Origin of the sequence: Alkalibacterium olivapovliticus, from assembly GCF_003003275.1 — a bacterium.
Classification (GTDB): domain Bacteria; phylum Bacillota; class Bacilli; order Lactobacillales; family Carnobacteriaceae_A; genus Alkalibacterium; species Alkalibacterium olivapovliticum.
Map to the genome: position 1 here is coordinate 57,672 of NZ_PVTO01000010.1, position 48,947 is coordinate 106,618.

51 protein-coding genes, 1 other RNA gene and 1 riboswitch (1 of these 53 only partly in view) are annotated in these 48,947 nt (G+C 39.5%); of the genes, 47 read left to right on the forward strand and 5 right to left on the reverse strand.

Features of this window, described 5'->3' with window-relative positions:
* The 13 genes from CLV38_RS06510 to CLV38_RS06570 form a co-directional block, all read left to right on the forward strand.
* Positions 1 to 599: the 3' portion of a GNAT family N-acetyltransferase gene (locus tag CLV38_RS06510; RefSeq protein WP_106193052.1), read on the forward strand. The gene continues 589 nt to the left of window position 1, outside the view; 599 of the gene's 1,188 nt are visible here — the last part of the coding sequence; its start codon lies off the left edge, out of view; it ends in the stop codon at positions 597 to 599.
* A gap of 290 nt (positions 600 to 889) precedes the next feature.
* On the forward strand, positions 890 to 1,957 hold the full coding sequence (gene thrC, locus CLV38_RS06515; protein WP_106193055.1) for a threonine synthase: 1,068 nt from the start codon (positions 890 to 892) through the stop codon (positions 1,955 to 1,957).
* Positions 1,947 to 2,834, forward strand: a complete 888-nt coding sequence (gene thrB, locus CLV38_RS06520; protein ID WP_106193057.1) for a homoserine kinase — start codon at positions 1,947 to 1,949, stop codon at positions 2,832 to 2,834. The genes thrC and thrB overlap by 11 nt, the downstream gene beginning before the upstream one ends.
* A gap of 330 nt (positions 2,835 to 3,164) precedes the next feature.
* Entirely contained in the window at positions 3,165 to 3,977 is an 813-nt protein-coding gene (locus CLV38_RS06525; RefSeq protein WP_170068836.1) for an AraC family transcriptional regulator, read from the forward strand.
* Between the two features lie 124 nt (positions 3,978 to 4,101).
* Entirely contained in the window at positions 4,102 to 4,506 is a 405-nt protein-coding gene (gene arsC / locus CLV38_RS06530) for an arsenate reductase (thioredoxin) (protein ID WP_106193062.1), read from the forward strand.
* Positions 4,507 to 4,624: 118 nt separating this feature from the next.
* The gene (locus CLV38_RS06535) at positions 4,625 to 5,218 is read left to right on the forward strand and encodes a TraX family protein (RefSeq protein WP_106193064.1); all 594 of its coding nucleotides are present in this window, start codon (positions 4,625 to 4,627) and stop codon (positions 5,216 to 5,218) included.
* 364 nt (positions 5,219 to 5,582) lie between these two features.
* Positions 5,583 to 5,897: a hypothetical protein gene (locus CLV38_RS06540; protein ID WP_146128996.1), complete on the forward strand. Its 315-nt coding sequence runs from the start codon at positions 5,583 to 5,585 to the stop codon at positions 5,895 to 5,897.
* Between the two features lie 137 nt (positions 5,898 to 6,034).
* Positions 6,035 to 7,000, forward strand: a complete 966-nt coding sequence (locus CLV38_RS06545) for a LacI family DNA-binding transcriptional regulator (RefSeq protein WP_106193068.1) — start codon at positions 6,035 to 6,037, stop codon at positions 6,998 to 7,000.
* Between the two features lie 10 nt (positions 7,001 to 7,010).
* Positions 7,011 to 7,928, forward strand: coding sequence for a ribokinase (rbsK, locus tag CLV38_RS06550; RefSeq protein ID WP_106193071.1), 918 nt, complete (start codon positions 7,011 to 7,013; stop codon positions 7,926 to 7,928).
* Positions 7,900 to 8,301, forward strand: a complete 402-nt coding sequence (gene rbsD, locus CLV38_RS06555) for a D-ribose pyranase (RefSeq protein ID WP_106193074.1) — start codon at positions 7,900 to 7,902, stop codon at positions 8,299 to 8,301. The genes rbsK and rbsD overlap by 29 nt, the downstream gene beginning before the upstream one ends.
* Before the next feature lie 12 nt (positions 8,302 to 8,313).
* Positions 8,314 to 9,795: a sugar ABC transporter ATP-binding protein gene (locus CLV38_RS06560; RefSeq protein WP_106193076.1), complete on the forward strand. Its 1,482-nt coding sequence runs from the start codon at positions 8,314 to 8,316 to the stop codon at positions 9,793 to 9,795.
* Positions 9,795 to 10,757, forward strand: a complete 963-nt coding sequence (locus CLV38_RS06565; RefSeq protein WP_106193079.1) for an ABC transporter permease subunit — start codon at positions 9,795 to 9,797, stop codon at positions 10,755 to 10,757. The genes CLV38_RS06560 and CLV38_RS06565 overlap by 1 nt, the downstream gene beginning before the upstream one ends.
* Positions 10,758 to 10,780: 23 nt before the next feature.
* The gene (locus CLV38_RS06570) at positions 10,781 to 11,716 is read left to right on the forward strand and encodes a D-ribose ABC transporter substrate-binding protein (protein ID WP_106193081.1); all 936 of its coding nucleotides are present in this window, start codon (positions 10,781 to 10,783) and stop codon (positions 11,714 to 11,716) included.
* A 70-nt stretch (positions 11,717 to 11,786) separates the two neighbouring features.
* Here CLV38_RS06570 and CLV38_RS06575 read toward each other — a convergent pair whose 3' ends face one another.
* Entirely contained in the window at positions 11,787 to 12,647 is an 861-nt protein-coding gene (locus tag CLV38_RS06575) for a glycine betaine ABC transporter substrate-binding protein (protein WP_245920557.1), read from the reverse strand.
* Positions 12,648 to 13,008: 361 nt separating this feature from the next.
* Here CLV38_RS06575 and CLV38_RS06580 point away from each other — a divergent pair, with 361 nt between their 5' ends.
* The 22 genes from CLV38_RS06580 to ssrA all read left to right on the forward strand — a co-directional run bounded on the left by CLV38_RS06580 (position 13,009) and on the right by ssrA (position 34,142).
* Positions 13,009 to 13,425, forward strand: a complete 417-nt coding sequence (locus CLV38_RS06580; RefSeq protein ID WP_106193086.1) for an RrF2 family transcriptional regulator — start codon at positions 13,009 to 13,011, stop codon at positions 13,423 to 13,425.
* 67 nt (positions 13,426 to 13,492) lie between these two features.
* Entirely contained in the window at positions 13,493 to 14,392 is a 900-nt protein-coding gene (locus tag CLV38_RS06585) for an NAD(P)/FAD-dependent oxidoreductase (protein WP_106193089.1), read from the forward strand.
* A gap of 24 nt (positions 14,393 to 14,416) precedes the next feature.
* The gene (locus tag CLV38_RS06590; RefSeq protein WP_170068837.1) at positions 14,417 to 15,028 is read left to right on the forward strand and encodes a class I SAM-dependent DNA methyltransferase; all 612 of its coding nucleotides are present in this window, start codon (positions 14,417 to 14,419) and stop codon (positions 15,026 to 15,028) included.
* Between the two features lie 323 nt (positions 15,029 to 15,351).
* Complete coding sequence (locus CLV38_RS06600; RefSeq protein ID WP_106193097.1) at positions 15,352 to 15,555, forward strand: hypothetical protein; 204 nt, start codon at positions 15,352 to 15,354, stop codon at positions 15,553 to 15,555.
* A gap of 171 nt (positions 15,556 to 15,726) precedes the next feature.
* Positions 15,727 to 17,145 (forward strand): cryptochrome/photolyase family protein, encoded by a 1,419-nt coding sequence (locus tag CLV38_RS06605; RefSeq protein ID WP_106193099.1) that lies wholly within the window; start codon positions 15,727 to 15,729, stop codon positions 17,143 to 17,145.
* Between the two features lie 116 nt (positions 17,146 to 17,261).
* On the forward strand, positions 17,262 to 17,858 hold the full coding sequence (clpP, locus tag CLV38_RS06610; RefSeq protein ID WP_106193101.1) for an ATP-dependent Clp endopeptidase proteolytic subunit ClpP: 597 nt from the start codon (positions 17,262 to 17,264) through the stop codon (positions 17,856 to 17,858).
* 157 nt (positions 17,859 to 18,015) lie between these two features.
* Positions 18,016 to 18,573 carry a thioredoxin domain-containing protein gene (locus tag CLV38_RS06615; RefSeq protein WP_106193104.1) on the forward strand — a complete coding sequence of 186 codons (558 nt, stop codon included), beginning with the start codon at positions 18,016 to 18,018 and terminating at the stop codon, positions 18,571 to 18,573.
* Positions 18,574 to 18,721: 148 nt separating this feature from the next.
* On the forward strand, positions 18,722 to 19,741 hold the full coding sequence (locus CLV38_RS06620) for a sugar-binding transcriptional regulator (protein ID WP_106193106.1): 1,020 nt from the start codon (positions 18,722 to 18,724) through the stop codon (positions 19,739 to 19,741).
* A gap of 48 nt (positions 19,742 to 19,789) precedes the next feature.
* Positions 19,790 to 20,782, forward strand: a complete 993-nt coding sequence (gene gap / locus CLV38_RS06625; protein ID WP_106193108.1) for a type I glyceraldehyde-3-phosphate dehydrogenase — start codon at positions 19,790 to 19,792, stop codon at positions 20,780 to 20,782.
* A 228-nt stretch (positions 20,783 to 21,010) separates the two neighbouring features.
* A complete protein-coding gene (locus tag CLV38_RS06630) occupies positions 21,011 to 22,198 on the forward strand; it encodes a phosphoglycerate kinase (protein WP_106193111.1) in 1,188 nt (395 codons plus the stop codon).
* A gap of 373 nt (positions 22,199 to 22,571) precedes the next feature.
* Entirely contained in the window at positions 22,572 to 23,327 is a 756-nt protein-coding gene (tpiA, locus tag CLV38_RS06635; protein ID WP_106193113.1) for a triose-phosphate isomerase, read from the forward strand.
* Positions 23,328 to 24,857 (forward strand): 2,3-bisphosphoglycerate-independent phosphoglycerate mutase, encoded by a 1,530-nt coding sequence (gene gpmI, locus CLV38_RS06640; RefSeq protein WP_106193115.1) that lies wholly within the window; start codon positions 23,328 to 23,330, stop codon positions 24,855 to 24,857. It abuts the gene before it with no gap.
* A 99-nt stretch (positions 24,858 to 24,956) separates the two neighbouring features.
* Positions 24,957 to 26,258: a phosphopyruvate hydratase gene (eno, locus tag CLV38_RS06645; protein WP_106193117.1), complete on the forward strand. Its 1,302-nt coding sequence runs from the start codon at positions 24,957 to 24,959 to the stop codon at positions 26,256 to 26,258.
* 250 nt (positions 26,259 to 26,508) lie between these two features.
* The gene (locus tag CLV38_RS06650; protein WP_106193120.1) at positions 26,509 to 26,979 is read left to right on the forward strand and encodes an immunoglobulin-like domain-containing protein; all 471 of its coding nucleotides are present in this window, start codon (positions 26,509 to 26,511) and stop codon (positions 26,977 to 26,979) included.
* Between the two features lie 27 nt (positions 26,980 to 27,006).
* On the forward strand, positions 27,007 to 27,504 hold the full coding sequence (locus CLV38_RS06655; RefSeq protein WP_106193122.1) for an immunoglobulin-like domain-containing protein: 498 nt from the start codon (positions 27,007 to 27,009) through the stop codon (positions 27,502 to 27,504).
* Between the two features lie 193 nt (positions 27,505 to 27,697).
* Entirely contained in the window at positions 27,698 to 27,928 is a 231-nt protein-coding gene (secG, locus tag CLV38_RS06660) for a preprotein translocase subunit SecG (protein ID WP_106193124.1), read from the forward strand.
* A gap of 176 nt (positions 27,929 to 28,104) precedes the next feature.
* On the forward strand, positions 28,105 to 28,845 hold the full coding sequence (locus CLV38_RS06665) for an alpha/beta hydrolase (protein WP_106193127.1): 741 nt from the start codon (positions 28,105 to 28,107) through the stop codon (positions 28,843 to 28,845).
* The gene (gene rnr, locus CLV38_RS06670; protein ID WP_106193129.1) at positions 28,846 to 31,227 is read left to right on the forward strand and encodes a ribonuclease R; all 2,382 of its coding nucleotides are present in this window, start codon (positions 28,846 to 28,848) and stop codon (positions 31,225 to 31,227) included.
* A 15-nt stretch (positions 31,228 to 31,242) separates the two neighbouring features.
* Positions 31,243 to 31,704, forward strand: coding sequence for an SsrA-binding protein SmpB (smpB, locus tag CLV38_RS06675; protein ID WP_106193132.1), 462 nt, complete (start codon positions 31,243 to 31,245; stop codon positions 31,702 to 31,704).
* 110 nt (positions 31,705 to 31,814) lie between these two features.
* Positions 31,815 to 32,489, forward strand: coding sequence for a histidine phosphatase family protein (locus CLV38_RS06680; RefSeq protein ID WP_106193135.1), 675 nt, complete (start codon positions 31,815 to 31,817; stop codon positions 32,487 to 32,489).
* A gap of 164 nt (positions 32,490 to 32,653) precedes the next feature.
* Entirely contained in the window at positions 32,654 to 33,592 is a 939-nt protein-coding gene (locus CLV38_RS06685; RefSeq protein WP_106193138.1) for a 2-dehydropantoate 2-reductase, read from the forward strand.
* 185 nt (positions 33,593 to 33,777) lie between these two features.
* Positions 33,778 to 34,142, forward strand: a transfer-messenger RNA (tmRNA) gene (ssrA, locus tag CLV38_RS06690).
* Between the two features lie 176 nt (positions 34,143 to 34,318).
* Here ssrA and CLV38_RS06695 read toward each other — a convergent pair.
* Both CLV38_RS06695 and CLV38_RS06700 read right to left on the reverse strand, forming a co-directional pair.
* The gene (locus CLV38_RS06695) at positions 34,319 to 34,723 is read right to left on the reverse strand and encodes a VOC family protein (RefSeq protein ID WP_106193140.1); all 405 of its coding nucleotides are present in this window, start codon (positions 34,721 to 34,723) and stop codon (positions 34,319 to 34,321) included.
* Positions 34,724 to 34,825: 102 nt separating this feature from the next.
* Positions 34,826 to 35,242 carry a site-specific integrase gene (locus tag CLV38_RS06700; protein ID WP_146128997.1) on the reverse strand — a complete coding sequence of 139 codons (417 nt, stop codon included), beginning with the start codon at positions 35,240 to 35,242 and terminating at the stop codon, positions 34,826 to 34,828.
* Positions 35,243 to 35,575: 333 nt separating this feature from the next.
* On the opposite strand from CLV38_RS06700, the gene CLV38_RS06705 reads away from it, so the two are divergent.
* The 6 genes from CLV38_RS06705 (at position 35,576) to CLV38_RS06730 (ending at position 39,682) form a co-directional block, all read left to right on the forward strand.
* Positions 35,576 to 35,887, forward strand: coding sequence for a hypothetical protein (locus CLV38_RS06705; protein WP_106193145.1), 312 nt, complete (start codon positions 35,576 to 35,578; stop codon positions 35,885 to 35,887).
* 165 nt (positions 35,888 to 36,052) lie between these two features.
* Positions 36,053 to 36,265: a heavy-metal-associated domain-containing protein gene (locus CLV38_RS06710; RefSeq protein ID WP_106193148.1), complete on the forward strand. Its 213-nt coding sequence runs from the start codon at positions 36,053 to 36,055 to the stop codon at positions 36,263 to 36,265.
* 89 nt (positions 36,266 to 36,354) lie between these two features.
* On the forward strand, positions 36,355 to 38,256 hold the full coding sequence (locus CLV38_RS06715; RefSeq protein WP_106193151.1) for a heavy metal translocating P-type ATPase: 1,902 nt from the start codon (positions 36,355 to 36,357) through the stop codon (positions 38,254 to 38,256).
* 200 nt (positions 38,257 to 38,456) lie between these two features.
* Positions 38,457 to 38,690: a heavy-metal-associated domain-containing protein gene (locus CLV38_RS06720; protein WP_106193153.1), complete on the forward strand. Its 234-nt coding sequence runs from the start codon at positions 38,457 to 38,459 to the stop codon at positions 38,688 to 38,690.
* A gap of 39 nt (positions 38,691 to 38,729) precedes the next feature.
* Positions 38,730 to 39,278 (forward strand): Dps family protein, encoded by a 549-nt coding sequence (locus tag CLV38_RS06725; RefSeq protein ID WP_106193156.1) that lies wholly within the window; start codon positions 38,730 to 38,732, stop codon positions 39,276 to 39,278.
* Between the two features lie 170 nt (positions 39,279 to 39,448).
* Positions 39,449 to 39,682, forward strand: coding sequence for a heavy-metal-associated domain-containing protein (locus CLV38_RS06730; protein ID WP_106193158.1), 234 nt, complete (start codon positions 39,449 to 39,451; stop codon positions 39,680 to 39,682).
* Positions 39,683 to 40,069: 387 nt separating this feature from the next.
* Here the strand turns inward: CLV38_RS06730 and CLV38_RS06735 are convergent, their stop codons facing one another.
* Together CLV38_RS06735 and CLV38_RS06740 are read right to left on the reverse strand one after the other, a co-directional pair.
* Positions 40,070 to 41,938, reverse strand: coding sequence for a heavy metal translocating P-type ATPase (locus tag CLV38_RS06735; RefSeq protein WP_106193160.1), 1,869 nt, complete (start codon positions 41,936 to 41,938; stop codon positions 40,070 to 40,072).
* 128 nt (positions 41,939 to 42,066) lie between these two features.
* A riboswitch (NiCo riboswitch) is annotated at positions 42,067 to 42,172 on the reverse strand.
* 225 nt (positions 42,173 to 42,397) lie between these two features.
* Positions 42,398 to 42,964, reverse strand: a complete 567-nt coding sequence (locus CLV38_RS06740; RefSeq protein ID WP_091268930.1) for a transcriptional regulator — start codon at positions 42,962 to 42,964, stop codon at positions 42,398 to 42,400.
* Positions 42,965 to 43,152: 188 nt separating this feature from the next.
* Here CLV38_RS06740 and CLV38_RS06745 point away from each other — a divergent pair, with 188 nt between their 5' ends.
* The 6 genes from CLV38_RS06745 to CLV38_RS06770 all read left to right on the forward strand — a co-directional run bounded on the left by CLV38_RS06745 (position 43,153) and on the right by CLV38_RS06770 (position 48,700).
* Positions 43,153 to 44,091 carry an ABC transporter ATP-binding protein gene (locus CLV38_RS06745; RefSeq protein WP_106193162.1) on the forward strand — a complete coding sequence of 313 codons (939 nt, stop codon included), beginning with the start codon at positions 43,153 to 43,155 and terminating at the stop codon, positions 44,089 to 44,091.
* On the forward strand, positions 44,078 to 44,971 hold the full coding sequence (locus CLV38_RS06750) for an ABC transporter ATP-binding protein (protein WP_106193165.1): 894 nt from the start codon (positions 44,078 to 44,080) through the stop codon (positions 44,969 to 44,971). Before CLV38_RS06745 ends, CLV38_RS06750 begins: the two co-directional genes overlap by 14 nt.
* Complete coding sequence (locus CLV38_RS06755) at positions 44,972 to 46,486, forward strand: ABC transporter permease subunit (protein WP_106193168.1); 1,515 nt, start codon at positions 44,972 to 44,974, stop codon at positions 46,484 to 46,486.
* A 257-nt stretch (positions 46,487 to 46,743) separates the two neighbouring features.
* Positions 46,744 to 47,166, forward strand: coding sequence for a cupin domain-containing protein (locus CLV38_RS06760; protein ID WP_106193170.1), 423 nt, complete (start codon positions 46,744 to 46,746; stop codon positions 47,164 to 47,166).
* A 117-nt stretch (positions 47,167 to 47,283) separates the two neighbouring features.
* Positions 47,284 to 47,946, forward strand: coding sequence for an ABC transporter ATP-binding protein (locus CLV38_RS06765; RefSeq protein ID WP_106193172.1), 663 nt, complete (start codon positions 47,284 to 47,286; stop codon positions 47,944 to 47,946).
* Positions 47,936 to 48,700, forward strand: a complete 765-nt coding sequence (locus tag CLV38_RS06770; protein WP_106193175.1) for an ABC transporter permease — start codon at positions 47,936 to 47,938, stop codon at positions 48,698 to 48,700. The genes CLV38_RS06765 and CLV38_RS06770 overlap by 11 nt, the downstream gene beginning before the upstream one ends.
* Positions 48,701 to 48,947 lie beyond the last annotated feature (247 nt).

Genomic DNA, 48,947 nt, shown 5'->3' on the forward strand with positions numbered 1-48,947 from the left:
TCGCTCTTTTCCAGGATGATAATGAAGCTCCTCAAGGATATTTGTTGTATGAATTTTCAGGAGAAAACCAGAATACATTCCAGATTGATGAACTGACTGCTCTGACAGGAACGGCTGAAAAGGCACTGTGGGAATTTATCGGGACGCATGCCGCCGGGTTCGATAAATTCATCTACACTGGCCGAGCTGATCAGCACCTTACACATCTATTTAAAGAAGCAGATCTTGACCAGAAAATGGCGTCTTCCATGATGGCCCGCATAGTGGATATGGAAAACTTTTTGAGACAGTATCCGTTTAAACGCAATGAAAATCAGGAATTCCTGCTGGAAGTCACAGATGACACAGCTAAATGGAATGAGAAACTGTACAGACTTTCTATCAAAGGGCAGGAAGTAACGCTTTCGATTGTAGACCAGCCAGATGATAATGCACACAAACTGAAAGCTAACATCCAGACATGGACACAACTGTTTATGCAGTTTAAAAAAGCTGGCGCACTGCAGTTTGAAGGCTCACTTTCTACTTCTAAAGAAACCGCTCATGCCTTTCAGACAATACTTCCTGAAGGTGTTCCAGAGTTGCATGACTTCTTTTGACGGAAGACCATTATGACAGGTTAATCACCATAAGGATTGATCAGTTTGAGGGGGATCCCCTTTATTTCTTGTCAGATTATAAAAAAAGAGAAATTCGAGTGCAAAGAATTATTATCTAGCTGTATCTATTTAGAATAGCTCTCTCATTGTGTCTAAAGGGAGCTTTCTGCTTAACATGGAAGTCGACTAGTGTATCCTTAAAAAGCTTTCAAACAGTCCTGTTAGTTTGGACGATTATTTGTTATAATCTAATCATTCTAATCAAAATCTAATCTAAAAGGGGATCAATTATGTCTTGGCAGGGATTACTAAAAGAGTACAAAGATTTTCTACCCGTATCAGAAACGACACCAGGAATCAGTTTGCTGGAGGGAAAGACACCCCTGATCAAGCTGGGAAAATTATCAGCAGAATTTGGTGTAGAAGCTTACGCCAAAATTGAAGGAGCAAATCCAACAGGAAGTTTTAAAGACCGTGGCATGGTAATGGCCATGGCTAAAGCAATCGAAGAGGGGTCACACACAGTGATCTGTGCATCTACCGGGAATACCTCTGCATCTGCCGCAGCTTACGCAGCACGAGCAGGACTGCGGTCGATCATTGTTATCCCGGAAGGAAAGATTGCCCAAGGGAAATTGGCACAGGCTGTTATGTATGGAGCAGAGATTTATTCCATAAAGGGAAACTTTGATGATGCCTTGAAAATTGTCCGAAAGTTGGCTGAGCAAGAAGATATCACACTCGTCAACTCAATCAATCCTTATCGAATCGAAGGGCAGAAAACTGCTGCTTTCGAAGTGTGTGATACGTTAGGAAAAGCACCTGACTATTTATGTATCCCTGTAGGAAATGCAGGAAACATTACTGCATACTGGAAAGGGTTCAAGGAGTACAACGAGGCTAACGAGACTGGGCTTCCGAAAATGATGGGATTTGAAGCAAGTGGGGCAGCGGCCATTGTTCACAACAGAGTATTCGAAAATCCTGAAACAATCGGTACGGCTATTCGCATAGGGAATCCCGCGAGCTGGACACAGGCAGTAACAGCAAGAGATGAATCAGGTGGGATCATTGACGAAGTGACAGATGAAGAAATGATTGAAGCCTATCGCTGGCTCGCTTCAAACGAAGGCATTTTTGCAGAACCGGCTTCAAGTGCTTCTGTGGCAGGTTTGTTCAAGTCGCTGAAAAACGGAACAATCAGCCAGGGCAGTCAGGTGGTATGTGTGCTCACAGGAAATGGGCTGAAAGATCCTCAGACAGCAATAGACTGCAGCGACTTCAAGCCCCTTGTATTAGAAAACGACGAAGCCTTTGTAATTGAAACTATATTAGGACGAAAAAAAGATGCGGTTTAAAATAAAAATTCCAGCCACAACAGCAAATATTGGAGCTGGATTTGATTCGGTCGGTATTGCTTTAAATCTCTACTTGATATTAGATGTAACACCATCTGTCACATGGAAATTCGTAGCTAACTCAGCAGAGCTTAATGGAGTGCCCTCGGATAAATCAAATCTTATTTATCTTATTGCAGAACAAGTAGCCCGCAAATATGGTCATGCAGGGTTGCCGGCGTGCAGAGTAGAAATGACTAGTGAGATTCCTCTTGCTCGAGGCTTGGGAAGCAGTTCGACAGCAGTTGTCGCAGGAATTGAACTAGCCGATCAGTTACTGAATCTACAGTTATCTAAACAAGAAAAGGCGGTCATTGCAACTGAAATCGAAGGGCATCCGGACAATGTAGCTCCGGCGATTTTTGGGGGATGTGTCATTGGACATGCAGGCGACTCCTTTGAGTACGTTCAGGTTCCCATCACATCTGATTTAACATTTGTCACTATGATTCCTGATTATGAGTTGAAAACGGCAGATGCTCGTGCTGTTCTTCCTGAAGCATATTCCAGAATTGAAACCATCAAAGGCAGTAGTATTGCCAATGTCAGTGTAGCAGCACTATTTAAACGGGACTGGGCATTACTTGGGAAAATGATGGAGATGGACGTTTTCCATCAACCGTTTAGAAGAGCTTTAGTTCCTGAATACGAACAGATGAAAAAATTCATTTCTGAATTTGTATATGGGACTTATCTTAGCGGGGCAGGACCAACTATGATTTCTCTTGCTGCAGATGAAGTTAAGATGAAAATACCCGAGTGGGAAAAAGCGGTTCCGCACATAAAGTGGCAGTTGCTGAAAGCTGATAACACAGGGACACAAGTTATCAGAGAATAATCAGCCTGACGAAGCTGCGATACTCAATAAGTGATGATAAAACGACTTCAACTTTCAAGTGGAGAAGTCAAATCAGTTAAATAAGTATAAAAACGCGGGCCTTTACAGGCTGGCGTTTTTTGATGTGTAGATATTGGTTTCCAGGTGGTGTGCAGAATCTGATTCACGTTCCTTGAGTGACTATAATAATTATGATTAGATAAATATAAAATACCCGTTAGTTATTGATCCTATCTAATCGGACAACTTCACTATTTAAGTGCTAAAGTAGACAGAGAAGAGAGAAAGGAGCTGGACCTTCTGAATAATCTCTATCATATGAACCAGGCTATGCAGTACATCGAAGACCACTTAGGTGAAGAAATAGACAGTAAGGAGCTGGCAAAAATTGCGTTGACCTCAGAAACTTATTTTAAAAGACTGTTTTCGTTTCTGTCAGGTATGCCGCTTTCGGACTATATAAGAAAACGACGTCTCACACAGGCTGCATTTGAATTGAAGCAGACAGATGTAAAAGTGATTGATCTGGCATTGAAGTACGGCTACACTTCTCCAGATGCTTTTACAAAAGCTTTTCAGCAGGTACATGGCGTGACGCCAACTGCAGCCAGAGAATTGAACAGTCATTTGAAGTCTTATCCTATGCTGACTTTTAGACTCACTATCCAAGGAGGAAAACCAATGAATTATAGATTAGTAGAAAAAGAAACCTTTACTGCGGCAGGGTATAAAACAGAAGCTGTTGTGAATAGTGAAGGTGAATCAGAAGATATCCTGTCATTTCTAGGTAGTCTGACAGATGAACATTTTACGAAATTAAAGAACATCAGCAATGGTTACTTTGATGGAAACCCCTTGTATATTTCATCCGATCATGAAAATGAAGAAAATCAGACTTCTCAAAATTTTTATGTAGGGGTGCCGGTCGATACTGTCCCGGAAGAGCTGGATAGTATTACCATCTCTAACCAAACATGGGCTGTGTTTACGATCGAAGGAGAGTGGGAGGCTGTCAACGATGCATGGACTCGTATCTATACTGAGTGGTTCCCTTCCTCAAAATATGAACCAACTTCGTCTCCGGAATTTATGACATCCAAGGACAATCAGTCTGAAGTGTGGGTCGCCGTGAAAGAAAGCTGAAGAACAGGTCATTGAAGGTAAGCTCACGTTTAGAATACAGGTCCTATTAGTGGTAAAATTAACTCACTACTTGACGAAGGATCTGAACGGTCAGGTACTAAGGGACAGAAGAGGAGTAGGTTCTATGAACAAACGTTACTTTTTATGTACAGGCAACTCGTGCCGCAGCCAGATGGCGGAAGGATACGGACGAAAGCTGCTGGATCAAAGTCAATTTGAAGTCAGAAGCGCAGGAATCGAAACACATGGGCTGAATCCGAAAGCCGTCAAAGTAATGGAGGAAGACGGAATCGATATCACGAATCAGACTTCAGACCTGATCGATCAGGATTATTTTAAGGAAGCGGATCTGATCATCACTTTATGTGGGGATGCACTGGATAAATGTCCAACTATTCCATCCGGTGTTGCGCATGAGCACTGGGATTTAGAGGATCCTGCAAAAGCAACGGGAACGGAAGAAGACATTTTAGCTAAATTCCGTGTAACGAGAGATATCATCAAAGAAAGAGTACTGACCCTACAATAGATTAATTGTAAGAACAGCGTGAAATAGATCCTGAAAAAGGTCTTTTTTACGCTGATTTTTTGTACATATAAGGCTATAATGAAGAAGAATAACCTTAACATAGACAAGGAGAACTTAAATGGTTAAACAATTTGATGATAAACTCAACATGATTAAATGGATTGGGATCCTGACCATGACGATCGATCACGTTGGGTACTTTCTGTTTCCGGGACTGATCTGGATGCGGATGATCGGCCGGATAGCTTTTCCTTGCTTCTTATACAGTACAATTGAAGGAACAGAACGGACAAGTCATTACAAAAAATACATCAGCCGTCTTTTTCTCTTAGGTGCTTTATCGATGCCCATTACACCGAATACGATAAATGTCCTGTTTCTACTGGGATTGTTTTCTCTCTCCTTAAAATATAGAAAATACTTCTTTGTTTTTCTGTTTTTAAGTTTCTTCGCTGAATATAGTCTATATGGTTTTCTGTTTGGATGGGCTATTTATTGGATGACCAGAGAAGATAGACTGCAGGGGATCATAGGCTCAGTAGTGATTCAGCTGATGTTCGGCTTTAGTATTCAGGCTCTGTCACTTCTGGCCGTCCCGCTGTTTCTTATAAAAAAAGGCATCAGACTGCCACATTTGCCACGGTATTTTTTCTACTGGTTTTATCCCTTACATCAAGCTGTTCTCCTTTTAATGGTACTGTACTTGAATTAAAAAGACCGGTGTTATAGATAAGACACTAAGAAACAGAGAGGAGATAACGCAATGACTAAAACACTGAAGCAGATCCTGTCCATTCTTGTAACGGTCTTATTAATCTTTGTTGTGTTGCTCATACTGGCAGCTTAATCGTTCAGATATACTTTAGTTGTTAATCAGTAGATATCTAATCCGCTCATTCAAAAAAATCATTAGGAAAGAAGGCTAAACATGACAAGAGATAAACTAAGCACCTTATCCACATTGATTGGACTGACAGTAATGACTATCTTGTTAGTCGTTTTTTAACGATTCTCCACTATGGATCAATGCCATTATAGGAGGAGGGACTGCATTACTCAGTTGGGGAATAGGTCGGGTGGTGTTCGACAATGTAGACACAACAGATACTAGCGATAGTGATTACCCTGTTGTATTATATATCACGGGTCCTTATTTTCTGTTTAGTATTCAATTCATCAGCGAGCTGAACAGGACAGGGACCATAACATTCGATACCGTTGCATATGCATTGGGCCTAGTGGGAACGTATTACATAATAGTTCATGTTTACGAGTATTTTATAGAAGACCTGCTAAATAAAAAAGTGTCTAAAACCGTTCAAACATACTTAGGATGGGCGATCGTCATCGTCTTTTTAGCAATACTACTGGGCTTATCTTACTGGCTATAACCGTAAATTTTCCTCTGATTTAGGAGACAGAAAGACAGTATCAAGCGGGTTTTGAAAAATAAAAGCGTTTACTATTGACAAAATAAAATCAGATGGTACACTAAATGTGTAATCGGTTACAGAATGAGGGTGAGAAAATGGTAACGATCAAAGAAGTGGCAGAATATGCAGGTGTATCCGTGGCAACTGTCTCTCGAACACTAAACAATAGTGGGTATGTTGGAAAACAGTCAAGAATAAAAGTGGAAGAGGCTGTGAAAACATTAGGGTATTATCCTAATGAAATTGCCCGCTCACTGTATCAGAAAACTTCAAAAATGATCGGGTTGCTTTTACCTGATATCTCTAACCCATACTTCCCACTCCTGGCTAAAGGCGTTGAAGATTATGCACAGCGAAACGGCTATATGGTTATTTTGGGAAATGTAGAAGATGATGAAGAAAAAGAAGAGATGTACGTTAAATTTTTTTCTCAATACAATATCAGCGGCGTACTGTCCGCAGCGTCAGGAAAGAAAAGCCAGACCTATCAAGTGCCCTTTGTTCTGCTGGACAGAGCTCTTGAAGAGGAGAATTATTCTATTGCCACTGATGATCAGTTAGGCGGGGAACTGGCAGCAAAAGCCATTATTGATGCAAAAGGGAAACAAGTAGTGGTGATGGCTGGTCCTGGAAATGTGGCGGGTGCTAATGACCGACTGTCTGGAGCGTTATCTGTACTGAATGATGAAGGCTTGTCATATCAGGTATTTGAAACCCATACGTATCAAGTGGATAAGGCGGAAGAAACAGCCGTAGAGTTGTTTGAATCAACCAGACCATTTGATAGTGTGATTGCCAGTAATGATGTATATGCTCTGGCGGTTATGAAAGAAACAATTAAAAGAGGACACCGCATACCGGAAGACATTCAGATCATAGGATATGATGACATGCTGTTCAGTCGCCTGATGTATCCTGGATTGACCACAATCGCCCAGCCAGCTTATGAAGTAGGGTATCAGGGTGCTAAAATGCTTGTGGATCTGATTGAGAAAAACAGTATCGAACAGAAAAAAGTTAAATTGAAACCAAAACTGATGATGAGAGATTCATTAAGATAGGAGACTTATTATGCCAAAGATTACAGTTGTCGGTAGTATATCGACAGATTTTGTAGTTGAGACAGACAAACGCCCTTCAATGGGGGAAACAGTTGAAGGGAAAACATTCAGTACAAGCTTCGGAGGAAAAGGAGCTAATCAGGCAGTCGCTTCAGCACGATTAGGAGCTGAGACGCATATGCTGGGTGCAGTCGGTCAGGATACTTTTGGAGAGGAACTGCTGAATAATCTGAGAACGAATCATATTTTTGTGGAAAATGTGGAACGGGTTACACATTCTTCAGGGTCTGCCTTTATCACGCTTTATAATCGGGATAATTCCATTATCTATGTACCTGGAGCAAACGGAGCGTACTCAGCCGATAAGCTGGAGGCTCTTGTAAATGGGCAAACAGTTATTCAGAAAAGTGACATCGTACTGGTTCAAAACGAAACACCAGAGGAAACAGTAAATAAATTGATCGAAAGGTGCCATGAGCTGAACGTTCCACTATTGCTCAACCCGGCGCCGGCACGTGGACTGGATCAGAACCTTATAGAAAAGGTTGCATTCCTTACGCCAAACGAAACAGAATTTGAAGTCTTATTCCCAGGGGAAACGATGGAAGACGTGTTAAAACAGTATCCAAACAAGCTCATCGTCACCTTAGGCAGCAAAGGATCAACCTATTTTGACGGTAAGTCAGTTCAGGTTATTCCCTCTTTAACAGTCGCTAATGTAGTCGATACGACCGGAGCAGGCGATACATTCAATGGGGCATTCGCATTTGCTTTTGCTTCAGGATTACCGATTAAAGACAGCATCCAGTTTGCAAATATTGCAGCCGGGTTATCTATACAGAAAGTCGGAGCCCAAACGGGAGCACCGACACTAGACCAAATGAAGGAGCATGACTATTTTGAAAAAGCATGGCATTTTAAACAGTGACATCAGTAAAATTCTATCGGACTTAGGGCATACAGATCAAATCGTCATTGCAGACTGTGGGCTTCCGGTTCCTGAAGGGGTCAAAAAAATCGATCTAGCCGTTAAATTCGGCACACCTACATTTTTAGAAGTCGTGGAAGAAGTATTGAAAGATATGAAAGTAGAGCATGCAATTGTAGCTGAAGAAATAAAAGATCAGAATGCAGACGTGTTTCATACACTGACTGAGGCATTCGAAACAGACAGCATTACACACTCATTCGTCAGTCATGAAGCGTTCAAACAGATGTCAGCGAAAGCAAAAGTGATTATTCGTACTGGAGAAGCGACACCGTACGCTAATGTCATTTTACAGGCTGGCGTACTCTTTTAGGAGGTAATAAAAGTGCAGGTAGAATTGAAAGGGATAACAAAAGCCTTTGGAGCTAACCAGGTTCTAAAAGGTGTCGATCTAAAACTAGAAGCGGGAGAAGTTCACGCGCTTATGGGTGAAAACGGTGCCGGGAAATCGACTTTGATGAATATCCTGACGGGTCTTCACAAACAGGACGATGGGTTGGTTTATATAAATGGGGAACAGAAACAATACGAAAACCCTAAAGAAGCAGAAGAAAATGGTGTGAGTTTTATCCATCAGGAAATGATTACATGGCCTGATATGACCGTACTGGAAAATATGTTTATGGGTAAAGAGAAGAAAAATAAATTCGGCTGGGTTCTGACAAAAGAAATGAAGCAGGAAGGCGAAAGAGTCTTCAAAGAACTGGGCATCGATATTTCGTTTGACAGGACGATGAGAACCTTAAGTGTGGGTCAGCAGCAGCTGGTCGAAATTGCCAAAACATTATTGAATGATGCTGAAGTCATTATTATGGATGAACCGACAGCTGCATTAACGGATAGAGAAATACAGCTTTTATTTAAAATAATCCGTCAGCTTCAGAAGAAGAATGTTGTAGTCGTTTATATTTCACACCGAATGGAAGAAATTTTTGAAATCAGCAACCGTGTCACTGTTATGAGAGACGGAGTGTCGATCAGCACGAAAGCAACTGAGGACACGGATTACGACGAGATCGTCCGTCAGATGGTTGGCCGAGATCTTGAAGACTATTATCCTGAAATGACTAATGAAAAAGGGGACGTTGTTCTGGAAGTGAACAATTTAAGTCATTTGCCTCATTATGAAAACATCTCATTCAAATTGCACTCAGGTGAAATACTTGGGTTTTCAGGATTAATGGGGGCAGGTCGTACGGAAATCATGCGTGGGATTTTTGGAATCGATCCATTTGAAGAAGGAGACATACTCCTTGATGGTGAAAAGATCACCATTAAAACACCGCACGATGCAGTGAAAAAAGGTATTGGATTTCTGACGGAGAACAGGAAAGAGGAAGGCTTGATTCTTGATTTCCCTGTAAAAGATAATATCAGCATCACGGCCTTTGAAGAATTTTCCAATAATGGATGGATCGATACTAAAGAAGAAAAAGAATTTGTTGAACTCCTGGTTAAGAGGTTAACGGTTAAAACTGCAGGCATCGATTTGCCGGTCAGTGCATTGTCCGGTGGGAATCAGCAGAAAGTCGTGCTTGCTAAATGGATTGGTGCTGGATCACGGATTCTTATTCTGGATGAACCGACTAGAGGGGTTGACGTTGGAGCCAAGAGAGAAATATACAATTTAATGAAAGAACTGGCTGAACGTGGTGTAGCAATCATCATGGTATCAAGTGACTTGCCGGAAGTAATGGGCGTCAGCAACCGAGTTCTGGTTGTACACGAAGGAGCGATTTCCGGAGAACTGCAAAGAGATGATGTATCTGAAGAACGTATCATGACTTTAGCAACAGGAGGGAAATAATGGAAGCTAAAAATACAGCAATCATAAAGAAGAAAGAAAGAAGAAGTGACCTTTACCGTAAACTTGGACCGCTGATCGCTCTTATCGTTTTGATGGCGATTGTAACGGTCATGAATGTCAATTTTATTCAACCCAATAATTTGCTCAACTTATTGAGACAAGTATCTGTTAATGCACTTATAGCATTTGGGATGACATTTGTTATCATCACAGGCGGAATCGATTTATCTGTTGGCTCCACTCTCGCCTTATCCAGTGCCTTGACAGCAGGAATCATAGCAGCTGGTGTACCGTCAGTTATAGCAATCGCAGCAGGCCTTTTAATGGGGGCATTCCTGGGTATGATCAATGGACTGCTCATTACTAAAGGAAATGTGGCGCCGTTTATCGGAACACTCGCTACTATGACGATTTACAGAGGACTGACACTGGTATACACACAGGGGAATCCAATCACTGGTTTTGGCGGGGGATTTGCCTTTCAGTTCTTCGGAAGAGGGTATCTTTTCGGTATTCCTTTCCCGGTCATTATTACGACAGTCGCGTTCGCAGCTTTATTCGTCATTTTGCATAAAATGACGTTTGGACGTAAAACGTTTGCGATCGGTGGGAATGAACAGGCAGCGTATATCGCAGGAATCAAGTCAGACCGTGTGAAAACAATGGTCTATGCCATTTCAGGAATGATGGCAGCTTTATCAGGTCTGATTCTGACCTCTCGTTTAAACTCAGCTCAGCCAACTGCTGGAACAGCGTATGAACTGGATGCAATCGCAGCAGTCGTTATTGGTGGAACAAGTCTCGCAGGCGGAAAAGGCCGTCTAGTCGGAACCCTTATTGGGGCACTAATTATAGGCACATTGAACAATGGACTAAATTTACTAGGCATCTCAAGTTTTTACCAGCAAGTGGTCAGAGGTGTCGTTATTATTATCGCGGTATTACTGGATAGGAAAAAATAATTTAAAAAATGGAGGAATATAAAATGAAAAAAGTATTAGGATTAGTATCAGTTTTGTTCATGTTTGTACTGAGTGCATGTGGTGCAGCTACATTAGAAGGCGACCAGGCAGCAGATAACGGGGAAGTAGAAGAAAAAACACCGGAAGAAATCACAATTGGATTATCTATCTCTACACTCAATAACCCATTCTTTGGAGACTTGCAAAGAGGAGTGGTTGAAGCTGCAGAAGGCAGTGGTTCAACTGTCAGATCAGTTGATGCTCAAGATGATACTGCTACGCAAATCAATGGGATCGATGATCTGATCCAGCAAGGTGTAGATATTTTACTGATCAACCCGGTTGATTCAGATGCGATTACGCCAGCTATTGAAGCGGCTAACTCAGCTGGAATCCCAGTCATCACGCTGGATCGTTCAAGTGAAGGAGGAGACGTCCTGACATTTATTGCATCAGACAATGTTGAAGGTGGAGAAATGGCAGCAGAATTCATCATTGATTTAGTAGGCGAAGATGCTTCAGTTGTCCAACTGGAAGGTGTACCGGGAGCTTCAGCTACAAACGAACGAGGCGAAGGGTTTAGAAATGTTGCGGATGAACGCTTGAACGTTCTTGAAAGCCAGTCAGCTAACTTTAACCGTTCTGAAGGACTGACAGTAATGGAAAACATACTTCAATCTTATTCAGATATCGATGCCGTTTTTGCTCAAAATGATGAAATGGCTTTAGGTGCTTTAGAGTCACTGGAAGCTGCTGGAATGACGGACGTGATCGTTGTTGGATTTGACGGGAATGATGATGCATTAGACGAAATCGAAGCTGGACGTTTGGATGCAACGATTGCTCAACAGCCAAATGAAATGGGAAGAATAGCTGTAGACACTGTATATGAGTACTTTGCAGGCGGAGCAGTAGAAGATGAAATTGCAGCACCACTTGAACTGATTACGGCAGAATAACCAGCAAAAAAAAGGGATCCTACTTAAGTGTAGGGTCCCATTTTATGTTTTCTGTCTATTTTTGTTTTAGTTATTCTTGATCAAAAGCAGGTAAGTCTTCGATCGAGTCGATATCTACGTATTCAGGAACAACATATCCAACTTGAGTACCGGAGAGGTTGACACCTAAATCATCGAGTTCTCCTTCGTATTCATCCACGAAAAAGCCTTGTGTCGTTGGCAGCCAGACAGCGACCGTCGCATCTGTTTCGCCATTTGCTAAAGCCTGGAACAAGATAGCGGGGTCAACATTTGTGATCGAGACATCATATCCTTTTTCTTCCAGAACCATAGAAATAACATGACTTGACGCATGCTCGGTATCCCAAGGAGAGGAAACCAGCTCAAATGATTCGCCTTCTACATCGTCAACACCTTCAATCCAGCTATCCACCTTACTGCGGTTATCAGCGATCCAGTTTTCAGAAGCCTGTTCAAAGTCGACCTGCAAAGCATCGACCATAACAGCCTGCATATCTTCTACAGTCCAGTTGAAGTTTTCCAATATAGCGTATGCTTCGGGCATATCCTCTTTTAGTCCAAGACGAGCCATTGTATGAATGTCTTCCGCATCCCCAAAAATGTTTTGTGGGTCTTCAAGGAATTTCAGATCATACGTTTCGAATACAAAATGAGGGGTCCAGCCTGTTATAACAATGGGTTCGTCACGCATGATTGCCTGATCCAATGAAGCCAGCATGCCAGCGGTGGAACTTTCGTGTATTTCCCAGCCTTCTAAATTGTCATAAGCTTCCAGCGCCTGACGTGAATTTTCCGCGATACCTGATCCAGGTTCCATCCCTGTAATAGTATAGTCTAATTGTTCGCCAAGATTTACTTCTTCCTGGTTAGTTCCTTCTTGATTTCCACATGCCCCTATGACTAATGTCAAAGGTACAAGAGTAAGTAGTTTGTACGATTCTTTGATTACAATTTCCTCCGAATAAGTATTTGTTGATATCTGACAGAAAAGTCAGCATCAACCTATTTTCTATTTGTTTCACAGACTTAACACATTAACATACTTTTGGGCCTACTGCAAAGAAAGGCATTAGATAGTGTCCAGTATTGTGCAGATACTTTTAAAAAGAGGACCATATTTTAATTATAGCGCTTTAGCGGCTACTTTATAAATAAGTGCCGTTGATGAGGTGGATAGCGTTTAGCTATATTAATTAAAGGTTGATTCTGAGTCTATTCAGGTGTATTGTTTAATTGTAGATAAAATGAGTCTTTAATTGAAAGGAGAAAAAATGAAGTTTTCTAAAGCAACCAACTATGCACTGCACTCACTGGTTCACCTTGCCATGCATACTTCAGAGGAAGCCATCAAAGTAGAGGATTTAGCTGATCGTCAAAATTTATCAGCGACTTACCTCTCGAAAATATTGACTAAACTTGTTAAGGGAAGCTTAATAGAGTCCACCCCCGGAGTAAAAGGAGGCTATCGACTGATTCGTTCACCAGAAGACTGTTCGTTTCTGGACGTAATATATGCAATTGAAGGATATGAGTCAATGCTTAAATGCACTATGAAGCATGAAACAGCCGGGAATAACGAGTGCCTGATCGAACGGGCAATGAAAGAAGTAGAAGATCATATGAAAGAGGATCTGCACAGTAAAACGATCGCCGATATTGTAAAACAAGCCAGAGAAAGACAAGTCTAAACATGCTTGTTTTTTAATACAATTATAGATATTAAAGGTCTTTAATAGAGTTTAAGGAGGAAACAAGATGATTGATGTAGTAGTAATTGGCGGAGGACCAGCAGGAATGAGTGCGGCTTTGGCTGCCGGAAGAGGAAGACAAACCGTTGTAATGATTGATGAAGAGAAGCCTAGAAATGCGGTTACACAAGAGTCACATGGCTTTCTGACCCGGGATGGGGTTTCGCCAGACTTATTTAGAAAAAGAGGAAGAGAGGACTTGATGGAGTATCCGACCATCTCACTAGTAAACGAACGGGTTATCTTAATTGAAAAGAATAGGAACGATTCGTTCAGTTTAACAACTGAGTCTGGATCAGAATTTATTAGCAGGACTGTTATTTTAGCTACTGGACTTAAGGATACGTTACCTGAAGTCAATAAAATAGACCAGTATTATGGAAGAAGTATATTCTCATGTCCTTTTTGCGATGGATGGGAATTAAAAGATAAACGGTTGATCCTGATTGTAAATAATGAAAAAGCACTTCACCTTATTAAGCTGGTTAGAAACTGGTCAGATAATCTAATTGTTGCTACAAATGGAAGAGCAGTATTGAACGAAGAGGAAAAAGAACTACTAGGGCGTAACAACGTCCAGCTAGTCGAAAGCATAATAATGGATCTAACAGGTAAGGATGGCATGATAAAATCTGTCCGGTTTGAAGGAGATTATGAGATTGCAGTGGATGGAGGGTTTTGTACGACTCATTTGAAAGATGAGACCCCTTTTGTCAGACAACTTGGTCTTAAATTGAACAAAGGAGGGTTTGTAGAGGCTGATATGATGGGTAGAACCAATGTATCAGGGGTATACGCCATCGGAGAAATAACAGGGCCATCTCAACTCATTGTATCTGCCAGTCAAGGGCATTTAGCTGGTGCAGGACTGGTAGCTGAATATGCAGACAGAAATTTTAATAAGTAAGGAATTAGAATAGGAGAGAGAATAGTGAAAAACGAACAATTATTTGATCACTTAGCAGAAAACTATGATTCAGCAGAGACGCGCTATTTAAGTAAAGTGGCATCCACTGCTATCCGTAAAGTATTGGGAGAAACAGAGAAGCAAACGGCAATGGACTTTGGGTGCGGAACAGGACTGGTAGGATTAGAATTAATAGACTCTTTTCGCTCAATTCACTTCATTGATGCTTCACATAAGATGATTGCACAAGTAGAGAGCAAAATAAAAGACAGACGTCTGACAAATGCGACAACACATTGTGTTGACCTCGAGTTAGATAATCAGTTGTCTTCTCACGCAGATGTCATCTTTATGTCTCTCGTCCTGCATCATATAAGTGACCGCCAAAAAGTAGTGACAAAACTGTTTGATCTTCTGAACGCAGGAGGGGAGCTTATAATCATTGACATTAATAAAGAAGAGTCTGATAAAGCTGAATTGAAGCATAGACACCACAACACTATTGATAAAAATGAACTGATCGACCTATTGACGGATATAGGTTTCTCAATAAGTGAAACGTCCAGCATTCTTGTTGATGAAGAGATAATGAAAAAATCTATAAAATCTCTCTTTATTATAAAAGCTACAAAATAACTTTCAAGAGGTCAATCGAAACACCTATTTCTCTTTTGGTATACTATAAGAAATTAGTGACTTAAAGGATGGCGTTAACAGTGTTTTTTATTTGGGAATTCATTAAGTTTTTGGGTTTTCTCTTATTTTGTTTAGGGTTAATGGTTATGTCATGGGTTTACATTAAAGGAAGTAGAAAAGGGATGGATGCTAATCCTCCCGAAGCGTTAACAGGCTGGCCAAGGAGTCGATTACTTAATTTAATTGTCTTTCATCTTTTCTATTTCTCTCTATTAATTCTTATCAATAACTATGTACTGGGAGGCTTCCAGCTTAACGTCTAGTTGCAGCAGATTCAAGGATTCGAAGGAGTCGAAATTGGGGTCATGCTGGTTATTGTTGGTCTGACAGACGTTTTAGGAGCAAAGCATTTGTGGGAAAATATCAGAAAAGGTAAGTTCGGGAAAATGGATAAAGCCGCTCCAGTGATTATAAGATGCGCAGGTGTTGCAATGATTCTGCTTGGAATACTATTGGTTGTATTTTAAATCATTTATATCCCCTGTTGGGATCTCTTCTTGATGAACTGAGTCTGGTTTCGATCCATGGTAGAGGATGATTCTATAGGAATCATCCTCTTTAATTACTTAGAGACCAAATAACGTCTAGAGTTATGTTAAAATAACATCACATATTGAGTAGATAAAAGGAGCGGTTACGTGGTATCAGTCATGTGGTTTAGAAGAGACTTGAGATTAGAAGACAATGCAGCATTGAAACAGGCAATAGATGAGTCTGAAGAACTACTTTTGCTGTTTCATGTTAATCCGGATCAGTTTTTAGGAGAAGACTCCAGTAATCAGGCAGCTTTTTTCAAAAGCGTGGATACTTTCCGTAAGGAGATCGAGAATAGTGGTGGAGTCTTGCAGATACTGTATGGAGATTTGGAAGAGTGTTTCAAGCGGTTAAAAGAGCGAGTTGAGGACTGGACAGATGTGTATGTGAATCGAGATGAAAAAGGGTACGGGTTACAAAGAGACAAAGTCGCCGGACTGGTTTTTAAGGAGCTTGGGGTAAAAACACATGCTTACTATGATCATCATATTCACCCGGCACATGAAATCAAAACAAATACAGGAAGTTATTATAAAGTCTTTACACCTTATTTTAATAAATGGAAAGAACTGCAGAAGCCCAATGTGATTGAGGTTAATTTTAATGCGGCTAAAATCAGAAATGACCTACTATTCAAGGAAGATGCGAAGCAGTTTGAGTCCTTTTTGACTAACCAACTGCCCCTTCATGAACTGGAATTGGGGACAAAGGCAGCGACCGCACGCCTAGACCATTTTGTGGAGTCCTTCTTAAATGAGTATAAAGAGGCGAGAGACTACCCAATGAAAGATGCGACCAGTCACTTGTCAAAGCACCTGAGATTGGGAGAAGTGTCTGTCCGAACAGTTTATAATAAAGTAAAGAGTGCTGAACCGTCTATAGGAAGAGACACGTTTATTCAGGAATTGGCCTGGAGAGATTTTTACAATATGATCTATGCCACACATCCTGAACAAAAGGACCAGTCGATTAAAGAAGCATTCAGACAAATCGAATGGGATAATAATGAAGAGAATTTTGATAAATGGACAAAAGGACTGACGGGTTATCCAATCGTAGATGCAGCGATGCGTCAGCTGAATGAAACAGGCTGGATGCATAACCGCCTTCGAATGATCACAGCTTCCTTCCTGACTAAAGATTTGCTGATCGACTGGAGATGGGGAGAGAGGTATTTTCAGGAAAAACTGATTGACTATGATCCGGCCAGCAATATCGGGGGATGGCAGTGGGCAGCGTCTACCGGAACAGATGGCGTGCCTTACTTCAGAATCTTCAACCCGACGACGCAGTCAGAAAAGTTCGACAAGTCAGGAGAGTTTATTAGAAAATTTGTCCCGGAACTGAAACAGCTACACGGTAAAAAAATTCACGATCCATCAAAACTCACTGTGGAAGAGCAGGATGCACATGGCGTCATTATAGGACAGGATTATCCTGCTCCAATCGTCTCTCACAAAAAAAGTAGAGAGCTTGCTATTGCTGCATTCGAGAAAAGTAAGAAGATTACAGAAGGAGACTGAAGTTAAGAATATATTTGTTTGACCTTCTTTGACCTTTGTTGTATAATCTTTTTAGATTCATTTAAGGTTTTAAGTATGCTACACTTATTAGGAATTGACTATTAGGAGGAAACGACATGAATTTAGTACCAACAGTAATAGAACAGTCACCACGTGGTGAACGCGCTTATGATATATACTCACGTCTGTTAAAAGACCGTATTATTATGCTGGGTGGAGGGATCGACGATCAGGTTGCTAACTCAGTTATCGCTCAATTGCTATTCTTGGATGCACAGGATCCTGAAAAGGATATCTATCTATACATCAACTCTCCAGGTGGGAGTGTAACAGCTGGTCTGGCAATCTTTGATACAATGAACTTTATCAAAGCCGATGTTCAGACAATCGCTATCGGTATTGCAGCTTCAATGGGAAGCTTCCTGCTTGCTGCAGGTAAAAAAGGCAAACGATTTGCTTTACCAAATGCTGAGATCATGATTCATCAACCACTGGGTGGCGCTCAAGGACAAGCAACTGAAATTGAAATCGCCGCAAGACACATTCTTAAAACCCGTGACCGCTTAAACAAAATTTTAGTAGAGCGTACTGGACAGAGTATTGAAGTTATTGAAAGAGATACGGATCGTGATTTCTTCATGATGGCAGATGAAGCCAAAGAATATGGACTGGTAGACGAAATAATGGATAGTGCAGCAGATTTAAATAAATAATGTGATCAAAGACACCTAAGCGAACATTTTCGTTCAGGTGTCTTTTTTTGATACCTGCCTTACACTTCGACCCTCCAGTATAATGCTTATGACTAGCCAACGTATTTTAGCAGGAGTATACTGAATAGAGTAGAAAAAATCTGAAAGGAGTGTGTCGATGGATACAAGAAATATCAATGCTGACGCTATTTCAACTGAAGGCGGATTTCACTTTGGCGACAAAGATGCGCCTATCAAAGTGATCGAATTTATTAACCTGAAATGCCCTTACTGTAAAGAGTGGTGGGAAAAAGGATCGCCGGTTTTAGATAAGTACGTGAAAGATCATAAAGTTGAGCGGATCGTCAAACTGTTCGATAAAGAAAAGCCCAGCTTGAGAAAAGGAAATGTACTGCACGCGCATTTGGATTATAACGATCTGGACAGCGTCAGAAAAGACATCGATTATTACGTTGAGCACCTGGATGATTGGGGAAATCTATCAGATGAGCAGGTGGCAGAGTACGCGCAGACTCAAAGAAATGCCGATAAGCAGGATAATCAGGCTTTTTCAGAAGCAATCTTAACTGAAGCAGAAACCGCAAACGTTAAATTTGTACCTACTGTGTTCATTGAAGATTATATATTCGACGAGCATATTACTGAAGAAGAGCTGGAAAAGATTATTGAGACCAAACTTAAAAGAGATGAAGACAGAGAACCGAACACCTTTTGATTGGACGCTTAATGTCCCGTCATTTTAGTTTTATGGGTTGAATTCTGCCCCGCTTCTTGGTACACTGTTGTTGAACGTACGAAGGCTAGTTGGATTTGTCGTGTCGAGAGCAGGTTGACTTTAGTATCAGGAAAGGTGCCGTTTTGGTATGCTGTCAGTTATTGAAAAAGTTGCACCCGGTACGCTTCATATATTAAAACGGCGTTTCTATATTTTGAGTCATATTCAAAAATCAGCGCCAATTGGTAGACGAACTTTAGCGGAACGTTTAGGCTTTACTGAACGGGTGCTGCGTAAAGAGGTCGAAGTTCTGAGAAATCAGGGACTAATCAAAACGTCTAATCAGGGTATGGAGTGCACACCTACTGGTATAACCGTCTTCTATCAATTGGAAGAACTCATGGGACAGCATGTGAAGTCGCAGGAGAAAGAAACGCGACTGGCCAATGCACTTGGTATTCAGCACTGTACGATCGTCATAGGAAACTCAGACAAAGACAAATCGAGTCTGGTCGATATGGCTAGAGCCTCAACGGAAGTCATCGATTTCCTCTTGCCGGAAGGAAGCAGCACGATCGCGGTAATGGGTGGAACGACGATGCTGGAGGTAGCTGAGGTGATGACTCAGCAGATAGGCCTGCACAGGGAATTGGTTTTTGTACCTGCTCGAGGCGGCCTGGGAGAATCAGTCGATATTCAGGCTAATGTGATTGCCGATATCATGGCGAGAAAAACAAGTGGGAAGAGCAGAGCCTTGTATGCACCGGAACATGTGCGCATGGAGACCTACTCTCTTTTGCTCGAAGAACCTGAAATCAAAGAAACACTCGAGATCCTTGAAAATACAACACTGGTGCTTTACAGTATAGGTGATGCATTTGAAATGGCTCAAAGACGAGGACTGGATGAAGAAACCCTCTCTCAGCTGATTGATAAAGGAGCAGTTGCAGAAGCGTTTGGTGAATTCATAGATCCAAACGGAGACATTGTATATAAACTGTCTCGCATTGGACTTCAGTCGTCAAAATTACCATCAATACCTCATGTGATAGCCGTTGCCGGCGGGAAAGAAAAAGCCGAAGCAATCAGAGCGCACATGAAAACTGTCCCTCCTCACACATGGTTAGTGACGGATGAGGCAGCCGCAAATGAGATTTTAAACGGGTAAACCCGTTAAAATAAAAATTTATTTATTTCCTAAGGAGGAAATTAGATTATGTCAGTAAAAGTTGCAATTAATGGTTTTGGACGTATCGGTCGTTTAGCACTACGTCGTGTATTAGAAATGGATACAGAATTGGAAGTAGTCGCAATCAACGATTTAACAGATAACAACGACTTAGCTTATCTTTTAAAATATGATACAGCACAAGGTCGCTTCCCGCACGAAGTATCAGCAAAAGGTGACGCATTAGTAGTGGGTGGAAAAGAAATCAAATCATATGCAGAAAAAGATGCAAGCCAGTTACCATGGGGAGACCTAGGAATTGATATTGTACTGGAATGTACTGGTTTCTACGTGTCTAAAGAAAAGTCTCAAGCTCACTTAGATGCAGGAGCTAAACGTGTATTAATTTCTGCACCGGCTTCAGGCGATCTTAAAACAATTGTTTATGGTGTTAACCATGAAACTCTTGAATCAAGTGATCAAATCGTATCTGCAGCTTCATGTACTACAAACTGTTTAGCACCTATGGTTAACGTACTGAACAACGAATACGGAATCGACCGTGCATTAATGAGCACAATCCATGCGTATACCTCTACTCAAGTATTGCAGGATGCACCAGGCGGACGTAAAAACCGTGCAGGAGCAGCAAACGCAATTCCAGCTTCAACAGGAGCTGCTAAAGCAGTAGGTAAAGTAATCCCAGCTGTTAACGGTAAAATTGACGGAACTGCAGTTCGTATTCCAACAATTACTGGATCAATGGTTGAATTATATTCTGTATTGAACAAAGACGTAACAGTTGAAGAAGTAAATGCAGCAATGGAAAAAGCTTCATCAAGTGCATACCTGTACACTGAAGATGAGATTGTATCATCTGACGTTATCGGCGTGCCTGCTGGATCTATCTTTGATGCAACTCAAACAAAAATCATGGACAGCGACAATGGTCAACTAGTTAAAACTGTAGCTTGGTACGATAACGAGTACGGATTTACTGGAAACATGGTTGCTACTCTTGAATACTTCGCTAGCCTTTAATCAGCAGCTAGTATTTTAAGAACCGGATTTTATCAATGAAACAGTAATAAATAAGCGGGGGAGCATATACTCTATTATTTGAGAGAACAAATCGGTTGATGCGCAAGCAGATAAATCTGGGATGTTCAAATTGAATAAGAGGGGATCGCGCTTCCCCCTTTTTTTGTGGATATAAGGGAACACGTTACTCAGGGTTATTTTTCTATACAGAAGGGTAGGACATTATTCATGACAAAGAAAACAGTTAAAGATTTAGAACTAAACGGAAAGAAAGTATTAGTTCGTGCAGATTTTAACGTCCCGATGAAAGACGGAAAGATCTCAAATGATAACCGTATCCAGGCGGCACTACCAACACTGGAATACATTTTAGAGCAAAACGGAAAAGTTATTGTCTTTTCTCACTTAGGACGTGTAAAGACTGAAGAGGATAAAGCCGGTCTTTCAATGGAGCCAGTTGCTCAGCGTTTAGGTGAATTATTAGGAAAAGAAGTAAAATTCGTCGCGCAGACACGTGGAGAAGAACTTGAAAATGCAGTAGCTGAACTTGCTGACGGTGAAGTACTGATGTTCGAAAACACGCGTTTTGAAGATGTAGATGGTAAAAAAGAAAGCAAGAACGACTCTGACTTAGGGAAATACTGGGCAAGCCTGGGAGATGTGTTTGTAAATGATGCGTTTGGTACAGCTCACCGTGCACATGCATCCAACGTTGGAATTGCATCAAACGTTGAATCAGCTGCCGGTTTCCTTGTAGAAAAAGAAATCAACTTCATTGGTGGCGCAGTAGACGAACCTAAACGTCCATTCGTTGCAATCCTCGGTGGAGCAAAAGTGTCTGACAAAATCGGCGTAATTGAAAATCTGATTGCTAAAGCTGACAAAGTACTTGTTGGTGGCGGAATGACTTACACCTTCTATAAAGCACTAGGAAAAGATATCGGAAGTTCATTACTGGAAGAAGATAAAGTTGAATTAGCTAAAGAACTGATCGAAAAAGCTGGAGACAAATTAGTATTGCCAGTTGACTCTGTAGTGGCTTCGGAATTTTCTAACGATGTATCAACTGATATAGTAGGAGAAAATATCCCTGACGGTAAAATGGGTCTGGATATTGGACCGAAAACAGTTGAATTATTTGAGAATGAATTAAAAGGCGCTAAAACAGTTGTATGGAACGGACCGATGGGCGTATTCGAAATGTCTAACTTCGCTCAAGGAACAATTAAAGTCTGTGAAGCATTAGCCAAATTAGATGATGCTATTACGATCATTGGTGGAGGAGACTCTGCTACAGCTGCTCAAGACTTAGGATTCGCAGATGATTTCAGTCACATTTCAACAGGTGGCGGAGCATCTCTTGAGTACCTTGAAGGTAAAGAATTACCAGGAATCGCAGCAATCTCAGACAAATAAAAGGAAAAGTAAATTAAGTCGTTATGGCCATCACAAAAACAGGGAATTACGCCCAGTGAGCATACTGCACAACGGCTAATTCATCTTTTTTGTGCAAGGCCAGACTTAAATTACTGGACAATAAAGAAAAGCAATACCAGCCGTTATGACCTTCACAAAAATAGGGAATTATGCCCTTAATGAGCATACTGCGCAATGGGCTAATTCATCTTTTTTGTGCAAGGTCAGGCTGGAATTGCTGGAAAATAAGAAAAGCAATACCAGCCGTTATGACCGGTTAGTTATAATTAACTAACTGGTCTCAGACGGTAACCAATACAATAAGGTAAGGGACAGACTCCCTGAATTAGACTAAAGAAAGAAGGACGAGAGAATGCGTAAACCGATTATTGCAGGAAACTGGAAAATGAACAAAACATCAACAGAAGCAGCAACATTCATCGATGGAGTTAAAGGCAAACTGCCTTCATCAGACAAAGTGGACGCTGTTATTGGGGCACCAAGCTTATTCTTACAAAGCTTAATCGACCTCACTGTTGATACAGATCTTAAAATAGCAGCACAAAACTGCTACTTTGAAGACGAAGGAGCATTCACCGGTGAAGTAAGCCCTCTTGCACTTAAAGATATTGGAACAGCTTACGTTATCATTGGTCATTCTGAGCGTCGTGAAATTTTCCACGAAACGAACGAAGATGTTAACAAAAAAGCGCACGCAGTTATTAATCATGGAATGGTTCCGATCATCTGTGTTGGCGAAACGCTTGAACAAAAAGAAGCTGGCCAAACGAACGAATTAGTAGCCGGTCAAGTAACGGCTGCTTTAGAAGGATTGACAGCTGATCAGGTTAAAGATGTTGTGATTGCTTACGAGCCTATCTGGGCTATTGGAACAGGTAAAACAGCTACTGCTCAAGATGCTAACGACACAATTTCAGTTGTTCGTCAGACAGTTGCAAAATTATACTCTCAAGACGTTGCTGATGCTGTCCGCATGCAGTATGGTGGATCAGTTAAACCGGCAAACATTAAAGAATTAATGGCACAACCTGACATCGATGGTGCATTAGTCGGTGGAGCTAGTCTTGAAGCTGAATCGTTCCTTCAATTACTGGAGGGTGCTGAATAAATGAGCAAAGCACCTGTTGCCATTATTATTCTAGACGGATTTGGATGGCGTGAAGAAGAATACGGTAATGCCGTAGCACAAGCCAATAAACCGAACTTCGACCGTTACTGGAACGACTACCCGCACAACACTATGCTGGCTTCTGGCCTTGCCGTTGGATTACCTGAAGGACAAATGGGTAATTCAGAAGTTGGACACACAAACATTGGTGCCGGACGAGTGGTTTACCAAAGTATTACACGTATCGACAAAGCGATTGCTGACGGTGAATTCGCAACGAATGAAGCCTTCAATGGCGCTGTCGATCATGTGAAAAAAAATGACTCAGCTCTTCACTTGTTTGGGCTGATCTCAGATGGCGGAGTACACAGTCACCAGCGTCACTTGACTGCCTTGATCAAAGAAGCTAAAAACAAAGGTCTCGATAAAGTCTATATCCATGCCTTCACTGATGGACGTGACGTTGCCCCTGATTCAGGTGCACGCTTTATCGAAGAACTTCAAGACATTGTAACTGATCTGAATGTTGGAGAAATAGCCACCATCTCAGGACGCTTTTATGCAATGGACAGAGATAATCGCTGGCCACGAGTGAAGCGTGCGTATGATGCGATCTTCCATGGAGAAGGCGTTAAAGCCACTGATCCTGTTCAGGCTATGAAAGACAGTTATGCGAATGAAAAAATGGATGAGTTTATTGAGCCAGTCGTGATTGAAAAAGATGGAAAAGCCGTTGGAACAGTACAAGACAACGATGCTGTTTTATTCTTCAATTTCCGTCCGGACCGAGCAATGGAATTGTCTCGTGCCTTGACTGAACCTGATTTTGATGAATTTGACAGAGGGGATTTCCCTTCAAACATCAAGTTTGTCACGTTCACTCAGTATACTGCCGATATGGCAGCTGACGTGATGTTTCCACCTGCATTTCTGAAAAATGTGCTGGGACAAGTACTTGCGGATAATGGATTAAACCAGCTCCGTATTGCTGAAACAGAAAAATACCCCCACGTCACGTTCTTTATGAACGGTGGTACGAACGATGAGTTTCCGGGTGAAAAACGTATCCTGATTCCTTCTCCTCAAGTTGAAACATATGATTTGAAACCGGAGATGAGTGCGTATGAAGTAACAGATGCATTGATCGAAGATATTAAAAATGATGAACACGATGCAATCATCTTGAACTACGCTAACCCTGATATGGTGGGACACTCTGGTATGCTGGATAAAACCATCGAAGCAATCGAAGCTGTTGATGACAACCTGGGTCGTCTGGTTGATCTGATTCATGAAAAAGGTGGAACAGCGATTATATTTGCAGACCATGGGAATGCAGATACTGAATTGACGCCTGAAGGGAATCCACATACTGCACACACGACAGTGCCTGTACCTGTTATTGTCACTAAAAAAGGCGTGACATTAAGAGGCGACGGCAAACTGGCGGATGTTGCCCCAACGATGCTGGATCTACTGGGAATCGACAAGCCGGAAGAAATGACCGGCGAAAGCTTGATTGTAAAATAAACAGATTTTAACCTGTTTCCATTTGGAAGACAGATAAAATAATTTAACACAGCTTTTTCTAAAAAATTAGAAAAAGTAAACTAAAGGAGAGAAAAATTTATGCCATTTATTACAGATGTATTAGCACGAGAAGTATTGGATTCACGAGGAAACCCAACAATCGAAGTAGAAGTTATTACTGAATCAGGAGCATTCGGACGCGGTATGGTTCCTTCTGGAGCATCTACTGGTGAACACGAAGCTGTTGAATTACGTGATGGCGACAAAGACCGTTACCTTGGTAAAGGTGTTTCTAAAGCTGTTGATAACGTAAACGAAACAATCGCTGACGCTATCATTGGTATGGACGTTCGCGATCAGATGGGCGTTGACAAAGCGTTGATCGAATTAGACGGAACTGCTAACAAAGGAAACTTGGGAGCAAACGCAATCTTAGGCGTATCAATCGCTGTAGCCCGCGCTGCTGCTGACTACCTTGACTTACCACTTTACCGTTACCTTGGAGGAACAAACACTAAAGTATTGCCAACTCCAATGATGAACATTGTTAATGGTGGATCTCACTCTGACGCACCTATCGCCTTCCAGGAATTCATGATTATTCCTACTGGTGCTGAATCATTTAAAGAAGCTTTGCGTTGGGGAGCAGAAATCTTCCACGCATTAAAAGCACTTCTTAAAGCTCGCGGATTAGAAACATCTGTTGGTGATGAAGGTGGATTCGCACCTAAATTTAACGGAACTGAAGACGCTGTTGAAACTATTCTTGAAGCAATCAAAAAAGTTGGATTGACACCTGGTAAAGATGTTTATCTAGGATTTGACTGTGCAGCTTCTGAATTCTTTGAAGACGGCGTATATAACTATGCTAAATTCGAAGGTGAAAACGGAGTGAAACGTACGTCTGCAGAACAAGTTGATTACATCGAAGAATTAGTCAACAAATACCCAATCATCTCTGTTGAAGATGGAATGGATGAAAATGACTGGGACGGATTCAACCTATTGACTAAACGTTTAGGCGACAAAGTTCAATTAGTTGGAGATGACTTGTTCGTTACAAACACTGAAATCCTGAAACGTGGGATTGAAGAGAAAAGTTCTAACTCTATCCTGATTAAAGTTAACCAAATCGGAACATTGACTGAAACATTCAATGCTATTGAAATGGCTAAAAAAGCTGGATTCACTGCAGTTGTATCTCACCGTTCTGGTGAAACTGAAGATTCTACTATTTCAGACATCGCTGTTGCATTGAACACTGGTCAAATCAAAACTGGTTCATTAAGCCGTACAGACCGTATTGCTAAATACAACCAGTTACTAAGAATCGAAGATCAATTAGGCGACTTAGCTGTTTATGAAGGAATCAACGCTTTCTACAACTTAGCTAACAAATAATTCATCTCTCAACTGAAGCGTACCCTATTACTTAAATGTAATACGGTACGCTTTTTTGTGTTCAAATGTTCACAGGAACATCATATTAGATATATTAATACGCTTACAGATTTGGTAGGATAAGAGTGTACGATTTTTCCAGCAGTGCCTTCCATGAGTTGAAGAGCTTATAGGGTATACATAAGAATTTAAATGAATGACTAGACATTGAAACGGTAAAAAGACATCTATAGAAGGAGAGTGAAATGGGTTGATCAGATTATTAACCATTATGGGCTGCCTGTTTCTTTTAACCAGCTGCAGTACTTCAGACTTGGAGACAGTCCCTCACAACAGTGTTGTCGTGGATGATGAGCTGCAGGATATAGTATTATTCACATTTAATCAAGCCGATCGTTTCAGCCGCAGTGAAATGGCGCATGGTGTTTCTTTAGAGTTGACTAATCAGTCCTCCCTATTGCTGGAGACTGACTTCGAACTGACTTTAGACTATTTTGACGATGGCTGGACACCTTTAGAATCTGTTGATTTTTTTACAAGAACACATGCGTATTCATTAGAAAGAAACCACCGTATCAGGCAAACAGTATACACTGATCACTTTAATAATGAACTGGAATCAGGCAGATATAGAATTAGAGTCGACTACAGTTTAAAGGACGAAGATAATGTTGAGCAGGGAACATATTCGATCGGAGCTGTCTTCTGGCTAATTGATTAATCTGTTCCAGTAAAGGAGAGTCGGGAGATGCTGAAGTTAATACTAGTGTTTACTGGGCTATTATGCTTGACTGGGTGTTTTCAGACGGGATTAGTGACTGAAAGCAGTCAGCTGAATGACTTTATAGAAGAAAACGAGATCAGGGTTGATGATGAAATCACCCTTTATTTTGAACGTGAGCGGTATGCCATTGATGAACGTGATGAAGTGTTTTACATTGTTGAAAACACTTCTGGTCAGCCAGTCGAAATAAGCAGTCAGTATGTGATTGAGAAATATGACAATGGAATCTGGATGGATATAGATAATCGTCATCTTCCATCTGATACCATGACTGAATTAGAACCAGATGATCAGACCGAGCAACTAGTCTGGTTGTCGTTCGATGAAGAAGAGATTGAAAAGGGAATTTACCGAGTCAAAACAACTGTACACTATCCTGACAAGACCGAAGCTGCTCGTAAAGTGTCTGCCAGTCAGCCAGCAGTATATAAAGAAATCAGTTTATTATTTGAAATCAGATAAGGCCATAGAAATACTAAGCTTCCCGCTATAAGGAAGAACGGGTCAAGCTGTTTGTCATATGGTTACTTTAGAAAGTTAAAAAAGGGATCAATTCTCTTTTCTAATAGATTAACTGGCAATTTAGTCTGGAATTAATAGGTGACTTATGCTATATTAGAAGGTAGGAGATTTGTCAGAAGGAGGGTCTGTTTTCATGTATGAAATTTTGCTAACGGTTATGCTTATATTATCTGTATTCATTATTATCGTCATTGCTATGCAACCTACAAAAACACAAAGCGCATCAAATGCCTTTATGGGCGGAGCGAGTCAATTATTCGGGAAACAAAAAGCTAGAGGATTTGAAGCAGTATTAATTAAAACGACAGTAGTCAGTTTGATTTTATTCTTCGTATTGTCTTTCTTATTGACACGATTCTTTTAATCAAATAATTCGACCTTTATATAAGTACTCCTGTTTAACATCACTTTTTAGCTTATAGCTTGAGAGTGAGGTTAAAAGGGGTGCTTTTTTAGTAAGGTAATGGCTCTAACGTTGTGTTTTGGTACAAAAACGTGAAGAATTAAGGTAAAATAGAGAAGAGATCGAAGGGGGATATTATGAAAGCAAAATCATTATTTTACGAAAGTGGGAAACGGGCAGTTCTGTTGTTCCATGCATTTACAAGCAATCCAAAAGATATGTTAAGTCTGGGACGTGCTCTTGAGCGGGCGGACTATACCGTATATGCTCCAGTCTTTTCAGGACACGGAACATCGGATCCTGATGATCTGTTCGACTACACAATAGAAGACTGGGTAAAAGACGGAAAAGAGGCGCTTGCCTTCCTTAAAGAAAAAGGCTATGAGGAAATCGCTGTGATGGGTCTATCTCTAGGTGGAATCGTCGCAACGCATCTTTTATTGAATGAAGAGGTGATGGGCGGCGGCATTTTTGCCTCACCAGTGATTTCTGATTTTGATACGAACGTCCCGGATAATTTTATGGTATGGTATGAAAGTATGAAAGAAAACGAAGGGTATGCTAGAGATGAAATCGCCGGACTAAAAACAACGGCGGAAGTAAAAGTGCGCGTGATTCTCGACAGTATACACAATCATGTAAGTGAAATGGAAAAAGAATACGATTCAATCAGCAAAAAAGTGTTCATTGCTCAAGGCGGGAAGGACGAAATGATCAATGATCAGTCCGCTGTTGCCTTTAGAGATGCATTAACAAATGCAGAGGTTTCCTTCCACTGGTATGAAGACGCCCCGCATGTATTAACAACTGGAAAGATCGGTAAAGAGGTACAAATTGACGTCCTCACTTACCTGTCTACCTTAGAATGGAGTGATTAAATGGGTTTAGAAAAAGAAACAGAGTCAGCTAAAAGAGAACTTAAAAAGCAGATCCTGGCCTTTATGACTGAAAGCAGTGAAGATGCTGTGGAAGTTAATGAGATAAGCGAAGGACTTGACCGTTCAGGGTCAAAAGCCTTTACTGAACTGGTACAGGCCATCGCTGAACTGGAACGCGAAGATAAGCTGGTATTGCTGCAAAGTGGTAAATTCAAATTAAAAGACGCGTCAACAGCAATGCAGGGACGATTCAGTGGAACAGACAGAGGGTTCGGGTTTGTCACGCTTGAAGAATATGAATCAGATATTTTCATTCCGCCTTCTGAAACACATTCTGCTTTAAACGGTGATATCGTTAAAGTAGAAGTCACACAGGACGCTATTCCAGCGAAGGACAAAGGCCCTGCCGGTAAAGTCGTTGAAATCATCGAACGTGGGACCACTGTTGTATTTGGGGAGTTCCAGCCATACTCAGATGACGAAGTTGCAGAAATGGGATTGTACGGCTTTATAACGCCGCATAATCAGAAACTGCCGAATGTTCTTGTGCAAATTGAAGCCAAAGGGATCCGTCCCGTAGAAGGCAGTATTGTACAGGTGGAATTGACCGAATACTCTGATACCACTGCAGGAACTGACCTTAAAGGGATCGTCACTAATACAATCGGTCATAAAGACGAGCCTGGGATTGAAATACTAACCATCGTTCATAAGTATGATATTCCAACTGAATTCTCGGAAGACGTGTTAAAAGAAGCTGAAGCCGTTCCGGACAAGATTTCTGAAGAAGATACAAAAGGGCGTAAGGATCTGCGTAATGAACCGATTATTACGATTGATGGAGCAGATGCTAAAGATTTAGATGATGCCATTCAGGTGAAGAAACTGGATAATGGTCATTACTATTTAGGTGTTCACATCGCGGACGTCAGTCATTATGTCACTGAAGACAGTGCAATGGATCTGGAAGCCAATGAACGTGGGACTAGTGTGTACCTCACAGACCGTGTCATCCCGATGCTGCCGCAGCGTTTGTCGAATGGCATCTGTTCACTGCACCCGCATGTCGACCGCTTGACACTGTCATGTGAGATGGAAATTGATGCAAACGGAGACGTCGTTGATTATTCTATTTCACCAACCATTATCAACAATCATCACCGTATGACGTATACAGCCGTCAATGAAATCCTGATGGAAGATAATCAGGACCTGAAAGAAGAGTATTCTGACATTCTCGGTATGCTCGAGCAGATGAGAGATCTCCATAACACGCTTGAAAAGAAACGTGTTAGAAGAGGATCCATTGACTTTGACACGCGCGAAGCAAAAATCCAAGTTGATCCTCAGGGTATTCCTGTTGATATTCTGTTAAGAGATCGTGGAGTAGGAGAACGATTGATTGAGTCCTTTATGCTGGCTGCAAATGAAACAGTCTCAGAACACTTTGCTAATCAGCAGTTGCCGATCCTTTACCGTATCCATGACCGACCAGATGAAGGGAAAATGCAGCGGTTTATAGAGTTCGTATCAAGTTTCGGGATTGATGTTAAAGCAACTAAAGAATCGATCACGCCAAAACTGCTTCAGGATGTCCTTGATAAAGTGCATGGAAAACCTGAAGAGGGCGTCATTGGCATGCTGCTGTTGAGATCGATGCAGCAGGCTAAATATGATGTCGTACCGATCGGACACTACGGACTGGCTGCGGATTACTATTCTCACTTTACATCGCCGATTAGACGTTACCCGGATCTGATTCTGCACCGTCTTGTTCATTATTATAATGAAGTAGACAAATCGCAGACAGCTAAAAATCTGTGGGCAGCAAAACTGCCTGATATTGCAGAAAGCAGTTCGATCACAGAAAGACGAGCGGTATCAGCCGAACGAGAAACTGATGAACTGAAGAAATCAGAATATATGTTAAGTAAAATAGGTGAAACGTTCAAAGGCGTCATTACTTCAGTCACTAACTTTGGAATGTTCGTTCAGCTTGAGAATACAGTAGAAGGTCTTGTTCATATTTCTAATATGACGGATGACTACTATGAATTTAATGAACGTGATATGCTGATGATCGGTCAGCGCACGGGCATGGTATTCCGTATAGGCGAACGGGTTGAGGTTAAAGTAATCGGATCGGACACAGATAATTACAAAATCGATTTTGAATTAGTTGCCGATGAGTCCAAGAAACCTGAAAAATCAAAACAGAACGATAAGAAAAAATCAAAAGGCCGCTCAAGAGGCGGAAATAAAGGCGGTAAAGGCCCTAGAGGAAAGCATCCGGCAAAAGGGAAGAAGCATGGTCGAGATAAACCTAAAGGCGACGCCAAAGGACAAGGTAAAAAGAAAAAGCCAGGAAAAAAACGGAAATGATGAAGGGGGAGTAACATGCCCAAAGGTGAAGGCAAGTTAATTGCCCAGAACAGAAAAGCACGTTACGAATACGCCATACTCGACACGGTCGAAGCGGGGATAGTTCTTAAAGGGACTGAAATCAAATCGATACGTGCCGGACGGATCAACTTGAAAGACGGGTATGCCAGTGTGAGAGATGGAGAAATTTGGCTCTATAACGTGCACATATCTCCTTTTGAACAGGGGAACCAGTTTAACCATGATCCACTCAGACCACGTAAGCTGCTAATGAAGAAAAAACAGATCGATTCACTAATTGGTGAAACGAAACAAGGCGGAATCACATTGATCCCGCTAAAAGTCTACATTAAAAACGGGTTTGCAAAAGTACTGATTGGACTGGCAAAAGGGAAGAAACAATACGACAAGCGCGAAACAATCAAACGTCGGGACCAGGACCGAGAATTGAGACGTGCAGTAAAAGATAACTATTAACAAAAAGCGTATCTGATTAGATCAGGTACGCTTTTTTAGGTTTAGCAGTCGATTAAGGACAGATTGTCTGGTAAACTAAATAAAGAGTGTATAGAAAGCGAGGAGCTAGAATGGCGAACAAAGGGGTCACAATCTATTTTGTAAGACACGGGGAAACCTACTTAAATTATTACGGACGGATGCAGGGGTGGAGTAACGCACCACTGACTGATCACGGAATAGAGGATGTCAGACGATGTGGACGAGGATTGAATGATGTCAGATTTAATGCTGTTTATACGAGTGATTTGACACGTACACAAGAAACAGCCAGTTTGATATTAGAAGAGAACGGACAGATTGGGTCTTTGAACATGGTTCAGATGCCAGAATTTAGAGAAGTATTCTTCGGATCAATGGAAGGCATGTATGGCTCAGAAGCCTACGAAAAAGTACGAGACTATCTGGGGTACGATACCAAAAAAGAGATGTTCAGAAATACAGATGTGGCAGAACGAATGAATGCTTTCAGAGCTGTCGATCCCGAAGGACATGCAGAAGACTTCATGATGTTCTGGTCAAGAGTAGAAAAAGGACTGATCAAATTGATCGACAAGCACCGTGATACAGGCGAGACAATTCTAGTTGTCGCTCATGGAGGAACAATCCGCTATATCCTCGAAAACCTGATACCAGAACTCAGAAATCCTAAAGGCTTGTTAAATGCCAGTGTATCTGTAGCACGCTATGAAGATGGGTTGTATCATTTAGAAAAATACAATGATGTCTCTCACTTTACTGATTAATACAAACCATTTAAATGTAACACCCTCTCAGGTTAAATAGGAGGGTGTTTTCTTATGTAATAAAAGTGAAAGACAAAGAAAATAGAATTTTTTAGAGAAGTTTTCATGAAATTATCTGAAAACTAAAGTATAGTATTAATATAGAGTAAAAGGGGATGTAGAGAATGAAAATTGCAATTGCAGGTTCAGGGGCATTAGGCTGCGGATTTGGCTATTTATTACAAAAAAATGGAGAAGATGTGACGCTGTTGGATAACTGGCAAGATCATATCGAAGCCATCTCAACTAATGGACTACACATTACTGTTAATGGTAAAGAAGACAATCAGAAAATGACGATCTGTAAACCGGATGAACTAAAAGAAGAGATGGACGCTATTTTCGTTTTTACAAAATCGATGGGACTTAAACCGATGATGAAAAAGATTGCACATGTCATTGGAGCAAACACAAAAGTTATCTGCCTTCTGAACGGTTTGGGCCATCTGAAAACACTGGAAGCCTATGTAGAAAAGAAAAATATCATTATGGGCACGACAGTATGGACTGCGGGAATCGATGCACCGGGAGTGACTCACTTCAAAGGACAGGGACCTGTAGAACTGCAGAACGCTGATCCAAATGAAAAAGAAGCGGCTCTTGAAATAGTTAAGGTATTAAAAAGCAGCGGGCTATATGGCGTATACAGTGAAGACGTCAATTATACGACCTGGCGTAAAGCGTGCATCAATGGGACGATGAACGCGTTATGTGCGTTGCTGGATTCGACGATCGATAAAGTATTTGCATCCTCAACGATTGATTCCATGCTGACTGGAATCGTATCAGAATTCTCTGCAGTTGCAAAGCTGCAGGACGATATTACATTAGATGTAGACGAGACGGTTGCTTATCTGAAAGACGTAGCGTCCAGTGTAGGGGCACATTACCCATCCATGCACCAGGATCTGGCTAATAACAGACCAACTGAGATTGATTTTCTCAATGGGGCTGTAGCAGAGGCATCAAACAGACTGGGAATCCAAGCCCCTATCTGTCAAAAAATTACGGACCTGATCCATGCAAAAGAAGATATACTGGGCATTAGTGCATTAACAAATTAATTAAGTCGAGAGCATTTGGAAATTCAGATGCTCTTATTTTTTTGTAGTTGTGGGTGAGACGAGATAAGGTCTAATGTGGATAATCGCATATAAATGCTTACTATTTGATAGCAAATAAGCTTTAAATTTAGTGGGTTATATGGTATACTATTAGCAGAGCAAAGAGAGAAGCTCTATACCACAACGGGGTTGTTACGGATTCGACAGGCATAGTTGAGCTGGGGTTGCGTTCTGCAGGTGACGGCTGCATAATAACGTCAACAATTAAACTAATTGCAAACAATAATAGCAACACATACGCTTTAGCTGCGTAAAAACAGCTTAGCGTGATCCGACCGGCATCGCCCATGTGCTCGGTATCGGGTCCTATAATAAGTGGGATACGTCTATTCTTTCCGTCTGTAAGAATAGAAAGAGATTAGCAGACTAGCGATGCATGATGCCTGTTCTACGGCTAATGTTCAGCGAAACCTAAATGGTGGAACTATGAACGTAGATGCTCGAGTGTCAAGGTGTCTGGACAGGGGTTCGACTCCCCTCAACTCCATAATAGCTTTACTAAGGTTTCCTAACAGCTTCTAAACGCTGGTAGGAAGCCTTTTTTAATTTCTGAACTTTTCTTGCAACTGCTATAAACCATTACCAACCATTACTATTTCCATTACTACTGGAAAAAGGGTAATGGTTTTATTTTTAGTGATATTTTTTATATACAGATGAATTAAGTCAACCATTAATCTCATATTCACTACAGGTTATCTCAATCGTATTATTCATTGGATCTAAGACTGGAAAACTCCAGTAACCAACCCATTGTGGCACGCTATGGTATGTCTTGACCCTTTCCTTTTGCAATCTAGCAATGACTTGATTGTACTCATTCGATTCAAATGCTATTGACCAACTCGTCCTAGGTGCCACCCCACCTTTCCATCCAGGTTGGATGGAAAACAAAGGAGAAGCTTTCTTAAAGTCTTTGTGGTATTGAATGGATAACTGATGGTTGTTTATATTAAAAGCAATATCGTCTTCTTCATCCCATATAAGCTCTAATGCTAATATTTCTGAATAAAATTTTTTCGTCTCACTCATATTATTTGTGAATAGATACGTAAATCCTAGATTAGCCATTTTATATTCCCTTCTCCCTTTTTATGAACTACTTAATATTTATATAAAATATCGGAGACTTAATCACGTAACAATAATTGAGCTCTCTTTTAACTATTATTATTAATTATCCATAAACTTCGCAAACTTATCTGCGGTATCTTTCTTTTCTTCTTTTGTAACGTGAGCATAGATATTCATTGTTGTTTGAATATCCGTGTGTCCTAGACGAGCCTGAACATCTTTTATTGATGCACCCATCGAGAAAAGGATGCTACAATGCGTGTGTCGCAACCCATGAACGGTAATTTGTTTGAGTCCATTACGCTTTTGTACATTTCTCATACGGTCATTGGGTACATTAATCGAATAGAAGTTATTTCTCGTATTCGCAAAAACATGCTGATCGGGTGTATTGGTATTAAAACCGAGTTTCAGCATGAATTGAGCCTGATACATCTTCCACTGCTTTAAAAGCTTCATCGAGTCATAATCCATATCAATCACTCTTCGACCGTTCACCGTCTTCGTAGGTTGCATGATAATCTTATTATTTAAGCCCCTAGTAAGTGTTTTACTAATGTTGAGTAGATATATCAAAATCAATATCCGACCATTTAAGAGCTAGTATTTCTGATTTTCGAGCACCGCTGTACGATAATATCCTAAAGTACGTATATCCGTTTACATCTAAATTTTCAACCATTGTATCTTTAGTTATATTCAAATTTAAATTTTGTTTTAGAACGGTGTCTATACATTCAAAGTATTTCTAATAATAACACAGTTTATTGATACGCATCAATTATTACAGCGGTTATCTCTTGTAGACTGTAGATGTAACAAAAATACAAATGTGGAGGATTTATAGCAATGGACAAAAATATAGCAAATGACATAAATGGAAAATTAAATTTTTTACTGGAAGACCATGGTGTAACATTTGATGATTCTAATATGGCTTTAGACTCTTTAGATACTTTTCACGAAAAAGCAGACGCTTTGTTAGTCACGCATAACTGTGAGATACCAGAAGCAGCGCATGATATTACTGGCTTGCAGCCGAAATTAAATATGCTGATTCAAGGGCATGGAGCGGAATTTGATGATTCGAATTTAGATCCCAATAGTATAGATACTGTCCTTCAAAAACTTGAGATTCTACAAGATGAACATGGTGCATAAAAGAAAAAGAGTCGCTATCTTAACGGATAGTGATTTTTTTATTCGAATGTTTAAATGAATGTAAAAGATTGGTATAAATCAATTCGCAAACAAAATATTCGGTCTATACTAACTGTGTAATCAAAACATCCAGAGTAATGACTAAAAAAATAAAGGAGAGAGAAGATGACGACGATAACGTTTCAATTAGAAAAATTGACCTGTCCATCTTGTATGCAAAAAATCATAGACAATGTAAATGAATTAACGGGGATAGAAACAATAAAAAATTTATTTGATAGAAGCAAAGCAAGAGTAGTATTTGAAGACAATAAAATATCAGAAGAAGAAATTCTTCATAAGATTGAAGAGATTGGATATTCAGCAAAGAAAATATAATAACGTATGAAAGTTGATTGGGGTCAATTTTAAATGAAAAAGCGCAGGGTATACTGTAGTCAACAAGTACAAACTAGGAGGAGAAAGAAATGAGTTTTCAGCAAAAAATATTAAGCAGTAAAAATAAAATCACACTTATCTCAGGAATTTTAATCGTTATAGGATTTATTGCACACTTTGGTTTTGGAAACACACAAGTTTTTAATATCGCATTCATTATCGCATCTATTTTAGGGGTGGCACCAATCGCCATTCAAGCTTTTGGGGCTTTAAAGGTAAAAGTAATTTCAATTGATGTGTTAGTAACCATCGCAGTAATCGGTGCTGTCCTCATTCAAAACTATGAAGAGTCAGCTATCGTAACGTTCTTATTCTTATTCGGTAGCTGGTTAGAGGCTCGCACATTGAACTCTACTCGTTCAGCGATTAAAGAATTGACAGAAATGGCACCAGAAGTAGCTTTTAAACAAATGGAAAATGGTGAATTTGAAGAAGTAGACATTTGGGATGTCGATGAAGGGGATATTTTACAAGTTCGTACAGGTGGAAAAGTACCAGTAGACGGTACAGTTATTATTGGCGAAGGTCATATTAACGAAGCATCAATCACTGGTGAAGCGGATCCGGTTCGAAAAGAAACAGATTCAGAAGTGTTCGCAGGAACGATCTTAGAAAATGGAACCATTCAAATCCGTGCAGACCGTGTTGGAGAAGATACGACATTTGGTAAAATTATTGAATTAGTCGAGGAAGCACAGGACTCAAAATCAGCAGCTGAACGCTTTATTGACAAATTCTCACAATGGTATACACCAGTTGTTTTAGTCGGAGCCTTCTTAACTTGGGTGTTTACACAAAATGTTGAACTAGCGATTACCATTCTTGTACTAGGGTGCCCGGGTGCACTAGTTATCGGTGTACCTGTATCAAACGTTGCAGGAATCGGTAATGGTGCGAAGAATGGCATTTTATTCAAAGGTTCAGAAACATTCCAGGACTTAGCGAAAGTTGACTCGATTTTATTTGATAAAACAGGGACATTAACAGTCGGAAATCCAGAAGTTGCCGAATCGAAAACATATGGTGATGCAGACTTGGCATTAAGTTATTTAGCAAGTGTTGAAGGAGAATCTGATCACCCACTTGCAAAAGCGGTCCTTTCAGAGCTAGGCGATATCGAATTATATCCAGTAGATAACACAGACGTTGTCAAAGGTGGCGGAATCGTCGCAGAAGTAAACGGTAGCCGTGTGGCAGTAGGTAACGTTGCATTAATGGAACAAGAAAAAGTGAAATTAAATGCAAAAGCACGTAAAGATTTTGAAACTTATGAAAAACGTGGAAATTCATTAGTTATTACAGCCGTTGACGGTGAATTAAAAGCTTTAATGGGTATTCGTGACCAAATCCGCCCAGGCATTAAAGAAGATTTACAAGCCATGAAAAACTTAGGTGTAAAAAACTTAGTTGTTCTATCCGGTGATAACCAAGGGACAGTTGACTTAGTTGCGAAAGAATTAGGTTTGACAAATGCGATTGGTAACTTACTACCAGAAGACAAAGCAGCGTATTTAAAAGAATTACAAGCAGAAGGTGAAATCGTAGCCTTCGTAGGAGACGGTGTCAATGATAGTCCATCACTTGCTATGGCCGATATTGGTGTAGCGATGGGTAGCGGTACAGACGTAGCGATTGAAACTTCTGACTTAGTTTTAATGAACTCAGATATGAGTCGTTTACAATATGCGATCGGTTTAGCAAAAACAACGGTAAATAATATGAGACAAAATATTGTAATCGCGATTGGCGTTGTATTGGTACTGCTATCAGCCGTATTCTTCTCAGAATGGATGAACATGTCCATTGGAATGTTAGTTCACGAAGCAAGTATTCTAGTCGTTATTGTAAATGGTATGAGACTCTTACGTTACAACCTAAAAGGTAGTAAAGATTTTAATGAAAAAGAAGCATCAGTCGTCACAGAAGCGTAAACAAAGTAAGTGGGACAACCTGGCAGACGATTCGTAGTGGTTGTGTACCAGGTTATGTTCTACACTTTTGTCCTCAAGTATACATTAAAAAAGTAGAATCTTGATACAGATCAATTCAAAATCATTTAACAGTCGTTATACTATAAGTGTAAATAAGACAAAGTAGGAAAAAACAAACAATAATCAAAGGAGAATGTATTGTGCAAAAAGCTAATATCCAATTAGAAACGTTGACTTGCCCCTCATGTCTACAAAAGATTGAGGGAGCCGTTGGTGGGCTTAAAGGAATCGACAAAGACAGTCTGAAAGTAATGTTTAACGCCTCTCGCGTAAAAGTAAACTTCAACGATGAAGAAATTTCAATTGAGAAAATCGAAAAAGCTATCCAAGATTTAGGTTATGAAGTGAAAAAATCACGCGTAAAAGCAGCTTAATTTCGATGGAACGATCAACTTAAAATGGAGGAATAAAAAATGTCAGATAAAACACCACAAGAAAAATTAAAAGAAGAACAAGCATACAAAGACCATGTGCATCATACGAAAATAAATGCAGCAGCCATTGCAGATCATCTTTTAGGTAATATTCACACCTTACATGTGAAGTTACATCAGTATCACTGGTATGTGAAAGGTCCTCATTTTTATACTTTACATGAAAAATTTGAGGAACTGTACGATGATAATGAAGAATGGTTTGACCGTTTAGCTGAACGTTTACTAGCATCAGGCTATAAACCGGCATCTACAACCCAAGAACTTATCGAATATTCCATGCTATCCGAAGACCCTGCCAATAAATATCTAAAAGCTGAAGAGATGGTTGATAATATCATCGATGATTTCAGAGAAACTCGTGAATTAACAATTCGTGCCATTCACTTGGCGCAAGAAGAAGAGAACTTTACCTTTGAAGACACTTTGATTGCATTTAAAGATGATTTAGATACGAAAATCTGGATGTTACAAGCCTTTTTAGGAAAAGAAGCGCTAGAAGATGATGATTACCATGATGAAGACTAAGAGAATATAAATGAAAAGGAACAAGTGACTGTTGATCCACATAACACAGTTGCTTGTTCCTTTTTTAAAAAACTTGATATAGATCAATTCATCTTCTCAAAATAACCGTTATACTATAGTTGTCAATAAGATAAATAGTAAATAAACAAAAATTCAAAGGAGAATGTATCATGCAAAAGGCAAACATCCAATTAGAAACGTTAACTTGTCCATCTTGTCTACAAAAAATCGAAAATGCAGTAGGTGGACTTCGAGGAATCGACAAAGACAGTCTAAAAGTTATGTTTAACGCCTCTCGAGTAAAAGTGAACTTTAACGACGAAGAAAGTTCAATTGAAGAGATTGAAAAAGCGATTCAAAATCTAGGTTATGAAGTGAAAAAATCACGCGTTAAAGCCGCTTAAGTTAAGTAATAAGTCTGTATGTTCAAGAGTATAGTAGTCATCAAAATCTTATGCTTAAACAAGGAATGTCATGAATGAAGAATACAACATTACAACTAGCAAAACTTACTTTTCCTTGATATATGCAAAAGATTACACAGGCTGTTGATACTTTAACTGGTGTTCAAAAGACAACAATGCTGTTTGAATCAAGTAAAGCTAGAAATATAAGGATGCTGATTTAATTTTTGAGGATGGTCACATCAATGAAACTAGAGAGATAGGTTATGAAGCTGAAGTTATATAACCTAAAATAAAGCGAAAAGCTCGAATAATCTGTTTTATATACAGAGTATTCGAGCTTTTTTTGCGTATAATAATTATGGATTGTTTATTGGAAAGGATATTTTAAGCGGTTTGATGAGAGTCGCTGTACCCTTTATCGGAGTGATCTGAGCCAAGTAGGCGGAGGCCATTTAAGATGACTAGAATCGTTGACCCTTCGTGAAATAAGACTGCTAGCGGCAATCCAAGTACGCCAAACATGTTTAGGATTATCAGAGTGACGATAACCGCAATGGAAAAAATGACATTTTGCATGATAATTTGATTTAATTTTTTACTGATTTTGTAACTATAAAAGAGCTTGGATAAATCATTTTTTACGATAACGACATCGGAAGATTCCATGGCAACTGAAGAACCGCTACCCATTGCTATTCCAATGTCTGCATTAGCTAGGGCAGGTGCATCATTTATACCGTCTCCAATCATGCCAACGACTTCTTCTTTGTTTTGGCTGTTTACTATGAATTCAATTTTATCTTCTGGTAACATCGAAGCGATAAAATGGTCGATTTTTACTGTTTGGGCAACTTTAGCAGCTGTTTCTTTATTGTCTCCTGTTAGTAATGAAACATTGATGCCTTCTTGCTGAAAGCTCCTAACAGCTTTTACGGCTTGGGGACGAATTTGATCACTTAAAGAGAAATAACCGACAATATCTTGTCCTTTAGCTACAAAAATAGTAGTGTTTCCTTCTTTTAAAATTCGCTGGAAGTTTTGGTAATGCTTAAATTCTGAAAATACACTTGGTTTACCAACTCGAATATCTCCCTTTTTAATCCCTGATCCAGCAATTTCTTCTACTGGTTCCTGCTGGTTGACTTGATTTAAATCTAGTTCGGGAAACTCTGCTACAATTGCACGACCAATTGGGTGACTGGATTGTTGTTCCATATAAATGACTTCTTTTAAGAGAGAGTCGTCTAACTCATAATTGATTACGCGAAATTCTCCAAAGGTAAGAGTTCCTGTTTTATCGGTATATAAAGTATCCATGGTACTGAGAGCTTCCATAGCGGCGCCACCTTTAAATAAGACACCATTTTTTGCGCCGTTACTAATAGCACTTAAGGTAGCGGGTGTTGCTGAAGCGACTAGTGCACAAGGACTCGCGACAGTTAAAAGGACCATCCCACGATAAAATGATTCTTCAAAGCTTAAACCTATTCCAGAATAGAGAATAAAAATGAAGATTGGAACAATAATTAAAACGGTCATTACATATTTACTTTCAATGCGGTCAATAAATTTCGAAATTCGTGAGGGCTTATTTTGTGCTTCTTCAACCATACGAATAATATTTGAAAAGACTGTTTCGTCATCAGATTTAATTACTTCTAAATGAAATGCATTTCCTTCATTAATTGTTCCTGCGAAAACTTCTTGATTGGGATTTTTATCTACAGGAACTGATTCTCCTGTAAGTGCTGCTTCATTTATGGTAGCTGCACGATCGATGAGGCCATCGATTGGAATTTGTGCACCTTTTGAAACGACTACTTGATCCCCAATTTGTAAATATTTGGTGGGTACTGTAATGACTTCACCGTTATCCTTTAATACTTGGGCCGTTTCAGGGACTTGTGCCATCAACTCTGAGATAGCACTGGTTGATTTGTCCGTCGCATAGTCTTCCAAGACTTCAGCGGCCGCAAAAATTAAGAGTAAGGCAGCACCTTCAGATTCATAATTAATCATGACTGCTCCGAGAGCAGCTAAAATCATTAATAAGTCTACATTGGGGGAACAATCTTGGATAGTTTCAACAACAGCATCCTTAGCTGCATAAAACCCTAAAAAGAAAATCGCAATATAAAATAAGATAGTACTGTATCCTAAATTTATAGGAATGAAAACGTATCCCAGGATGGTAAAAAGAACACCAATCACTAAAAATTGTCCTTGCCGGCTTTTTGTTAAATAGTTCAACATATTTATAACCTTCTTTCATATTTTTTAAAAATTAAGTTTTTTTCTTATAAATACGCAATTTTTGTTGAAATTTCCCCTCCTTTTCAGCGTGGTAGATAATAAAAAGGGCATACCTATAGAACAGAATTAACTGTCCCACAGATATGCCCTTTGAATGTCATATTCTGCTGCCACAAAAATCGTAGCCCGGCTGCATGAATAGTATATATTCACCGCCTGTTCAGATCACAATGGATAATTTACTTTAAGAAGCAGATTATCCAAAGTTTTCATTATTTAATTTTAAAAGAATTAGTGTTTACACAAAAGAGTCTAGAGATTTTATTCCCTCTGTATTAATTATCACAAACTATTCTTAAGAAGTCAATAGAAATAAATAAATCTTTAGTAGAAGTTTTTAACCCCTAATTTTTAACCTAAATTAGGCTTGTTTTGACATGTAATTAAGTGGCATTTGTTTTATACCATTAAATTTTCTAAAGTCTTTTCATACAACTTAAGCATTTCTTCTATATGAATCTTTTCTTTATTATTCTTGTACCAATCAACGGATTGGATTGTAACCCCCATAATAATTTGTCTCTTGTATTCATTTTTTATTACATGGTTGGTACTGACATTTTCTTCTAAATTTACAAAATTTTTTAACATGTTTTGTCCATATTCCTGAACACTTACCATTTCCAACATAACATCTGAGTTCAGTTGAATACTGAATATAAGATGTAAAACATTATCTGGTTGTTGGAGGAGTTGTTCAAAGACTAAAATAAAAAAGTTACTTTCTTCTTCATTTAAATTTTGAAAGGCATAATCAAAAATGACATTCATCTTAGACTTAATGAAAAAAGTTAGAAAATCATATTTATCTAAGAAATGTTTATAAAATGTCGGGCGTCTGATCATCGCTAAGTCGCAAATTTCAGTCACCGATATTTTCTCGAATTCTTTTTCCTTTAATAGTATCTCAATTGCTTCAACCAATGATTTATACGTTTTTTGAATTCTTAAATCTAAATCTTCCATATATTATATACACTCCTAGCGATTTAATAAACAATTTTTCCTACTTTGTAAATTAACTAACCATTTTATCATTCTGTCTCTTGTTCTTGGAATAGAGTCCAGTATAATACTTTCTAAGACGTTTGTAAATAAAGATACAAGTGTAAATTAATTAACATATGGAATATAAAATGAAAGTAGGTAAATGAATGCCAGTTATAGAGGTAAAGCATATCACAAAAGATTATGGGCACGGTCGGGGTATATTTGATGTCTCCTTTGAAATTGAAAAAGGTGAAGTGTTTGGGTTCTTGGGTCCGAATGGGGCAGGGAAAACAACAACCATTCGACATTTAATGGGTTTCATTCAACCCGACGAAGGAGAGTCGTATATTAACGGAAAAGATACTTGGAAATCAGCTGCATTAATTAAACACGATATTGGCTATTTACCTGGTGAATTGGCCTTTCCCGATAATATGACCGGAGATCAATTCATTAAATTTATGGCTGAAGAACGACAGATTTCTGACAGGTCACGAACAGATGAACTCAAGGAGTTATTTGAGTTAGACACTTCGGAAGAAATTAAAGAGATGAGTTTAGGCAGTAAAAGAAAGTTAGCTGTTGTCACAGCTTTTATGGATAATCCGAATGTATTGATTTTAGATGAACCGACATCAGGTTTAGATCCTGTTATGCAAGAACGTTTTATTCAGTTTATCTTGAATGAAAAAGAAAAGGGAAAGACTATTCTACTTTCCAGTCATATTTTTAGCGAAGTGGATGCGACGTGTGATCGGATTGCAATTATTAAAGATGGTGTTGTTGTGTCAATGATTGAAGCGGATCACCTGAAAAGAAACACAAATAAAGCTTTTAAAGTAGAATTTTCAAGCTTTGATGATTATGAAAAGTTTTTAAAAAATACAGCATTCACCATTTCAATTAAAAGACCAAATCAAAACCAGGTGAAAATGAATTTGACAGACGAAAAAATGCAACAATTATTTACAGAATTAAGTGAAGTAAAGGTTAACTTTATTTCCGAGATTAAATTTACGCTGGAAGACTATTTTATGGATTTCTATGATCGTAAGAAGTCAGTTTCTGATGGAGAGGAGCACTTACAATATGGCCTACATTGAGATTAAACACCTAACTAAGGATTACAAAAAAGAACGTGGCATTTTTGATATCTCTTTAGAGATTGAAAAAGGAGAAGTTTATGGTTTTGTCGGTATTAATGGGGCAGGCAAGACGACGACCATTCGACATCTGATGGGTTTTATCAAACCAGATGAAGGTAGCGTTACAATAAAGGGCCTAGATGCTTCAAAAAGTAGTGCTGAGGTGAAACGATATGTTTCATATATTCCTGGAGAAATTAATTTCCCTGGAAATACAAGTGGTGAAGAATTTTTAAAAGAGCAAATTTATTTGTCCGGAAGAGGAAGCTGGAATCGAGCCAAAGAATTAAGTGAATTATTCCAGCTAGACATATCGGCTAACGTTCACGCGATGAGTAAGGGAATGAAGCAAAAAACAGCGATCGTTTCTGCTTTAGCCTCGGATGCGGATATATTGATTATGGATGAGCCGACAACTGGTTTAGATCCCTTAATGCGTGATATTTTCATAGACCTTTTAAAAGAAGAACAAGAAAAGGGAAAAACTATTTTTATGTCGAGTCATATTTTCCAAGAAGTTGAAGAAATTTGCGATCGAGTCGCTGTAATTCAAAAGGGCAAGATAATTGAAATAGTAGATATAAAAAAAATTCGCTACAATAAAAACAAAGTATATCGAATGGAATTTAAATCCGAGGCTGACTTTAAACGATTTATTGGGTTGGGTTATCAAATCAGTAAAGTAAAAATGGAGGATTTACAAGTCTTTGTTGAAATACATGATGAACAGATTAACGAACTAATTCAAACCTTAAAAGATTTTGATTTAGTTTATTTTAAAGAAATTAAAGCTCATTTTGAAGACTACATTGCCCAAGTGTTTAAGGAGGAAAAATAATTGATATCAAAACCAATATTTAAACAAAGTCTACAATCTAATTGGAAGCTATGGTTGATTATAACAATTGTTGCTTCAACTATCTTATCAGGATTTATTATCAGCTATGATGCTGCAGGCTATGCTTCGATTGCAGAAGCAGCTGAAGGCACTGCTTTTTCTAATATCTTATCTACATTAACTAGCTTGTTAGGAAGTTTAGAAAACTTTTATAAATTAATTGCAGTAATATTAGGGATTGTCTATGTTGTCTTTACTGCAAACAACCTTGTCGTAAATGAAGTAGATTCTGGGTCAATGGCTTATACATTATCCACTCCCATCAAACGCTCAAGCGTTATTTTTACTAAGTCCCTTTATTTAATACTATCTGTTGTTTTAATGTATACTGTTATTTCAATAGCAGGCTTAGCAGCCTCTCAATTTACTTACAACAATGTGACTGGTTATGCGATAACCGATGACGTCTCAGCAGCAGCTGAAACTTTGAACCATGAGGAAGATTATTTATCTGAGCGACTTTATTTAATTCAAGAAGATGAAAATGTCATGCGTGAAGCAGCAATTGCACGTGACATGGATACAGAAGCATATGAAATTTATTTAGAGGATGTCATTCGTGAACGTTCTTATGAGGAAACGGCCGAAATCATCACCGATGAGCGTTGGGATATTTATGAGGATGATGAGGATATGGGAGATGAGGATATTGAGATAACTGCAGAAGAATTAATGGAAGATCCCGAAATGATTCTGAATAGTAATGATGCATTAGCTGCCGGTGCTCGTATTTATGGTGTTTCAATAAATGACTATCGTGAGATCATTACAGATGAAATAGAAAACATGGATACAGAAGAAACAACAAAAGAGAACGAAGAAGCTCAAGAAACAGAAGAGAATAGCGAATCTGATGCTGTCGAAGAATCCACGACTCTTCAAAGACAACTTACTGAAGACAATGCGGAGCTTCTACTGCAAACAGTCATTGAATCATCTGCTACTGCTTTAAACATTAGCAGCGACCAAATAAGTGATAATTTAACCTTACTTAAAGACCCTGAAGCGTTAGCCTTATCTACTCAAACGACAGGACTAAATGAAGAACAAATTACATCAATGGCGAATCATGCCATGGTTTCTTCTGCAAGATCTGTTGACAAAGCATTAGAATTCGATAGTGAAACGTACTTATGGTTAAGTCTAGGGTTGCTTCTTTTGATTCTCGCAATGAGTTCAATTTCATTTTTTGCATCTACATTGTTTAATCGCACTGGGATGGCTTTAGCAATTGGTGGTGGTTTACCATTTGCCTTCTTCTTAGTTACCATGATTCAACAATTAATGGACAGTGCGGATGGCCTTGAATATTTAACGATAACAACACTTTTTGATACGGATGCCATCCTTTCTGGTGGAGAATTCGGCTGGGGATTCGTTGTTTTAGGGTCCATTGCCGTAGTCTTGTACACGGCATCAAATATTCTCTTTACAAAGAAAGATTTACCTCTATAACAGTTAATTAGAAATGAATAAATTGTCTATTATTCGATATATGAATGGGAATAATCTGAAAACGGAAGGGTGATTGATGTAAAAAAACAGTAGAATTTTATTGAACCACTTCAATTGTCAGAACCCGATCGTTTTGTAAGCTCTAACCTGAAAAAGCTTTTAAGCTTTGATTAAGCTTATTATTTTGACATGTAATCAATTAAAGTGTATGGTCTAATTAATTAGAATCATTACAAATAAAGAAAGAGGTTGGTAAAGTGAAATATGACTATAGTGATCGAGGCAAAAAGCCAGTTGTTGAAAACATCGAGGGCATGACAGTTGATAATGATAATTTTCGCACAACGATTTGGACAGGGGAAAAGTTACAAGTTACAGTTATGTCCATTGAGCCAGGCGACGATATCGGTCTTGAAGTACATGAAGGCATCGACCAATTTTTACGTATTGAAGAAGGAACAGGTTTATGTCAAATGGGACCAAGTGAGGATAACCTCGACTTTGAGGCAGAAGTAACGGATGATGATGCAATTTTTGTACCAGCAGATGTGTGGCATAACGTGACCAACACAGGTGATGTTCCTTTAAAATTGTATACCATCTATGCTGGACCGGACCACTTAGCAGGAACCGTTCATCAAACACATGAAGATGCTGAAAATGATCCAAACGAGCATTAAAAATTAGTCCAGTTAATCGATTAACCTTTATGGTTAAAAAATGGATGTGTGAATGAATCGATTATTGATTCATTCGCACATCTTTTAAAATACATAGTAATGATAAGGAGAAAATGTATGTCGAAAGAAATATTTAGGTTAGAACGGATAGGTTTTAAAGTGGAGAATCAGCAAATTCTTGAAAACATTCGTCTTACGATCAACAAAGGAGATATCGTTACCGTCACCGGCCCGTCTGGTGGAGGAAAAAGTACATTGCTGAAACTTATGGGTTTGTTAATTAGCCCAACTTCAGGAAAAATTTACTATAAAGAAAAAGAGATTTCTACATATGAACCGACAGAATATCGTAAACAAGTTTCGTACTTTTTCCAAAATGCGGTTTTATTTGATCAGACCGTTCGACAAAATTTATCCTTTCCAGCAGATATTCGAGAGGAAAATTTCGACGAAGTGCGAGCGAAAGAAGGACTTGAAACTGTACAGCTACCTTCTAACTATTTAGATAAACCTGTCAAAGATTTATCTGGTGGGGAAAAACAACGAGTTGCTTTGATTCGAAATCTGATGTATCCACCTGAAGTGCTGCTCATGGATGAAGTGACGAGTTCATTAGATAAAGAGAATCGAGAGATTATTCTGTCCTTTATCCGCCGTCTAAATAAAGAAGAGCAGGTAACTATTCTTTGGATTACGCATAACCAAGAAGAAATCAATGCATCTAATGAAATAATTACACTGGTTGATGGGAAAACGGAGGGTGTTAAACATGGAAAATAGTTTAGAAATAAGTAATTTTTCTTTAGTCTTATCAACATTATTATTATTTATAGCCATTTTTATAGATTACAAAGAACAGTTAGGACTTGGTAAAGATATCTTAATTGCCGGTGTCCGAGTAGTTATCCAACTGTTTATTATTGGGTATGTATTAGGCTTTGTTTTTCAAGTGGATAATAATTTACTTACTTTAGTGATGGTGCTGTTTATCGTCTTCAATGCTTCTTACAATGCCCATAAAACGAGTCAAGGGATACCTAATTCATTTAAAGTATCAGCTATTTCAATTAGTGTGGGTACAGCTATTGCGCTAATCATTTTAATTTTTTCAGGAGCCATTGACTGGACGCCTTCACAAATTGTACCCATCACTGGAATGATAGCTGCAAATGCGATGACGACCATTGGAGTGGTCTATCGCTCACTCACGACACAATTTAATGATCGCAGACAGCAAGTACTAGAGAAACTGGCATTAGGAGCGAACCCCAAACAAGCGTCACAATCCATTCTGCGTGACAGTATTCAAACCGGAATGTCACCTTCCATTGAACGAACAAAAACAGTAGGTCTGGTGAGTTTACCAGGAATGATGTCTGGACTCATGTTTGCGGGTGTTGATCCGACCCAGGCGATTCGCTATCAAATCGTCGTCATGTTCATGTTGATTTCTGTGACTGCGATTTCTTCTTTCATCGCCAGTTACATGGTTTACCGTTCCTTCTATAATGAACAAATACAATTAACCATTTAAAAAAACTAAGTCTAATATGCAGGACCCAAGAAGTGTCATGGCTTCTTGGGTCTTTTTTACTTGTGCGCCCGGCATGGGCGATAACTTGGTGGTGAAAGTCCACTACAGACTTGGCAGTAGGAACTGTTAGCGAAAGACAAGGGTGTCCGCCATGAGGCGGAATCTGAAGGAAGTCGGACGCAAATGCTTGCACTGACGAACAGAAACTTCATACCAAGGCTTAATAGAACGGATGAGCTTGCAAGAC

Excerpts from the sequence above, each read along its gene's own strand:
- CLV38_RS06630 (WP_106193111.1), top strand. The coding sequence starts at position 21,011 with ATGACAAAGAAAACAGTTAAAGATTTAGAACTAAACGGAAAGAAAGTA.
- CLV38_RS06770 (WP_106193175.1), top strand. The coding sequence starts at position 47,936 with ATGGAAAATAGTTTAGAAATAAGTAATTTTTCTTTAGTCTTATCAACA.
- CLV38_RS06735 (WP_106193160.1), bottom strand. The coding sequence starts at position 41,938 with ATGTTGAACTATTTAACAAAAAGCCGGCAAGGACAATTTTTAGTGATT.
- CLV38_RS06680 (WP_106193135.1), top strand. The coding sequence starts at position 31,815 with ATGGCGAACAAAGGGGTCACAATCTATTTTGTAAGACACGGGGAAACC.
- rbsK (WP_106193071.1), top strand. The coding sequence starts at position 7,011 with ATGCCAAAGATTACAGTTGTCGGTAGTATATCGACAGATTTTGTAGTT.
- CLV38_RS06740 (WP_091268930.1), bottom strand. The coding sequence starts at position 42,964 with ATGGAAGATTTAGATTTAAGAATTCAAAAAACGTATAAATCATTGGTT.
- CLV38_RS06525 (WP_170068836.1), top strand. The coding sequence starts at position 3,165 with ATGCAGTACATCGAAGACCACTTAGGTGAAGAAATAGACAGTAAGGAG.
- smpB (WP_106193132.1), top strand. The coding sequence starts at position 31,243 with ATGCCCAAAGGTGAAGGCAAGTTAATTGCCCAGAACAGAAAAGCACGT.
- CLV38_RS06710 (WP_106193148.1), top strand. The coding sequence starts at position 36,053 with ATGACGACGATAACGTTTCAATTAGAAAAATTGACCTGTCCATCTTGT.
- CLV38_RS06615 (WP_106193104.1), top strand. The coding sequence starts at position 18,016 with ATGGATACAAGAAATATCAATGCTGACGCTATTTCAACTGAAGGCGGA.
- CLV38_RS06545 (WP_106193068.1), top strand. The coding sequence starts at position 6,035 with ATGGTAACGATCAAAGAAGTGGCAGAATATGCAGGTGTATCCGTGGCA.
- CLV38_RS06665 (WP_106193127.1), top strand. The coding sequence starts at position 28,105 with ATGAAAGCAAAATCATTATTTTACGAAAGTGGGAAACGGGCAGTTCTG.
- CLV38_RS06685 (WP_106193138.1), top strand. The coding sequence starts at position 32,654 with ATGAAAATTGCAATTGCAGGTTCAGGGGCATTAGGCTGCGGATTTGGC.
- CLV38_RS06655 (WP_106193122.1), top strand. The coding sequence starts at position 27,007 with ATGCTGAAGTTAATACTAGTGTTTACTGGGCTATTATGCTTGACTGGG.
- clpP (WP_106193101.1), top strand. The coding sequence starts at position 17,262 with ATGAATTTAGTACCAACAGTAATAGAACAGTCACCACGTGGTGAACGC.
- secG (WP_106193124.1), top strand. The coding sequence starts at position 27,698 with ATGTATGAAATTTTGCTAACGGTTATGCTTATATTATCTGTATTCATT.
- CLV38_RS06730 (WP_106193158.1), top strand. The coding sequence starts at position 39,449 with ATGCAAAAGGCAAACATCCAATTAGAAACGTTAACTTGTCCATCTTGT.
- CLV38_RS06765 (WP_106193172.1), top strand. The coding sequence starts at position 47,284 with ATGTCGAAAGAAATATTTAGGTTAGAACGGATAGGTTTTAAAGTGGAG.
- CLV38_RS06535 (WP_106193064.1), top strand. The coding sequence starts at position 4,625 with ATGGTTAAACAATTTGATGATAAACTCAACATGATTAAATGGATTGGG.
- CLV38_RS06700 (WP_146128997.1), bottom strand. The coding sequence starts at position 35,242 with ATGCAACCTACGAAGACGGTGAACGGTCGAAGAGTGATTGATATGGAT.
- CLV38_RS06745 (WP_106193162.1), top strand. The coding sequence starts at position 43,153 with ATGCCAGTTATAGAGGTAAAGCATATCACAAAAGATTATGGGCACGGT.
- gpmI (WP_106193115.1), top strand. The coding sequence starts at position 23,328 with ATGAGCAAAGCACCTGTTGCCATTATTATTCTAGACGGATTTGGATGG.
- eno (WP_106193117.1), top strand. The coding sequence starts at position 24,957 with ATGCCATTTATTACAGATGTATTAGCACGAGAAGTATTGGATTCACGA.
- gap (WP_106193108.1), top strand. The coding sequence starts at position 19,790 with ATGTCAGTAAAAGTTGCAATTAATGGTTTTGGACGTATCGGTCGTTTA.
- CLV38_RS06580 (WP_106193086.1), top strand. The coding sequence starts at position 13,009 with ATGAAGTTTTCTAAAGCAACCAACTATGCACTGCACTCACTGGTTCAC.
- CLV38_RS06570 (WP_106193081.1), top strand. The coding sequence starts at position 10,781 with ATGAAAAAAGTATTAGGATTAGTATCAGTTTTGTTCATGTTTGTACTG.
- thrC (WP_106193055.1), top strand. The coding sequence starts at position 890 with ATGTCTTGGCAGGGATTACTAAAAGAGTACAAAGATTTTCTACCCGTA.
- CLV38_RS06750 (WP_106193165.1), top strand. The coding sequence starts at position 44,078 with ATGGCCTACATTGAGATTAAACACCTAACTAAGGATTACAAAAAAGAA.
- CLV38_RS06725 (WP_106193156.1), top strand. The coding sequence starts at position 38,730 with ATGTCAGATAAAACACCACAAGAAAAATTAAAAGAAGAACAAGCATAC.
- CLV38_RS06715 (WP_106193151.1), top strand. The coding sequence starts at position 36,355 with ATGAGTTTTCAGCAAAAAATATTAAGCAGTAAAAATAAAATCACACTT.
- CLV38_RS06705 (WP_106193145.1), top strand. The coding sequence starts at position 35,576 with ATGGACAAAAATATAGCAAATGACATAAATGGAAAATTAAATTTTTTA.
- CLV38_RS06565 (WP_106193079.1), top strand. The coding sequence starts at position 9,795 with ATGGAAGCTAAAAATACAGCAATCATAAAGAAGAAAGAAAGAAGAAGT.
- CLV38_RS06620 (WP_106193106.1), top strand. The coding sequence starts at position 18,722 with ATGCTGTCAGTTATTGAAAAAGTTGCACCCGGTACGCTTCATATATTA.
- thrB (WP_106193057.1), top strand. The coding sequence starts at position 1,947 with ATGCGGTTTAAAATAAAAATTCCAGCCACAACAGCAAATATTGGAGCT.
- CLV38_RS06695 (WP_106193140.1), bottom strand. The coding sequence starts at position 34,723 with ATGGCTAATCTAGGATTTACGTATCTATTCACAAATAATATGAGTGAG.
- CLV38_RS06585 (WP_106193089.1), top strand. The coding sequence starts at position 13,493 with ATGATTGATGTAGTAGTAATTGGCGGAGGACCAGCAGGAATGAGTGCG.
- rnr (WP_106193129.1), top strand. The coding sequence starts at position 28,846 with ATGGGTTTAGAAAAAGAAACAGAGTCAGCTAAAAGAGAACTTAAAAAG.
- arsC (WP_106193062.1), top strand. The coding sequence starts at position 4,102 with ATGAACAAACGTTACTTTTTATGTACAGGCAACTCGTGCCGCAGCCAG.
- tpiA (WP_106193113.1), top strand. The coding sequence starts at position 22,572 with ATGCGTAAACCGATTATTGCAGGAAACTGGAAAATGAACAAAACATCA.